The following is a 57,671-nucleotide window of genomic DNA, read 5'->3' on the forward strand; positions in this document are numbered from 1 at the left end:
TGATTTTAAACCATCCTAATCTTTCTTCAGTCTTGTCTTATGGTACTTTGGCTGCTTAAAAACTGTCCGGAGTATTGTTTCTGGCTGTTAGATAATACAGATGATTTGGTGCTTTGGGTTTCTCTAGGACGTTTAGCGACGAATCTAATTGATTACATATTTAATGATTGGCTGCGAGATGCAGAGGGAACCGTCCCTGAAAACTTGCAGACAGCTTGGAGAAGTCAGTTGGAACATCGGCAGGTGTGGTTACTGTTAGATGGGCTAGATGAAATGGCAGCAGAGATGCAGGAAACCTTATCTGCAAGGGGTTTGCTGACTCATGTGCGGATAGTAACAAGTTGTCGGCTGAATGTTTGGCAGGCTAACCCCCGCATTTTGGATGGCTTTGAATTTTATATTACTCAACCGTTCACCTATCCCCAGGTACAGCAGTTTATCGAGAAGTGGTTTAGTAAAGATCAGGCATTGGGCGATCGCTTGTGGCAAGCAATTCATCAACCAGGAAAGGAACGGATTAAGGATTTAGCCAAAAATCCTTTAAGGTTGACCCTGTTGTGTGCAATTTGGCAAGGGCGAGACGGCGATTTGCCTGATACCAAAGCGAAATTATATCAAAAATTTGTCCATAAAATCTTTGAGTGGAAAGCAGAGTATTTCCGCCTGGACTCTAATAATCAAGAGAGGCTGAAGGCTAAGCTGGGAGAGTTGGCCAGAGAAGCGATCGATAAAGAACCTACTCGGTTTCGCTTGCGACATAAATTTGTCTGTCAGCTTTTGGGCAAGCCAAAGGATAAAGATTCTCTGCTGCAATTGGCCCTGGATTTGGGTTGGCTGAATCAAGTGGGAATGGATGCAGATGAACCTGAAGAACCCGTCTATGCTTTCTTGCATCCCACGTTTCAGGAATATTTTGCGGCGCGTACAATTGATGATTGGAAGTTTTTCCTGAATCACATTCCTGACAACCCCAAAGACTCAAAAGCAAGTTACCGGATTTTTGAGCGCCAGTGGAAAGAGGTTATTTTATTGTGGCTGGGCCGCGAGGATGTACTAACAGAGAATAAGGAAGCGTTTATTAAGGCTTTGGTTGAATTTCAAGATGGATGTCGGGAGTGTATTTTAGAGGGCAAAGGTTTTTATGAATACCGAGCGTATTGTTTAGCAGCGATAGGTATTGCTGAGTTTAAGGAATGTAGCTGTGCTGATGCAATCCTTTCGCAATTGATGAGATGGGCATTTGGTTATTTCAATTTAGAGATGCAGATGTGGGTTACGGAAAGTTGTCCAAGTTCAAAAGCAGCTATAGCTGCATTCCAAGAGAGCGATCGCAGCCGAACCATCCCTGCTTTAATTAACCTGATGCTTAACAGTAGCAATAATGCTACTAATGCTACGTTGGCAGATATGGCTCTCAGTTTGGGAAAAATTGGAACGGGCAACCAACAAGCAATCGATGCACTTATTAACTTAATTCGTACAACTTTCGATATCTTTCCTCTTGATCAAGGGAGCTATATCATTGATAAAGCATTTAATAGCTTAGAATTCATTGGTCAGAACAATCAGCAATTGATATATGAGCTGAATAATATGATGCAAAACAGTCAGCATGAGTACACTTGTGTAAAAGCTGCTGAGTGTTTGGGGAAAATCGTTCCCGGTAATGAGCAGGCGATCGCGAGGTTAGTCGCTCTGATAGAAAAAAGTGCTGATGAATTTATTCCTAGTGAAGCGCATTTTAGCTTAGCAAAAATTGCACCCGCCCCTCCTAAAGCTGGCAGAACTATTGAACGTAGCATTTTTGATGGTGTTTGGCAATTACCCCACTGGCTGCTTGACGAACAAGAATCGAGTAAAGACGAATTAAAACGTAGATGGGCAGAAGAAACATTCGAGCATATTTGCTCTAAATCTACTAAAGCAATTCAGCCACTTATTGATATAATTCACAATAGTCCTAATGAGGGTATTTTTCGGGATGCGGTCAGGCTTTTAGGCGAATTTGGTACTAATGATAAGCAAGCAGTTGCGCTACTGATTGAGTTGAGTCGCCACAGCAATTTTGTAATTAGTAATTTTGCCATTCAATACCTGGGTAATACTAACGTAAGGCACGAAGAAGTAATCAAGGTATTAATAGACATGATTTACAACTCTCCAGATATTCCTATTTACACAGCTTATAGTTTGGGAAAAATACTTAAAAAATATCCGCTGTCATCTGCAGTCTCAAATTTAAAACATCCTCTGCAAAATCAGATATATACCCAGGAAGATTTCGATATTTATCATAAGTGTTACGAGGTTCTGTCGCAATGCAGTCAAACTATGCCTTTCCCAGAGTATTATGAGGCTTGGCACAGTTAAGCAACTAATTAATTATTGTTGACTGCATTGATGTAATGTCTCAATTTAGTGAAATTATATTAACATAGTAAATGTCCGATCGCCCTCCAATCATTTATAACAAATATGAGCATTAACGATAAACTTAAGAACATACTGATGCAATTACGATCGCACTTCGAGCAACTTTACGGCGATCGCCTCACCCAAATGATGCTCTACGGTTCCCAAGCGCGAGGTGATGCACATCCCGACTCAGATATAGATGTTTTAGTAGTTCTGAAAGCGCCAGTTCAAGCTGGCGAAGAAATTGATAGAACTCTTCAGATTGTAGCAGATTTGTCGCTCCATAATGATGAAGTGATTAGCTGTCTGTTTATGGACGAACAGCGATTTATACATTACAACGGGTCTTTACTGAGGAACATTCGCAAAGAGGGAATGTTCCTCAATAAGCCTTTGACGGGCGGGCAGGATGCCCACCCCACAAAAAAACTTACTCTTTGTGGAAGAGGTCGGAAAGCCTGTTCTTGAGAATGCTGCAAAATTTCAATTTCAAATTATTCTATAATAGAAGTCTCTATTTGGCAATTTCTCGACCGATTTTTAATAGCGTATTTACCATATAATTAGTACAAGTCTTATTAAAAAATCAGATTGTAAAAGTGATTATTTTTGATGATAAAAGTGAGGCGAGAGTTTAATGGATACCCGATTAAGATACCAAGAAATTATCAAAACCATACTGCAAGAACACGCCAGCTACCGCGCTGCCATACCTGACGGATATACTTCCCAAGTTCTCTTTGATGATCAACGAGGAAGCTACTTAGTGTTGGATATTGGTTGGAATGAGGCCAAATACCTTCACGCCACACCAATCCACATCAATTTAATCGGCGATAAAATCTGGATTCAATATGAGGACACCGAAGAAGGAGTAGCAAGTGATTTACTGGCAGCAGGCATTTCTAAAGAAGATATTGTACTCGGTTTTCGCCATCCTAATGTGCGGCAATATACTGAATTTGGAACTGGTTTGAGTGGCAAAGATCAAGGAAATGTTGCTGAATCTGCTGCTGTTATGCCGTCAGCCTAAGTAGAGTACGGAGACGGATGTGCTGGGCGGACGCCGGCGGATTTGAAGCATGATAGGGGGATTATTTTGGGGTAGAGAAACGGCACTGCCGCTTTCTCCGTTACTATTTGGGGGTACGGGTTTCAGCCCCTGCCGGACTAAAGGTATGACTTTTATGAACTAAAGTAATGAATTTAATGAATTGACCTTAAAAGAAACCTGTTGAATAATTGTAGCTAACAACTTTTCAGTACATTTTAGCTTAAAAACAGGTAAAAAACTATGACTAAATCACGTTGGCTTCGCAAGCTTTTACCATTGACAGTATCTTTAGCAACCGCGCTCACTCCTGCTGCTGCGATCGCGCCACCAACTTCTGCTCAAACCACTCCGCCGCCACCCCAATCCCAAGAAGTTCAACCAGCCCAAGAAGCAGGAATTAGCATCCCGATGTGGATCTATCCCGTAGGAGGAATTGTACTAATTTTCATTTTCCTACCTAAGATTGGCTGGATTTTGGGACTGATCGCGATCGGCGAACGAGAAGTGGGAATTGTTACCAAGAAATTTTCTCGCAAAAATTTGCCATCCAGTAGATTGATTGCTCTCGATGGCGAAGCAGGTTTGCAAGCAGATACCCTTCCTCCCGGCTGGCATTTTGGTTATTTTCCCTGGCAATATAGCATTCGCAAAGAGCCTGTTGTTGTCGTTCCTCAAGATGAAATCGGTTTAATTGTTGCTAATGACGGAGCCAGCATTCCTGCCGATCGGATTTTAGGTAAAGTCGTCGATTGCGACAATTTTCAAAATGCCCGGAAGTTTCTCACCAGCGGTGGAGAAAAAGGGCGGCAGCTAGCCATCATCACAACAGGTACTTATCGGATCAATACGGCTTTATTTGAGGTCATTACTTCTGCGAATGCCACTAAAAACGGTATGCAGCCGTCGGACTTGAAAGTATACAAACTTGCTCCCGATCGCGTGGGAATTGCGAACGTGCTAGACGGAACTCCGATTGATGAAGGTGAAATTGCTGGCCCAATAATTCCCGGTCACGACAATTTCCAAAAAGCGCAATCTTTCATCAAGGGTGGCGGGCGCAGAGGGCTGCAAGAACAGGTGATTCTATCGGGTTCTTGGAACCTCAATCCCTGGTTTGTGCAAGTTGAACAAGTAAAAATGACGGAAGTGCCGATCGGCTATGTAGGCGTCGTAATTTCCTATGTGGGGCGATCGCACCAAGATGTAAGCGGTGTAGCTTTTACCCACGGCAATCTCGTCAATAAAGGCGATAAAGGTGTGTGGGTCGAACCGCTTTATCCCGGCAAACATCCGATCAATACAAAAGTGATGAAAGTCGAACTTGTCCCCACTACGGATGTAGTTTTAAACTTCACATCACGGTTCAGTGGAGAACACGGCTACGACTCTAAGTTAAGCGCTCTGAAATTGCTTTCTTTTGACGGATTTACGTTTGAGTTAGAAGTTTTTCAGATCATTCATGTCGGTACTTTGGATGCACCGAGAGTGATTTCGCGGCAAGGTTCGATGCAGAATCTCATCGACCAAGTGCTGCGTCCTATTGTGGGCAATTATTTTCGCAATTCCTCTCAAGAATATACAATACTCGATTTCCTGATCGCCCGCAGCCAGCGCCAAGCAGAGGCGGCAGAACACGTGCGTCAAGCCCTGCGGGCCTACGACGTGCAAGCTGTGGACACGCTGATTGGTTTGATTTCGCCACCACCTGAGTTGATGCAAACATTGACCGATCGCAAAATTGCTCAGGAACAGGAGAAAACTTACGATGTGCAGCGCATCTCACAGTCGCAGCGTCAAGAATTGGTGCGCGCAACTGCGATCGCGGACATTCAAAATCAGGTGGTGGCGGCAGAACAAGGGGTGAAAATTGCCCAACTGAGTGCAACTGCTGCGATCGAACACGCAAGCGGTGAAGCAGAAGGGATTCGGCTGATGGGACAAGCAAAAGCGGATGCTTATCAAGTTGGTGTCAACGCTCTCGGCACCCAGAGTTACACGCTGCTGCAACTGATGCAGGCGATCTCAGATGGCAGCGTTCGCGTTGTTCCCGATGTCGCAGTGAATGGTAACGGCGGTAGTGGGGGTTTGCTTGATGGTTTGATGGGCATGATGATGTGGAATCAAACTAGCAAAAATGGAGAAAATGGAGCAGCATCACCTGTAATTAATGTCAAAAAATCGGATGTTGCTGTTGCGGAACCTCTGGCTAAATCACCAGTAGCAAAAGTGAATTCGGTGAAGTCGCCGGAGTTTCCTAATCATTCACCAGTTGCTCAGTCTGTGGCTGTTGCAGAAACTGATATTGACTGGGAATTTGGTGAATTTTCTGACGATATTTAAGTGGATTTGTGGAGTTTGTAGAGAGGACGATTGTCCTCTCTGAAAGCTCTTAGTCAATAAGGACTCTTTGTCCTTTGACTGCGTAAGTCCTATATTTGCTTTTGTCGATATTGCAAAAAATTTTCAAAATATGACTTTTATGAACTCGAAGTTCATGAGTTTTATGAAATAAATTAATGAATTATATGAATTGACTTTTACCGCTTGTTTGATTAGGTTAACACTATTCACTTAAACGTGAGTAAATATCAAATCATGAAACAGACATTAAACAAGCTATTTCTGCGACAAATCCGGTATTTTCGGAGTTAAAAAAGTAGAAAATTTAGGAGTTTCGGAGATGTGGAATCAAATTAAAACAGTTGCTTTGTTAGGTCTGCTGAGCGCTCTGTTAACTACCATTAGCTATGGAGTAATCGGCGGTACAGGTGGTGCGATTATAGGTATTGTCTTGACCGCTGCGATGAATTTCAGTGTTTGGTATTACTCAGATAAAATTGCGCTAGCAACTTACGGTGCTCGACCTGTAACTGCTAGCCGATCGCCGAAAATTTACAGCATGGTGGAAAGACTCTGTCAACGCGCGGGTTTGCCCGTGCCAGCAGTGTACGCGATCGCGACTCCGGCTGCCAATGCTTTTGCGACTGGTCGCGACCCGGAACACGCAGCGATCGCTTTTACTGATGGCATTCTGAATCTGCTGTCAGACGACGAACTCGAAGGGGTGATCGCGCACGAACTCAGCCACATCCAGAACCGCGACACCCTGACGCAAGCAGTAGCAGCTACGGTTGCAGGTGCGATTTCGCTGTTAGCGCAGATGGCTAGCAATGCTATGTGGTTTGGAGTGGGAGGAGGCGATCGCAGCGATCGCAATCCTTTCGGGTTGATTTTAACTGTCATCTTGGCTCCTATTGCTGCTACAGCAATTCAGTTAGCAATTTCGCGCACGCGGGAATTTTCTGCCGATACAAGTGCAGCAAAATTAACTGGAAACCCGCGCGCTTTAGCTAATGCTTTGCAACGCTTAGAAACCAGCGCACGACAAATACCAATTCAAACCAATCCCGCTTTTGCACCGCTGTTAATTGTCAATTTTTCGGGTAGAGATTGGTATAGAAGTCTATTTTCTACTCACCCTTCCACACAGGCGCGAATTAAAAATTTGTTGAAGTTAGAACAATAATTGCCAAATTTTGAAGGGGACGGTCGGGAGAATATCATCGACTGACATCACAAATTAAAGCTTGTCATGCAATCAAATCCCATTTTGAATTTATGAGGGCATTTTATGAACCGAAACAATTCTTTTCAACGCAGTAACACTAGAGCCAATTTTCTGTCTAATTTGTTTTTTCACAACTCATTGTTAATGTGGGTTGTTGTCTGCAACCTTCCTGTGGCAGTGTTAAACTACACCAACGTGCAAGAACAAGAGGTTCAAGTGATTGATTTGGAAAGTCGGCGATCCGGCGAGTCCAGCGAACTCCGGTTAATTCACACCAACTCCGGCGTGTTTAAGAATTCAGACACGTTTTGGTGGTTCCAATTCAACAGTTCCGACGTTCAAAGCAAGCTCATTCAAGCAAAACAATCTGGTAAAAAAGTGCGGATCAAAACTGTTGGTACCCGCATCCCTTTGTTTTCCCACTATCCGAATATATTGGAAATTCATTGAAGTGTTTGGATTGCCGGGTAAAACTCATTTTCAACCCGACATACTAACTACTGACTGTTTCTGAAATTGAGGTTCAGATTGTCCCGCCTCTAAATTTTACAGCTAACGCGCGATGAAACTATTGTGGGGTGGGCATCCTGCCCGCCTAAAAATACAATTATGACTTTTATGAACTTAATTAGTGAATTTAATGAGTTGACTTTAACAGAAATTTCTTGAATACTGATTGTAGTTAACAGCTTGTGTGTAGAATTTGTAGAAATTTTATAAGGATAAAAAATCATGTCCCAAGATAACAACATAAAAAGTCCGCCGCCCATCTTTTTTATTGTTGCTGTAGGCTTAATTGCGTTTGGCGCGTACAAGTTCCTTCCCGGTTTATTCGCCTCCAAAAGTTCAGATATATCTACTTCTACTTCTACATTTACATCGGGTGCGAGTTTATCGGGTGCGAGTCCATCGGGAACGAGCGCATCGGGTACGATCGCCAATCGTATCAGTTTAGGAAATCAGATATTGCTGACCTCCTACGCAACACCTGACAAACAAGCAGGAGTTAAAGCTTTTGCTGAGGGAAATTACCAAGCTGCCGCCCAATATTTTCAGAAATCGCTGCTACAAAATCGCAACGACCCGGAAACCATTATCTATTTGAATAATGCCCGTTCCCGCAATGGTTCTTCCTTGAAAATTGCTGTCAGCGTCCCCATTGGTAGCAACCCCAATGTTGCCCAAGAAATCCTTCGAGGTGTTGCCCAAGCTCAGGATGAAATAAATACTAGCGGTGGCATCAATGGCGCACAACTGCAAGTAGAAATTGTCAACGATGACAACAGTCAAGAGGTTGTCAGAGAAGTTGCAAGGACATTGACAAAAGATCCGAGTATACTAGGAGTAATTGGACACAATGCTAGCAACGCATCTCTCGAAGCTGCTCCCATCTATCAGCAAGAAAAACTGGTAATGGTGACACCGACGAGCTTTGCCAATAATCTATCAGGATTTGGCAGCTACATATTTCGCACAGTCCCCAATATTAGCGTCATGGCGGCTCCCTTAGCAGAATATGTAGTTAAAACAGAAGACCAAACTAATATTGCGGTTTGTTATGACTCCCAAGCACCGGATAACATATCATTTAAAGATGAATTTGTGGCAGCTCTTACTGCTGCTGGCGGCAAATTAGTTCCCACTGTTTGCGACTTTTCGTTACCCTCTTTTAATCCCGACAATGCGATCGCCGATGCTGTCAGCAAAGGAGCACAAGCATTGATGCTAGCACCCCACATTGATCGCATTGACCGTGCCATCTCTCTGGCACGCATCAATCAAGGCAAATTGCCACTCTACGGCAGCACTACGCTCTACACCTTTCAAACTTTAAAAGAAGGGCAAAGCGACGTTAACGGCTTAGTATTGCCCGTTCCCTGGCATCCTGACACTAATCCCGGTAGCCGTTTCCCAGAAAATGCCCGCCGGCAGTGGGGAGGAATTGTGAATTGGCGAACAGCCACGAGTTTTGACGCGACTCAAGCTGTCATCGCTGGCTTGCGGCAAAGCAATACACGGGAAGGATTGCAACAAGCACTCAGAAATGCGAGTTTTTCGACAGCAGGATCGAGTGAGGATGTGAAGTTTTTGCCCACGGGCGATCGGGCTGGTAAGCCGATTTTAGTGCAAGTTAAACAAGGAGGAAGCACTGGCTATAACTTTGTCCCGCTGCGGTAAGTTTGTTAAGTGCGATCGCGCGGGCGGGCTCTTCGGCCCAACCCCTACTCCCCACAAGAAAATTCAATCTTTGTGGAACAGGCATCTTGCCTCTTCTTGATGCCAAACTCACGCCCCACCAGAAAATTCCCTCTTTGTGGAACAGGCATCTTGCCTGTTTCTTAGCATGATTAGGTAGTCCTAAACAAGTAATGACAAATTGTAATGATGGATAAAATACCAAATCGCACCGATGTGATTATTTAAGGACTTGGAAAAAGATAATGTCTTTCGTACCAAACGAGACACCCGTTGTCGGAGAGTGTTATTGAAGCGCTCGATATAACTGGTTTTACCCGTCTCTTTCCCGACCGCCTGATGTCGCTTACTCGGTAACACCTTCGAGTAAGCCCCCCAGAAATCCGTGTAGGCGACAGCACATTGTCGATAGACTGGCGGTAAGGATTTCCATAATTCACTCGCCGCGGCCGAGTCTCTTGCCCCAATGTAAACCCCGACAATTTCACGGGTTTTAACGTCTAAGGCCAACCATACCCACTGTTTATTGCTTTTATGGTCTACAAACGACCATAATTCATCACATTGAATCGCTAGCTTTCCCTTTTTTTTTGATGACACCTGTACGGTTCTGGGCAAAGAGAGCGTATTTCCGGTTAACATAATCTTGGAGCCATTGCTCCGAAACCTTGACTGCACGGGCGATGCCGGCAAGAGAGAGGCGTTCTAGCAATAATCGGTCGATTAGTTCTTTCGTGGCTGGGTCGATCACCTTCTTGTCTGGATTCTCGACAAATTGCCGACCACAGTCGTAACATTTGAATCTTTGTTTTCCTGTGTGAATGTGACCGTTTTTCACGGTTCGGGAAGAAGAGCAAAGGGGACAATTCGGCATAGTTTACAAAAAACTTATCGAGGCTACTATTTTACCATCATTACTTCTTGACCACTACCCATGATTAAAATCTACTTTTCTGTTGAATCAGCCAAATTTTTAAGATAAAATGAAATGAGTAGATTAAAGGAGAGCGTTGTGTATGATCGCGCAAGTTGAAACCAAAACCTACACCGCTGAGGAATATCTAGAATTGGAAATCAATTCTCAGGATCGGCATGAATTTATCAATGGGGAGATTGTTCTGATGGCTGGCGGCACACCGGAGCACAATGAAATTACGAGCATCTTAAATGCTATTTTGAGGGTGAGTCTTAAGGGTAAACCTTACAGTATTTTTGCATCGGATCAGCGGCTTTGGGTTCCGCAGCTTAATAATTATACTTACCCGGATGTGATGGTGGTAGCGCGCCCGATCGAGCTGCAATCTGGACGGACGGATACAATTACCAATCCGCTGCTAATTGCTGAGGTGCTCTCTAAAGGTACTAAAGCTTATGACCGCGATGAAAAGTTTGCTGCCTATCGCAGTATTCCTAGTTTTCAGGAGTATTTATTAATCGACCAATATCGGCTACAGGTCGAGCAATATTCTAAAACTGATGCGAATAAGTGGATTTTTTCGGAATATAGCTGTATGGGCGATCGGCTGAGTTTAACCTCTGTTGCGGTGGAAATTTCGCTGGCCGATTTGTATGAAAATATTGACTTTGGTGAATAGGCGGACGGTTTTTTGTCAAATGTTCCAAATAGTGGTAATATCCCCGTATATCGATCGGCTCTGATGGAGAACAGCCATCAGACGTAAGGGGGAAAGTTCGGTGCGAATCCGGCGCTGTCCCGCAACTGTAATGAGATCATTGCATCTCTGAGTCAGGATGCCCGCCGATTTGTTTACCTGTTGTTTTTCATCTGCGAGGTATGGATGATGGTGAGTTTATTATTTTTTTTATTATTGGATTGGGGTTTTTTAACCGCAGATATAAGCAGATGAACACAGATGAACGCTGATGTAATTGGATCAGTGTTCTGAAGCGTATAATATTTAATGGAAAAGAAATGCGAATTGAAGATAGTGTTTGGCAGGGTAGTTTTGGCTACTGGCAAAACTTGTTTATTCACCAGAATATTTTGCCGATCGGACATACTGCTTGGAATGGTTTTTTGCATCAAGGACGAGGCTTGGTTGCTTGCAAAATCAATACTCCCATTAACGGTTCTGTGAATTGGAGCGTAGATACTATCAAGTACGATCTGCAATTTATTTCCGACTTGGAGGCAACCGTTTATTTGCAGCAACTAGAAATAGAGGAAAATACTGTTTCAAATCTGCTGCAAATCATTGATAGCTACGAACCCAAGGCAGCCATTATATTTTTGTCGATCGCCAACGGTGAGATTGATATCAATTTGTTGCAAAACTTGGCAATTTCTCCTGTTGAGTGCTATGAACAGGTATGCAAGCGCTGGGAAGAATTTCAACTCTGCCCTAAATCCTAAAACTTACTAAATTTTCCGAATGCCGCAGCCAAAATCCATCGAAATTTCCAAGGTAACTCGCTACCAAAATGCAGCGCTTAATTACTATTTGGGCCTGACAGATTCGCCCTACCTTCACTACGGCTATTGGGAAACCCTACCTGTGCCCGCTGACGAACTAACGATCGCACGATTGCGCGTCGCTCAGCAAGCTTATACTGTAAAACTGTTAGATGCAATCCCCAAAGGCACTCATACGATACTCGATGTGGGCTGCGGGATTGGCGGAAATGCGGCTTATTTGCTCGATCGAGGTTTTGCCGTCGAAGGGCTCGCACCCGATCCGTTCCAACAACAGCGCTTTCTTAAGTGTACGGGCGATCGGGCAATCTTCCACCTCACGAGGTTTGAAGACTTCAAAGCAACCCATTGCTACGATCTTATTCTCTTTAGCGAAAGTAGCCAGTATATGTCGGCTGTTGATATTGCTAACGGTGCCGCCAAAATCCTCAATCAGGGCGGTTACGTTTTGCTGGCTGATATGTTGCGATCTGATGCTAATTATAAAGAGGGAATGTTCTCTAATTGTCATGTTGTTACGGAACTTCATGCAGCATTAAAGCAGGCTGGGTTCACTTTAGTAAAAACGGAGGATATTTCCGCCCATATTTTGCCAACAATCGATTTGTATGTCGATACTTTCCGCCGATATGGACTAAATACAATGATCTATGTTGCAGATTTGATTGCGATCACTGTTCCCCCCGTCCACAAATTCCTGCGCTGGATATTTCGTCGCTGGTTCAAAAAGCTCGTGGTTGAAGGATTGGAGGCAAGTCAACTTTTTGAGCAACATCTCTGTTATGAAATGCAACTTTGGCAGTTGTCAAAATCAGATCAAGGCTGACACAAATATAGCAATCCTCGCATCATTTGTGAATTTCTTACTCCCTCCCCTTGATAAGGGGAGGGTTGGGCTGGGGTAAAAAGTTTACGACTCCTGCAAGGATTGCTATACAATGGAAATCGGTAATCGGTAATTGGTAATCATTCATCGGTAATCGGTAATTGGAGGCATAGCCTCCGGGTATTTATTCCCAGGCAGAGCCTGGGAACAAGGCTATAAAAAATAAAAAATAACGAATATGTCTGAATGGATTCTCGAATTCGCTGGCACTTCCTACTCCTATCCCTGCGGTTCGCGAGTGGCAATTCAGGGTTTAAATCTCAAAGTCCCCGCCGGGAAACGCTGTGGGCTGATCGGTCAAAACGGCTGCGGCAAAACTACCTTTTTCCTGTTAGCAAATGGCTTGTATCAACCGCAACAGGGAATCATTCGCTGGGAAGGTGAACCCTTTCGCTACGATCGCAAATCTTTGATGCAACTGCGCCAACAAATCGGACTCGTCTTTCAAAATCCCGAACATCAATTAGTAGCTTCGACGGTAGAAGAAGATATCTCCTACGGATTGTACAATTTAGGCTTGAGAGAATCCGAAATTGCTCAACAGGTGCAGCAGGCGATCGAGCAATTCGATCTAAGCGAACTCGCCCGCGAACCAATTCACAATCTCAGTTTGGGCCAGAAAAAGCGGGTGTCTATCGCCGATATCATGGTTCTGGAGCCCAAACTGCTGCTGTTAGATGAACCTACCGCCTATCTCGATCCGCGTCACACGCGACAACTGATCGGTTTACTTCAACAAATTCACAGCGCCGGAACCACCATTCTTTTAGCAAGTCATGACCTCGATTTCATCTACCGCTGGGCTGATTGGGTGTTTGTAATGGATCGGGGAAAACTGATTTTAGAAGGAACACCCGAAACAGTTTTTGCTCAGCGGGAGGTTTTGGAACAATTGCAGCTTGGTGTACCACTGGCGATCGAGCTTATGGAGCAAATAAGGGCGATGTTTCCAACAGACGATCACTCAAATATCCCCGCTTTCGAGCAATGGCAACAACAAATTTTACAAGCACGTCGGCTGCTTTAACGAGACTTAGACAATTGATAATTGGCGTTGCTGATTCACGGTATGAATTACCTTTTACGCTTGAAGTTACAAAACTCACCCGACTTGGTTTATAGCAATTGCGAAATTTTGAATTCATACCTGTATCCAGCAACGCGGCCCGTGGGGGGAAGTTCAGATTACACATTACCAATTATCAAAAATTGATTTAGGAAAAAGGCGATCGCCCCACTGCCGATGGGCACAGTCAGATTGTCAATTCCCAGCTTGGAAACCGACTCCAAAGTAGCAGCAGCCAAAGCTACAACAGCAGACACAGCCCAAGTTTGCCAAATATTGCCTTGAACCGTCAGCAAAATCAAACTGCTAACAGCAAAACTCACCAAATACATAGTTGCAGAACCTTCCCAACTCTTTTGGATTCCCCAAACTCGATAAATATGTTTGCCGTATTTCTGGCCGATGACAGCAGCCAATCCGTCGCCCCAAGTCATGACTAAAATGCCCAAAGCAGCGTATTCCTGATGTTGCAGCGGCCAAAACCAAGCCACGAGAACGCTGATACTAACAGCATAGAAAAAAGTCCCCAAACTCTTCCGGTTGATACTGTTAAGACTGGGCAAAATCGGAACTTGGTAAGAAATTAGGGCGATCGCACCTGCTAAAACCCCCGCCGAAATCCCCACCCAACCGGGTATTTCCAGCCACCAAGCCAGCAAAATCACATTCCCAGTACCGATGTGAACAACCTTCCGCGATACTTCAGGATCGACAGAAGTAAAGCGATTTAAGCCCTCAGCTACCAGTAAAATCAAGCCCAGCCACACTCCCACGAGGGAAATTTGCAACCACACAGTCGGAATTTCAGAAAATATAGACACGATATTTAGGAAAAACTTATTTACATCAGGCACTATTTACTACTTTACAGTCCTGGACGCATAACCTCTATATGTAGGGTGCGTTGTGCATGGAGTCTTACCGCTATAATTTGCGCGTCAAACCACTTGTTACGTAAGTCCTGATACATAAGTATGTCATTGCGACCGAAGGGAAGCAATCGCTTGCATTTATGACAGCTTTGCATTTTGAACGTGGGGCGATCGCAATTTAGGCAAAAAAATGTGCGATCGCCTGTTATAATTTGCAGCATCACAAACTTAAAGTTCCAATAAACTTTATTGCTATGCAGTATGTCTTAATTATTCATGAAGTAGAAAATTATGAAGCTTGGAAACAGGTATTCGATCGTGCTGAAAGCATCCGAAAAGAAGCTGGAGAGCGCTCCTATCAGGTCTTGAAATATGACAATGAACCAAACAAAATTGTTCATTTCTCCTCGTGGACATCAACCACAGATGCAAGAGCGTTCTTTGAGTCGCCTGCACTGGTTAAAATTAGAGAGGAAGCGGGAGTTAAAGCTCCTGAATTTATTTATCTAGACCAATTAGAGTCAGGAGTCTTGTGAAAGACATATTTGTATAATTTAAGTTGTTAAAACTATGTGGTTAAGTTTTGAGTATGTACGACGGTAGCTACTACCAGCTAATGGCCGAGTACAATTGCTGGATGAACCAAAAGATATATTCGGTCTGCTCGGCAATTCCTGATGAACAGCGCAAACAGGATATGGGTGCCTTTTTCAAGTCGATTCATGGCACTTTGAATCACTTACTGTATGGTGACAAAGCATGGATGGGTCGTTTCACTCTTCACCCATTTTCGGGTACCGTTATCGGTCAAGAACTCTATGCTGAATTTGAGGTTTTGAGAGCAGAACGGGAGACAACGGATCGGCAAATTCTAGAATGGTCTAGACATCTTAATTCTGACTGGTTGAGTCAACCGTTTGAGTACACAAGCAATGTAGATGGTAAATGCCGCGTGCTACCGACTTGGGTTCTGGTGACACATATGTTTAATCATCAAACTCACCATAGAGGGCAAATTACCACACTACTCAGACAACTTGGCTACGACCCAGGCGTTACAGATATTCCGTGGCTACCTGCTATATCAATCGAATAATTTCTGGTTGTATAGCTACACGCCAGAAGACTCGGCGGTTATAACTTCGTCTACATTTGCCTCTCGTCCTAGCAGAGGGGGACTGAAGAAAATCAAGAATTCATATCAATTCTGGTTGCATGAGCGAGATGATTGTTGACTGTTGGCTGTTGGCTGTTGACTAAAATTATGCTTTCGAGCTGACTGTTTCGACATTTGAAGAATACCGATGCAACCGGAAAGGAGATGAAACGATCGATCGAGCCATAAAAATAGCAGGAGAAACTGGCACTCCTGCTAAACCACTACTATTTTGGCGAATTCGCGCCTTGTTACACCGGCACTCCCAAGGGGATGCCTTTGTTGCCAACCACAGCGACGGCTTGTCGCAAGGCTGCGGTACGATCGCTCATGACATGCTCTGGCGCGATCAGATCCAACAATCCCAACTTCTGCAAGCGCTGCTGAATTTTCTCGCTGGCACCGACGATGTAAACCTGCAAACCCTTATCGCAGGCATCGCGGATCGCATTTTCGATCGCCAGCGAAGCCGTCACCCCCAGCATGGGCACAGCACTCAGATCCATCACCAAAGCATCCGCATCCTTCATAGCATTGTGTTCGCGGGAGATCGCCTTCGACAACCCAAAAATCATCGGGCCGCTCAAGCAGAACAGCAACACGCGCCCCTTACCCTGATCCAAGAGTTGCTTCTCCTCCTCACTGATGAGAACCTCATCATCCGTATCCGAAATCAGCTTCACTCCCGCAGACTGCAAACTACTCAACCGTTCGATAGTCAGGATATTGGCAATAAAGACGCCCACACCCACCGCCACAATCAGATCCACAAACACAGTCAAAAACAGCACCCCGTACATGATCAGGGAACCCTTAACAGATACTTTGTGCGATCGTTTCAGGAAACTCCAGTCAAGAATATCAATCCCCACCTTCAGCGCAATCCCCGCCAACACCGCCATCGGAATCGGTTCAGTTAACTTCGCCGCCCCCAAAACCACCACCAGCAACACCAACGCCCGAGTTAAACCCGACAACGCCGAAGTCGCGCCTGTTTGGATATTGACCACAGTTCCCATCGTTGCCCCGGCGCCCGGTAAGCCACCGCAGATACCCGATACTATGTTGCCAATCCCTTGACCGATCAACTCCTTATCGGACTTGTGCTCCGTCCGCGTTAGACTGTCCGCCACCACCGCCGTCAGCAAGGTATCGATACAGCCCAGCATCCCCAGCATCACCGCATCCACAAACATCACCGTGATTTGACCGGGGGAAAAAGTCGGCAATTGCAAGGGGGGCAGTCCCACCGGAATTTCGCCAATTCGGCGAATATCGGTGCCCTGAAACACTGTCAGGGAAATTACCGTCCCGACAATCAGCGCTATCAATTGCGGGGGCACGATTTTCTTCAGCTTTTTGGGCATCAGGAAAATAATTGCCACCGTCAAGGCACCCAGAATTGCTTCCGGCGGATTTACGTTTGCCAGCAACTGCGGAATTGCCATAAAAGTGCCCAAAACACCGCCCTTGGGAGGGGCTTGACCCAGAAACGGTGCAATTTGCAGAATGATCAAAATCACGCCAATTCCCGACATAAAGCCGGAAATCACGCTGTAGGGCATCAGGGTGACGTATTTCCCTAGCTTGAAAATACCAAAAATGATTTGAAACAACCCCGCCAGCATCACAACGGTAAACGCCATTGCTAGCCCTTGTTCGGGATTGCTGGCGGTGAGGGATGCGACGATCGCAGTCATCACCACAGTCATCGGCCCTGTGGGTTCAGAAATCAGTGTTGGGGTGCCACCAAACAGCGCCGCAAAGAAGCCAACGCAAATGGCACCGTACAGTCCCCCGATCGGCCCGATTCCCGAAGCGACCCCGAAGGCGAGGGCAAGGGGCAGCGAGACGATGGCAGCCGTGACACCGCCGAAGATGTCGCCCTGGAGATTATTAAAACTAATCCGATTAGTGATTGACATGAGTGGTGCATTAATAAACTAGACAGAATTTAACAATGCTGACTTTGAGCCCTTCACCAAGTCTCAGGGCCAAAGTTTTCCCGAATGGCATGATCGATAACAAAAGCAGGGCAGACCCAAAGAAAGATCTGTACTTGTCCCCGATCGATGTCAAAGTCGTAAATACTTAATTTTCAGTATTTCTTAATTTCTTAATTTAATGTAAAACGTGTCCGATCAAATTTTTATTTTTTTCCAACTCTCTCAACGAGCCCGGCAAGTTCTCCATCTAGCAAAATCTGAGCAAATCTCAATGCCAGACCACACTCCTTGCTATAAGTAAAATTAATATATATTATTTTTTAATTGTGATAATTAGTAATAACTATTATTGATGGTTATTTCACCAACTCCCGCACAAACTCAAACGCCCTGGGACGCAACTCGACGGGCAGCAACGACAATCCCAAACCCGCCCACATTTTCGCTGCAGAAACAGACTTTCCCGCCCGCACCATCAGGCGCCCTTTTGCAGTTTCACCCACCTCAATCAGCCGCAAGCCTAACGCTAATTGAGTTTCGGCAATCCTTTTGAGCCTGACTGTTTCCAACTTCTCCGACTCAAACTCGTAGCCGGTCAAATAGCGCAATTTATCACTTAAATACGGAATTGCCCGATCGACTCCTTGCTGTCCTGCATGAACTCGATACTCCATCAATAGCTCCGGCAAGTAATAGCATTTTTTGCCCGCAATCGCAAGTCTCACAAACAAATCGTTATCTTCGCAATTTTGCAAATTCGGCCGCAGAAATCCGACTTCTTCCAGCGCGCGGCGCCGAAACAAACTCGCCCCTATTTGCAAACTTTGTCTGAGAAAAACTGCCGAGAGCAAATCTTCAATAATTCCAGCCGACAACTCGGTGCGGCCCCACCGCTGCGAATTGAGTTTCGTCTGGTTTTCGTCAATATAATTGTTAATGTCGATCACCCAGTGATCTGTACTGACAAAATCGATGCTGGGGTCTTTATCTAAAATAGCAGATGTCCGCTCTAGAAATTGCGCGCTCAGGCGATCGTCATCGTCAAACTTGATAAAATATTTTCCCCTTGCTGCCGCAAAGCCCGATCGCATATTATTACTCTTGCCGATATTCTGCCGGTGGCGAATGTAGCGAATCCCGCGATCGACAAATTCCGACATCAACAGAGGAGTGCTGTCAGTAGAACCGTCATCACAGATAATTAATTCAAAATCTGTATAACTTTGAGCTAGCACGCTGGCTATCGCACAAGCCAGCAGATGCACTCGATTGTAAGTAGGAATGCAAATGCTAATTTTCGGCACAAATTTATACTATTTTAGATTTGAAATCGTCGTAAAATTTTGCAATTCAATCCAGAGAAAAGAACCACCAATGCCCAATGCCCTATGCCCTATGCCCTATGTATTTTAACTCAAACGAGCCGTACATTCGAGAATTAACTTTTGATTCACCAAAGCAAACGGTTGAATTTCCAAAGCGCGACGAAAAGCTTGAATAGCATTTATGTATTCTCCCAAGGCAGCGTAGCACAAACCCAGACCGTGCAACGCCCCAAAATGCACCGGGTTCAGTTTGAGGACAATTTCGCAGTCGTGGATCGACTTTTTATAATTTCCTTGGCTATAGTGAAGTACGGCGCGGCGGTTCCAAGCTTCAGCAAAATCCGGCGCTTCCGCAATCAGTTTCGTCAGCAAATCCAAAGCGTGGTGAACATCGCCTGCATCTAACGAAACTTGCGATCGCCTGAGAATTTGCATCCCATAGTCACCCTTCTGGTTAAACCAAGTGCGCCAGAGTTCAGTAGTTGCCCGATCCCGCACGATTTCGTCGGACTTTTTCAAGTCTTCCAGCAGCGCCTTAACAGATAATTCGTCCATAGGTGCGAAGATTGTTAAAAAGATTTTATCAATCAATTTTATCGCTTGGCGGTAACTTTATTTATTCCAAATCCCATGAAGATTTTGATGCTTTCCTCGACTTTTCCCTATCCGCCCAGCCGCGGAGGAACTCAGGTAAGGACATTTAATTTATTACAATACTTGAGCCGGCGGCATGATGTAATTCTCGGCACTGTACGATCGCCCGATGTCACCGATGCACAAATCGACACATTGCGCCAACAAGTCACAGAATTAGCAGTTTTTCCCAACCCGCAATTACCCCCCCAACCCCCCCTTGGCAAGGGGGGGCTAACTCTGCACCAGGGGCTTGAGGAGGGCTTCTTGCCTCCCCCCCTTAATAAGGGGGGGACTGAGGGGGGGTTCTCTGAAATAATAGGAAAATTCCACAGATTTGGTCGATTTGTGTTGTCCGGGACACCTCCGAACGTACTCTCAAGCTACTCCCAAGCAATGCAGAATTGGGCAGACGAATTGGTAACAGCAGGCAAATGCGATGCTGTCACCTGCGAGCACAGCGTTAACGAGATTTACGTGCGTCCAGAATGGCGGCAAAAACTGCTGACAGTGGCAAACATTCACAGTTCCGTTTGGGGAACTTGCAGGGAAATGTTAGCCACCGGCACCTCGGAAAAACCCCTGCGCGATCGACTAAATTTACCGCTACTCGCCCGCTACGAAAAACGCTACTGTTCCAAATTCTCCCGCATTGTTGCGACAACATCCACAGACAGAGAGCAACTCCTAGAATTACTGTTGCCTCCGGTTCGAGTGCGAGGAAAACAAGATTTTTTTGTACCTCCCATAGATGTAATTCCTAACGGCGTGGATTTAACTCAATTTCCGTATCGATCGATCGATCCGGGAGGACACACCTTAATTTTTGCAGGCGCAATGAACAATTTGCCCAATATTGACGCGGCGCGGTTTCTCAGTTTGCAAATACTGCCACCTTTGCAGCAGCGCTATCCCGATGCTACCCTCACCTTAGTAGGGGCTTCGCCAGTCCCGGAAGTGCTCGCCTTGGGGAAACTTCCCGGAATTCAAGTAGTAGGTCGGGTGCAAAGGGTGGCAGAATATTTGCATCAAGCTGCTGTTTGTGTGGTGCCGATGCGGATTGGTTTTGGGATTAAAAATAAAACTTTGGAGGCGATGGCTGCGGGAACTCCCGTGGTTGCTAGCGATCGAGGTTTGGAGGGTTTAGCCGTCGATGGCGACCCACAACTGATCAGGGCCTTGCGGGCGAACAAAGTTCAGGAGTATGTTGAGGCGATCGTCAGTTTGTTTGAAAATCAGCAGCTAAGACAGGAGCTCTCTGTCAGCGCTCGATCGCTCGTTGAAAGCCAATACACTTGGGATATCATAGGTCGGCAGTACGATCGGCTATTGCAATTTTAAACTCTAAATTCTAAAATCTAAATTCTAAAATGGCATGATGGAACACAAAATTAACCCCTCAAAAAATCGAGCCAAACCCCCAGAAAATCGCCAAGTTGCTCCTCCTCCGACAAGACGCCGGCGCCAAACCCGACGCCCCAAAAATCTTCAAGAGTCCCAGCTTCCAATACCTACTCCCCGAACTCGCGCCAGATACCCCTGGAAAAGACTGATAGCTAATTTGACAGCCCTCAGCGTCTTGTGTGGCTGTGCAGCTTTGATGGGAGGCGGCGCTTGGCTGAGTTATCAGCTAATTGTCGATCCCAATGGCAACAAGTTGATCTCTCAGTTTGTGCCGGAATGGTCGCGCCTGCCTACAGGTAGCAGAGATTCGATCCAAACTCTCGATCAAATCAAAGCCAGCATCCGCAAATTGGGATTCGTAACCGGAGAACCCCTGCCGCTTCCCGTCGATCAATCCCGCGATAATTCTATTTCCGATTTGCTATTGCCGGTGATGGTAGAAAGAACTGTTAAGGCTTCTACTGTTTGCAAAAATCCTTGTCGTCAAATTGTCGAACTTCGGGTGTACAAGCGGGTGCAGCTTCCCGATCGCAGTTCCGATAAAGAGCAGTATTTTCAGCTAGCAAGTTCTGTGAATCTAGAAGGCCCTGCGGAATCTTTTGTCATTGCTTCTTTAGCTGACTCTACATCTAACAATCAAGCCTCCAATCAGTCCCTACCCCTAACAGAACTGCGGCGATTTGACGGAAAGCCCCCCGCATCGGGCATTTGGTTTAATGTCAGCGGTCAACTAAAGCAGGGCGAAAAGAAAATTCCCTACGGACAAGTCGTTCGCTACAATCCCAGCCAAAATCATTTAATGCCGCTGTTGGAGTGGGCGAGTGCGGCCGGACAACCGCCGAATTGGCAGCAAATTGTTAAGGGCGAAAACCCCCAGTTGGCGATCGACCAAACAGTTGGTTTAGAGCCGCAATTTACCCTTTATCAAATTGGCCCGCGCAAATTTTTGCCGAACCCCGTTCAGTTAACGGCGATTTCTTTAGAAGAAATTGCTTTCAATGACGAGACTTACAAAAATGGGTTGCGACTGGCGAAAAGCGGGCTGTGGTCTCCAGCATTAAATGTCATGCGTTTGGCGAAGGGGAAAGCTGGCAAAAATTGGCCCGCAGTCGCGCAAGCTCAGCTAGAAACGATCGAATTTCACGCTAAAATTACTCGGGCGCAGGCGATCGCATCTTGGGCCAGTCCCGGTCAACAAGTTCTCGCAGAATTGATCGACGGCCGCTGGAGCGAAGCTTTGCAAGTATTTGAAGCCGATCCGAGCAACAGTCACGAAATAGCCACTACCCTCAAAAATGACGGCGGGCGGATCTGGAACCGCATAGACGCCGCCTTGAGAGTGAATGCCGCGGACGCGGATGTCAAGGCTTGGGGCGCTCTGATTGTAGCTTCTCAAGACGGAACTCGCGAGGCGATGAATTGGCTCGACCAGCAATCAGATACTGACAGCGAAACAAGAAGTCGAATTCGGAATTTGGTCAACAAACTTGAGGAAGCAGTTTCTCAGGCTGAAAGTTTAGAAGCCCACAAAAGTCAAATTATGGGTTCTGCTACTTTAATTAACAGTGTCAATCCCGCTGAGTGGCTGGAACCAGAACCGACTAATGAGTTAAAATTGGCAGGAGAACAAGTTTGGTATCAGGTGCAAGTAGCGAGTTTTTACGATGGTAGCCGCTGGGTTAATTCGCCCTTTTCAGATGTAGAAGTGCGCTCTTTTCCTGCTACTCAAGTTAAGTGGCTCTGGGGGCGGCTGGGATTACAGGCTGACCCCAAGATTAAGATTGAGGTAGCGATGGCTAACGGTCAACAAAGAGTTGCTGTGGGAACGGTGAAAGCAGTGCAGATTCAAGACGGAAGTCTGCGCTTGCTGGCGGCTGTTGACAAGCGATCGTAATCTGGCAGAAAGCATTCGGCAGATAGAACAGTCCCGGAGGCACTCTTGACACAAAGAAACCGGGTTTTTTTACCATTTCTGCCGATTGCAACAAAAGTATTTTCGTAAAAAAACCCGGTTTCCTTCCACCCGTGCGTCCAAAACTAGGAATAAGGAAAATGCTTTCTTCTCCCCCTCCCGCAACTCCGAAAGAGGCGCAATCTCAAAACTCTTTCCCTCCCCACTTATCGCTCTTGGACAACAATGCAGACAAAAATTTGGTTAATTTAATTAACGCCACTTGCACACAACAAACTCAGAGATGTCAAAGCGCGCCCTTTTTAGAGAGTGCTGCAATCATCTGCCGTTTCACCGCTTTAGCCCAAAGCTCAAACTCCAAACTGTTGATATTGTTAATTTTCAATTCCTCAACAGGCTGAGTTGGGGCTTCTTTCTGTGCTGTAGTCTCCATTCTTTTTTCCTCGTCCAAAAAATGTTAGTAGTCGATCGCAAACGGTTAGCATCATACATCTATCTTATGAACTAATTCCTGCGATTAATTACACTAAAGGCAGAGATTTGATCCATAAGATGCAATAAATACATCTAGATAATGCAATTTACGAATTTAATGTAAGAAAACCCTACAATCCTTGTTATATATAGGCTTTTCCTGACATTAAAATTTTACAATTTAGATTGTATGGCACTATCAAACCAATAGTTATGTTAGTAAACTTATTTTTAAATGAATGTATTGGCATATACAGCAGAAAATAATTGGATTGAATTCACATAGTGCCGTAAAGTCGATCGCCCGCATCTCCCAGTCCAGGTACAATATAGCCGTGCTCGTCTAAACACTCGTCAACTGCCGCCGTATAAATCTGCACGTCAGGGTGTTGTTCGTGAAAGTGCCCCACTCCCTCCGGTGCCGCCAGCAAGCACAAAAATTTAATAGACTTCGGATTAACTTCTTTCAGCCTATCCACTGCCGCCACTGCTGAATTACCAGTAGCCAGCATCGGATCGACAATTAAAACATCTCGCTGTTCGATATCCTGGGGAACTTTGAAATAATATTCGATCACCATCCGAGTTGTCGGATCGCGGTACAAACCAATATGTCCTACCCTCGCAGACGGAATCAGCTCTAAAATACTATCTAACAGTCCCTGACCTGCGCGCATAATCGAAATAATCACAATTTTCTTTTCTGCAGCCAGCACCGGTGCATTCATTTTGGCGATCGGGGTTTCTATTTGTTCGTATTTTAGTGGCAAATCTCGCGTCACTTCATAGGCGAGCAGCATCCCAATCTCTTTCAGCAGTTGGCGAAATTTCGCCGTACTCGTTTGAGTTTGCCGCATTAGAGTTAACTTGTGCTGTATCAAAGGATGGTCGATGACAGTAACTTTAGCAGTCATTTTTTTGAATAATTAATTTGCTTTATTCTAACTTATCAGTTATTGAGGCATTCTTGACGCGAAAAAAACCCGGTCTCTGCCGCCCTTCCCTCCAGGAATACTTATATCAAACCCCTATTGAAAACACGAATATCGCGCGCATAAAATTCGCTCCGACAATTGCCTTTCACCCGCCCAGTGCGACACTAAGTATGCAAGGTTTGAAAATACACAAATATGTCATTATCTCGTTTCCTCTCCTTCCCGCACTCTTCCTAAGAACGCAGATCCGGGCCTAAAAGCCTCCCCACTGGTTTCGCTGTCTCGCGCTCCATCCAAGCCCAATAACACAGATCCGGAGTTTCGCACCGAAATCTTCCGGAACTTTTACCAACCGATATGAATCTTAAGAAGTATCAACATAAAACCTATTCTTTCGATTAATTCACTAATCGAAAAAACCTGAATAGGAACTGCACATGAGGTCATAAGCTTGGCTTGACTGGCTTTTCATCTTGCAACATGAAGGCGGCAATATCCAAGTTTAAAACACATTACCTAAATTCAGTTCCATTTTTTTAGGGTGCTCCTAACACACAACTTTACTTATGAAGTAAGGAGAACATCCATGAAGTTTGTAAAACTATTGCTAGCTACGGCATTAATGACTGCTTCTATCAGCCCCGCCTTGGCTAATCCTACCGTTCAAATTTTAGGTGCAAGCTACGGCGGTAGCGGTTGCCCAGATCGATCCGCCAGCGTCAGCGTCAGCCCCGACGGTCAAGAACTCACAATCCTATTTGACAAGTTTGCAGCCTTGGGAAATGTCTCAACAGAAAGCCGGAAAAGCTGCAATCTGAGCATTCCCATCAAAGTACCCCAAGGCTACCAAATTTCTATCTACGATGCTGATTATCGCGGCTACGTTGCTCCCAAAACCACAGGCAACCTGCGAGCAGAATACTTTTTCGCTGGAGCTCGCGGCCCAGTTTATAATCGGAATCTCAGCGGCGAAACTAACTACAATGTTCGAGATAGCTTAGCCACTATAGCAAATGTTTGGTCTCGCTGCGGCGACAGTGTAAATATGCGAGTAAATGCTGCGATGACAGCCCGCGGTGCCGGCATGGCCACCGTTGACTCCTTCGATTTGGCTCATCGCGGTTTAGTTTATCACGTCAAATATCGCACTTGCCGCTAAGCAGCTTGTTGGGAGTGTAGTGTGAGGTATAGTTTTTAGGTTTGAATTTTGAATTTTAAGTTGGAAGAGGGGATAATTTTCCCTCTTCCTTCTTTTTGCGTACTCTCGAAGCCGAAGGGCTTTCTTCCCTCTAAAACACAGTGCCGTCACTTTCAATCTGAATTGGCGGCACTCCACCAGCCCTCAATTCGACGGCAATTTTCCGCCCCGCCGCCCAAGTTCCTCCTTGCAAAATCTTCACCAGCGGCAATTGATCCGCACTCAAATGCAGCTTTTCTCGAATAGCTGCGGCAATTTTATCTAAAAGATTGACAGTGAGCGATCGCCATTCTACTATAACTTCCGAACCAGGCAAGTAACTCTGTTCAAAAATAGCCGAATCTTTTGCCTGCAGCAGCCCGATATCCAAACATAAACCGCCGTTGCGGTACTCCGGCAATCCCGTTAACTCATCCAATCCGGCGACTTCTAAACCAAGTTTTTGCAGCGGTTCCAACAGCGAATAAGTCAACCACTGCGAGAGTTTGTGAAACGGCACAAATTCATCTCCCAGATTTTCTCCTGTTAAAGCCGGATGCAGCCAAACATCGCCTAAATTAACGCCACCAATTGCATATCTTCCCGGCCAAATTTCCCCAAAACCTGTCAAAACAGCTTTCAATACTTCAGTAGCATTCACAGTGTTGACTCCACAAACCCGATTGTCTAGCAAGTATTTTGCTAAATTGCCGGGACGCGGGTTTTCGCTGCCAAATAATAATGGATGCTGGCAAATCGCATTTCCCAAACGCTGCAATAATTCTAATCTGCCTCTTAAACCAACTAGCGGATTGTCTTGACTTACCTGAAATCCTGCCGCTAAGGTTTCTAGTTTTAATTGAGAAAGTCCGCGAGAATCAGCTTGCCAAGGAAAATCGGGATTGCTGGAAAAAACACCTTGACAAAACATCCGCAAGCTGGCTATTGCTAACCCTTCAGAACGGCGGTAAACCTGTCTAGTTTCAGGTTCGCAATACTGCCAATCTGCACCAGCACCGGCATCAAGCAAAACGCTGATAATTGCTAAATCAAATTTGATCTTAGCTTGCTCTATGAGTGCAAATTCTGCTAAAGCTGTATCCAATTCGGCGATTCGCGACAAGTTGCCAGCTTCAAAATGTCGCCAGCGACTGTGAAAGGGAATGTTAAAATCGGGATATTGTTGGCGCGTTGTGTCAATTACATAATTTGCTGCTTTGTCGAGTTGGGACAAATCGACGCGGAAGTAGCGAAGTTTGTCCTGGCGGGCTAAATCAAAAAGCCGATCGCACTTTTGGCGAATAGCAGCCGGCGTTCTCAGATATTCTACAGTCTCAAATTCAATATTGGGCCACTTCATGCAACCAAACACCGGTAAACATCGTTTTCTTGAAAAAAGTCAAACTGACTGTAATCTAAAAGATTATCTAAAATCGCATTTTTATCGATTTTTATCAGCTTATATTCCCACTTCGACCCGCTGACTTCGCGTTTTATTTGATCGGAAACTATGACCGAATTTCTTTCTCTACCCGGAGATATTATTTTACTTAAATCTTCCAGCCTGTCTGCTATGTGAATATCTTTTCCGTAAGTGCAAGACCGAAATATATATAAATTTCCCTTAGCAACTCCCACCGACAAGCCACAAGGTATTTGATTAGCGTCAATAAAAAGTTTCCAATTCTCGCACAGACTTTCCATTGCAGCTAAGGCTGAGTGAGATTCCGGGAAAGTCAACAAATGCGAATCGCCAACAATACTCCGAATTGTGCCGCCATATTCTTCGCAAATTGTTTTTTCAAAAGTATCAAAGTTGGTGAGCAAATATTCAACATCTTTGATAGAATTAGATTCTTGATAAGGAATAAAACCTCTCAAATCTGCTTTAATTATTGCTTGATTTTTTATGATTCGCGTTTTGTAACTTTGGTCAACTTTGTAGACTTTTTCAGGTTCGCTCATCCCTTTCAAAGAAAACTCGTTGACAAAAGACGTTTGCACTTCTGCTTTGTTGAGCGCCAGCCATGCTGCTTGGGACAAATATATTTCATCCGGCGGAGTTACTGATTCTATGCGCGCTGTTAAATTCACCGTATCGCCAAAGATATCTTTATCTTGATGCAAGACATCTCCTAAAGTAATCGAGACGCGAATAGCCAATCGTTCGTCGTTCGCCTTGCTAGATTGTTGCGATCTCAATTCTTGCTGCATTTCTATGGCTGCTACAGCCGCTGCTGTGACGCTGGGAAAAATTATCCAAAATGAATCACCTTCCCCTTTAATCACGCTGCCTTCATTTCTGGTGCTAATATCTGAAATAAAATTTTTATGCTCATTTAACAAACTACTTAAGTCCGACTGAGATAATTTTTTAACTCTGACGGTATATCCGCAAATATCTGTTTTTACGATCACAGTAGAACGCAAATTAGCCATAACCAACCCTGACTGATCAAAAACCAGCAATAAATTTTATTTAGTAAAGACGCGATTGTTCGCGTCCGATCGCTCGCGTCTTTGCCCTCTCAATCTCCTAAATCGCGTCCGATCGCTTCTGCAAGAATTGTAGCATCTGGCACCGGGTCTGGCGTGTAGTAGCCCGCGGCTTTTTTGGCGACAATTTCGACTTGTGCATCTGCGGGAATCCAATCTTCAGGAATGGGGATGCGATCGACCACCTGAATGCCAGAATTGATAATCGCATTGTATTTCATATCGCTCATAGAAACTAAACTGTCAATTCGAGAGATACCCAACCAGTGCAGCACGTCTGGCATTAGTTCTTGAAACCGCATATCTTGAACTCCCGCCACACATTCAGTGCGCGTAAAATAGGCATCAGCGCGATCGCCGCCTTCCTGCCGTTTTCTGGCATTGTACACCAAAAACTTAGTCACTTCCCCCAAAGCTCTCCCCTCCTTGCGGAAGTAAACTATTACCCCAGAACCGCCTGATTGTGCCGTTTGGATGCAAATTTCCATCCCGTGTACCAAATAAGGGCGACAAGTGCAGATATCGGAACTGAAGACATCAGAACCGTTGCATTCATCGTGTACCCGTACCGCCAACTGCTTATCCGGGTCAGAAATATTCGCGACATCGCCAATAATATAAACCGTTGTTCCGCCAATTGGTGGCAAGAAAACGTGCAAATCCGGCCGCGTCACTAAGTCCGAGAACATTCCGCCTGTTTGCTCGAATAAGACACGGCGGAGAACGCTTTCTTGGACGCCGATTCGCCGAGCAATTCCAGGCAAATACCACACCGGATCGATCGCAATTTTAGTTACTGCTAAATTGCCACCTTCTTTGACTATTTTGCCATCAATTTGCACTCGCCCCTTAGCGATGGCATCTTGCAATTCCGGCATATTAATGTGAGCTTTAGTGACAGCAATTGTCGGTCGAATATCATATCCTTGCTGGAGAAATGAAGTATAAACTTCGCTAACCAAACCCCCAAAGGGATCGAGAGAAACAATCAAATTGCGATCGCCCCAACTCGGGTGAGGCCCGATGTGTGCGGCCGGAGAGGTGTTGGTAAAATCGGGGCGGTGATCTGCTTGGAGTGCGCCGGAAGCAACTGCTAGCGCGCGATAAACAGAGTAGGAACCCGAATGAGTGCCGATCGCATTCCGGTGAGACGATTTAATGAGGCTGCCAATCACAGGCCCCCGTTTCAGCGGATCGATTTCTCCCCAGTAAATGGGATGAGGTTTTGTGCCAGATCTGTCGGGATGGGATGTTAAAACTATATGCTTGGGTTTTGACACAGTTGTTTTTGGCTCTTGCTATGGATGCTGCTGTTGGTTGTAAGCCGAATCGCCATCTGAAACAGTGATTTATCATACCAACAGTACAAACCTCCCTGGTTGAAACAATCGCGCTACCCACATACAACCCTTTCTAGGCTTGGGTTTCAGGATAACAGGAGGTTTGACTCGGATTTGATATAAGTCCAAAGTTCAATCTTTTCCAGTATAGCCAACACCAAAGACAGCACAACAGTCAAAGGCCAATGTTGAAGTTTTAACAGATGAGAAAAAAAAAGATTTGAGATTCTCAGCAGCCGAGGTGCAGTCAATCTCAAATCTCAAATCTCAAATCTCAAATCGAATATTTTTGCTCAAAACGCCTTAATCCAGGCGTTGAGGGTGACAGAATTCCATTAAAATTGCCTCGCCTTCGTCGCGCGAGTCCAATTCCTGCGCTGCCCGCTTGAGATAGTTTTCTGACAGCAAGCGCCTGGAAATTTTGTGCGGTATGAACCAGCGATGGCGCCACCGCATACAAAGCGAAACACCCACAGCTGCGGGGGAAGAATAAGTGGACTGTCGCCGAATTTCCAAACCAGCAACTTCTCCAGCTTTACTCAGAGTTTTGGGACTGAATTGTATGATGTTGCGAGGAAAATAAGTGCTGTGCCAGCGCCAGCCGAGCTCCCGCGCCGATTCGCAATCAGCATTCGGTACAGCCACCCAAATATAACCGTTTGGTGCCAACAACTGCCTCATGCAGTTGAGTGTTTGCGTGGGCGAAGGTGTTGCCATCAAAACATGAGAACAGGTGATGACATCAAACTTTTCGTCCGTACCATGTTGTGCGATATATTCTTCCAAAGTGCCTGTAAAAACATCGAGTCCGCTATCACGGGCGGCCGCCGTAGCCGATACCCCAGGATCGACGCCTTTAACTTCAACTCCCAGCTTTTTTAAGACTTGAAGAAAAGAACCGCCACCGCATCCCACGTCCAACAACCGCTTGCCTACAGGGATAGGAATGTGCCGGTACTCGCCCCGTCGCTTTGCTTCTTCAACTACTTGTTCCTCATCCTCAACGCGAGTGTTGTAGCACAGATAATCTGGGGGATAATATGGAATCAATTCCTCCCATGTAGGTTGGGGATTGAGAAATCCTAGGCCGCAATCGTCACAGCCGAAAAGCGACCATTTCAGTGGTTCTTTAGGGGCATCGGAAGTGCCTGCTTTGTTGCGGAAATGGATATTTTGTGAATTGCAAACAGAGCAATTTGTCAGTTCTTGCATGGTAACTCTTTCTAATTGTTGGGTACTCTCATGAAGTATATGCAGACAGACACATACAAGCAGGACTTACGCTCAGAAACCCGGTTTCTCCGAAAAATTGCGTGAAAAGTCACCAAATTTTCTGCTCAAAAACCTGGTGGCCAAGGTTTCCCTCCTGATAAAAATTACGCACTGATATCAAGAAAACCGGAGTTTTGAAGTTTGATCTCATCTCAAATCGAATATTCTGAAATGGAATATTGTTGCTCAAAACCCCTTAATCCAGGCTTTGAGGGTGACAGAATTCCATTAAAATTCCCTCACCTTCGCCGCGCGAGTCCAATTCCTTCGCCATGCGCTCAACACGTTCGTCAGAAAGGAACAAGCGGCTAACTTTGTGCGGTACAAACCACCGATAGCGCTGCCACAAACAGATAGAGTAACGAAGGGCATCCGGCAAAGAGTAGGTGTAATTGCGCTGAATTGCCAAACCTGCCTTTTTGCCGGCTAGAGCCAAGGTTTTTGGAGTGTAACCGATCAGATTGTAAGGATAATCGGTGCTGTGCCAGCGCCAGCCCAGTTGCCGCGCGTATGGGCTGTCCGCGTTCGGTACAGCCACCCAAATGTAACCGTTTGGAGCCAGCAATTGCCTCATGCAATCGAGTGTTTCTGCAGGCAAAGGCGTTGCTCCCAAAACGTGGGAACAGAGTATGACATCAAACTTTTCGTCAGTACCTTTTTCTGCAACGTATTCTTCTACAGTGCCGGTGAAAACATCGACACCGCATTCGCGGGCCGCTGCTGCTGCTGAGGAGCTAGGTTCAACTCCTGCTACCTCAACTCCGAGTTTTTTGAAGACTTGGATAATGGAACCTCCGCCGCATCCCACGTCTAACAGCCGCTTGCCTACAGGGATAGGAATGTGTCGGAATTCATTAAGTTTTTTGGCTTGTTTTACTACATCTTCTTCGTCTGGTACGTAAGTGTTGTAGCACTGCCAGCCCTCTGGGTAATAATCGCTCAGTTCATCCCATGTCGGGCGGGGATTTACGAATACTAAGCCACAATCTTCGCATCCGTAAACTGACCATTTAGGAGCCTCTTTTGGTTGGCGGGCTGTCCCCGCTGTGTACAAAAAGCTGATTTTTTGGGAGCTGCAAACTGGGCAATTTGTAAATTTTTGCATGGTTCAGTTTCACGATTTGTACAGTTGCTAATGGCAGTGGAACGACCACAATTTATTACCATTAGCTGGGCTGGTAGAGTGCACCACTGCAAACAGATCGAAAACTAGGTTTATTTGCAAATCAGTATTTGTAGATGCTCGGTTTGTTGGCGCTCGACCCCCGATCAATCGGCGCTGTACAATTTTATGTCTAAATGGTTAGACTGAGAAGGTAGCATTTGTTACCGATAAGAGAATCGACGCTCAACCGACAATGATTTTCGGTAGCGTTTTTGCGGTAGCGCTAAATTCTTAGGAAAATACTAACTCACAAAATTAATGTTGCCAAGTACATTTAATTATTTGCTCAAAGATGGTCGCGTACCCGCATCTCTTCTAGAGATGCAATCCATCGCCTCGTCAGCTTCTACTGTCGCAACAACGGGGAGTGAGAACAATTTATGTGCGGTGGATATGGAAATTGCAGCGGGTACGATCGCCCAAATTATCCCAGCAGGTACAAAACCTGTATCCTCCTCTGGAGATATCTCAGTTGTAGATTTGCAGGGCGGCTTAATCTGGCCTTGTTTTGTGGATATGCACACCCATTTAGACAAAGGACACATTTGGGAACGATCGCCCAATCCCGATGGAACTTTTGCCAGCGCGATCGAAGCGGTAGGCGCTGATGCTCAAAAAAACTGGAATGCAGAGGATGTTTACCGGCGAATGGAGTTCGGACTAAAGTGCAGCTACGCCCACGGAACCAAGGCCATCCGCACTCACATAGACAGCGCAGGCGAACAGGGAACCGTTAGTTTGGCAGTATTTGAAGCGCTGCAAGCCGAATGGAGCGATCGGCTGATCTTGCAAGCTGTTTCCCTGGTTTCCCTCGACTATTTCCTGACACCCGCCGGCGAAAAATTAGCCGATCGCATTGCCCAAATTGGCGGCATTCTCGGTGGCGTCGCCTACATGAATCCCGATTTAGACAAACAACTCGATCGAGTTTTTGCTTTAGCCAAAGAAAGAAATTTAAACCTCGACTTCCACACCGACGAAAACGACGATCCAGATTCAGTAACACTGCGGGAAGTCGCAAAAACCGCCATCGGCCATGAATTTAGAGGTCAAATTATCTGCGGGCACTGCTGTAGTTTAGCCGTACAACCGCCAGATTTAGTAACAGAAACTCTTGCTTTAGTCAAGACCGCAAATATTGGCATTGTCAGCTTGCCGATGTGCAACCTTTACTTGCAAGACCGACAATCTCAGCGTACACCGCGCTGGCGGGGAGTGACACTGCTGCACGAACTCAAAGCAGCAGGAATTCCCGTTGCAGTTGCTAGCGACAATTGTCGCGATCCGTTTTACGGATTTGGCGATCACGATGTTTTGGAAGTCTTTAATATGGCAGTCCGCATCGCTCATTTAGATATGCCTTGGGAGGATTGGCCGCGCACAGTGACACAGACTCCAGCAGATTTAATGGGATTGCCGAAGTTTGGACGAATAGGAGTTGGTTTACCAGCAGATTTGATTTTGTTTAAAGCGCGGAATTTCAGCGAATTGTTATCGAGAGCGCAGGGCGATCGCACAGTTTTGCGACAGGGCATTAAAATTGATACAACTTTGCCCGATTACCGCGAACTCGATGATTTATTAGCCATTTAAATCTGACATCCTGCACCGATCTCAAGAACAGGCTCTCCGGCCTGTTTCACAAAAGATGAATTTTCTTTCTACTCGTTACTAGGCTCTTCCTGGTAACGTAGCTTCGGACGCTCTGCCTCCAATTTTCTAGATCGCAATGCGAGGCAGAGCCTCTAGATATCGGTTCCCAGGCAGAGCCTAGAAACCAGTTAAACACGCACTATAGATTATCAACCAACGTCCCTTCTCTTTTCTTCCTTCGCGTACTTCGCCTCTTCGCGGTTCGTTCAAAAAAATATCTTTCAACAAGCATTTAGCCTTGCTATCTTGTCAATTTCCCACTAATTTGATATAAATATAAAAGCTAATTCGAGTGAGGATGTTTTAAGTGAAAGCAGTTATTTTATTGTCGGGAGGGCTGGATTCCTCAACGGTTTTGTATCAAGCCAAGGCCGACGGCTGCGAGTGTTACGCTATTTCCTTTGACTACAAGCAAAGACACAGGCGGGAGTTGGAATCCGCAAGGGCGATCGCACTTTCGGCCGGTGTTAAGGCGCATCAGGTGGTAAACTTTGACCTAACGCTTTGGGGCGGTTCCGCTTTGACGGATAATGAGATGGAATTGCCGATCGATCGCAATCTTGCAGAAATGTCTCAAAACATCCCAATTACCTACGTTCCAGCTAGAAATACAATCTTTCTCAGTTTTGCCCTCGCCTACGCAGAAACTCTAGAAGCCGATCGTATTTATATCGGTGTCAACGCTTTAGATTATTCGGGATATCCCGACTGTCGCCTCGATTACATCCAAGCAATGCAGGAAGTATTTCGGTTGGGAACCAAGCAGGGAAGGGAAGGAAATTCTCTTAAGATTGTAACACCTTTGATCGAACTTAAAAAAACAGAAATTATTCAATTAGGCAACAAATTAGGAGTACCTTGGGAGCAAACTTGGTCTTGCTACGCAGGCGGCGAAAATGCCTGCGGCGTTTGCGATTCTTGTCGGCTGCGGTTGGCTGCTTTTGAGGAATTGGGATTAAAAGATCCGGTGTCTTATGCTTAAATATGACTGACGCACCACTGCCCAGAAACCGGGTTTTTTCGAGTCTCTTCGCTTCGCCAGCCGCAACCGTAAAAAATCCGGTTTCTAAGCATCGCAGCGCATCCAGCTAGAATTAATTGAGACTTGGTATATGAATTGTTTGATTTAAAAAGGAGAATTTATATATGAATTATTCGGATTTTGATAGCTTTACTGGATTGGGTAATACCAGATTGATGCAAGCTCGCTTTGCTCAATGTGTTGGCGAGCAAACTGAATTTGGGATGATCTGGATAGATGTAGATGGACTTATATATTTCAACGATCGGTACGGTCATGCTGAAGGTGATGAAAAACTGAAACAGATTGCTAAGTTGATTTGTCAAAATTTACCGGATGGTATTGATGTCTTTAGAGCTGGGGTAGAGGAATTTATTATTATTCTAACTAACTTGAAGATGGCAGAAGTTGTCTTACTAGCAATGCGAATTTGTAAAGCAGTTAATCAGGAGTTTTCTCATCTTCCTCCATTGCGACGATTTTTTAGTATGAGCGATAACAGTTATGTAGAAGTTTATTTTCCCTTGACAGTATCTTGTGGGGTAGCTTTCTATCCGGAACATGGTGTAGATTATTCCACTCTGTATCGGTCAGCAGAGGTAGCAGCAATAAGAGGCGGCAAACGCTTATATGGTGGTGTTGTGGGTGTAGCGATGAATTTATACAGTTCTTGTTTTTTGCCTTCGACGGAGAACAAAACTAACGATTCCCAAATCTAACAAAATCGAGAATAATCGACTTAAACAGTTCGCAGATATTTCCTTGACTTCTTGCTTGAGGAAATACAGCCGTTTGGGGATACTAATTTCGCTATTACCAACGCACATTACGAAAATGTGAAGGTTGGCGATAGCGTTAATTTGCGCCCCAAAGGCCCGACGTTAGATGATTTAGTACGCAGCGACTTCGAGCGAGTAGATTATGTAGGCATTAGCTAAAATATTCTCAACTCGAAAATTTCGCCACACTTCTCAACCCGCTATTCTTTCGCCCTTTTCCCACAACTTCCTCATCCGCTGCTGCAACTGCACTCAAAGCTCGATCGCCCGCAGCCCCTTCCAACAAATGAATTTGAAGTTGATCCAACCGCGGCCCGGACACAGAAACAACAGTAAGTTCCACATTTTCGCCGCACCAAACTTCCCCCACAGCCGGCATTCTTTGCAACTGATAACTCAGAAAACCTCCAATTGTCTGATATTCGTCAGTTACTGGCAAATCCAAATTCAATATTTGATTCACATCATCTAAATTTAACTGCGCTTGAACTAAATAAGTGCGATCGTCCAATACTTGCAAAGCAATTTCTTTACTGTCGGGCGACTCGTAGCTGCGGCCGATAATTTCGGCTATCAAATCCCGCAGTGTAACTAACCCGGAAATGCCACCAAATTCATCTACAACAATCGCAATTTCTTCCGACGAACTCTGCATCAAAGGCAGCAGTTCCCCCAGCAGCATCATCTCCGGCACAAACCTCACGGAACCCATCCAAGTTACAATTGGCGTGTCGGGAGATAGCAAACCTTCAGCTAGGGGTTTCGCAAGTTGTTTGAAGCCAATAATGCCGAGAATGTCGTCTAAAGAATCTCCCGTCACGGGATAGAGGGAATGGTTAGAAATCGCCATTTCGTCGAGCAAAGTTTGAAAGGTTGCCGTCTTGGGAAGTGCGACAATGCTAGGCCTCGGCACCATTACTTCTTCTACCCAAACTTCGCCAAATTCAAACACGTTGTTGAGCAATTCTCGCTTTTCTGCTTCCAAGCCGCTGGATTCGCTGGAAGTAGCTATAATTAATTGCAGTTCTTCCGGAGTAACCGGCCGGTGCCTTAGATCGTATTCGATGCCCGCAAACCGCAAAAGCGATCGAGTAGATTGATTAAGAAACAACACAAAGGGCTTGAACAAACGGGCAATCAATAAACTCGGAGGCCCTAAACTTCTGGCTAGCTGTTCGGAATACAGCAACGCTACAGATTTGGGAAAGAGTTCGCCCAGTACGATTTGCAGGTAAGCTAGCAACAAAAAAGTTACTATTGATATGCTAAAAGAATGGGCGATCGCCGACTTGATGTAAATTGGCAGTGGCAAATAGCCGATCGACATTCTCACTAGCACGGCGATCGTACTTTCCCCAATCCAGCCGAGAGCTAAACTAGAAAGAGTGATTCCCAACTGCATTGTCGATAGCAATCGCTCAATACTTTGCTGCAAAGATTGCACAGTTAAAGCTGCAACGTCGCCAGCATCCACTAACTGATTGATGCGCGATCGGCGTACCGTCACCATCGAAAACTCAGCCGCCACAAAAAAAGCATTAATCGCAATCAGCAACAGCACTGACAGCAACCGCGACAGCACCTCTGTCAAACTCATCGCGGGTAAATCAGATATCTCCTGCACTCTCGCCCCTAAAAGTGACACAATGCTCCCTAAAAAAACTTTCTCGATCAAACCTGAGAAGCCGTCTGCAGGTTTGGTCTTCTTTTATTTTACTTCGCCACTGGAATGCCAGATATTTGCAACTGAAGTTTTTGACCTGGATAATCTGTCAGCGTCAACGAAACTTCCTTAGCATTTTCCAGCAAAGCTGTGGGAATACTTACCGTACCGTAATACACCTGCCCGTTGGGGGGCAATTCCGCCGGCAAATCCTCGGCAGTCGCGCTCAGGGCCCGGCCACGATCGTCAGTGACGTTCAAGAAACTGTAGAGAAACCTCACAGCTTGGGAGCCTTCATTTTTCATGCTCACGTCTAGCAGCATGGAATTGTTGCGCTGACTGGCCGCGCTTACCTCCAGGGTTATTCCCCCGTCGCGACTGTTCAGGGGAAACTTGGCGCTGGCATTTTGGGCAGCCGGTTTTTTTGCTGCGGCTGGTTTAGAGCTTGCCTTGTCTGTTTTAGTATTTGCCCCGGCCGTTTTTTCTGGATCGCGACCTTCTACCCGTGCTTTGACGGTTGTGAGAATGTCTTTTTCTTTCAAAATGCTCACTTGGTCTTTGCTAGCCGTCGTTCCCGGCTTGCCGCTGCCCGCATTGTTGCTGGGACGAACATCGGGTTGAGTCGTTCCTTGCAAGGCTTCGCGGCCTATAGTAAATCCCCAAACAGAACTCGTCACGCCTGCTCCAAACATTAGAGCGAGCAGAATTAGAGTCAGCACTACCGTCGAATTCACTGCCATTGCCTATAAGTTTATGCCGAGTCGTAGAAACTGCTTTGTCCGGTCGATCGGCTCCAGCACATTGGCTAACAGGCGATCGGGACTCAGCAGATCTAAAGATTTTGATTTTTGTTCTCTAGTTCTAGCACGGACTGAGAAATTATGTTATAATTCATTTTGAGTTAGGTCGAAGAAATCGATTTAACGGCAGTTGGCCGAGCGGTTTAGGCAGCGAACTCATAATTCGCCCCAGGCAGGTTCAACTCCTGCACTGCCGATTTAAAATTAATCATGACGCTCCGCGCTCTGGCTAAAAACCAGGTTTCTTCCCAGATACCAGTCCTGGACGGATGGGGGCTAGAAACCCGGTTTCTACGAAAAATTTGCGCCAAGTAATGAAAAATATCCGAATAAACCTGGTTTGTGAGGTCGCAAGTGCGATCGTAAACTAGAAATTTGGTCGATCGCGATCTGTTAAGCTCGCACTGCAGTCGGAAAATTATTATTCTGATGCCAAGGTCAACGATATCAAGGCTTAATCAATTCCACATTATATCCGCTCGCTCCTGAGATGGGGGGCGCTACGCGGGGACGATCGTACTGCACTCCAAAAATTATTATTCCGATGCCAAGGTCAAGGATATCAACCCTTAATTAACTCCACTCCGTCGCGCCCGTCGAGTTCTTGAACGTAAACCTTAACTTGTTCTTCCTTTGCAGTCGGCAACTTTTTACCCGTAAAATCTGGCTGAATCGGTACTTCTCGGTGGCCACGATCGACTAATACCGCCAACCAAATTTTCTCCGGCCGCCCGTAATCATTTACCGCATTCAAAGCCGCTCGACTCGTTCTGCCTTTATATATAACGTCATCTACCAAAACCACAGTTTTGCCCGTCAAATCGAAAGGAATTTCTGTTTTAGCCGGTGTCCGCATTGCAACTCGATCCAAGTCATCTCGGTAAAAGGTAATATCCAAAGCGCCCACGGGTACTTTGACTTGTTCGAGGACTTCAATTTGATCGGCCAAAATTTGAGCTAAAGGCACTCCTCTACTATGAATGCCCAACAGCACTAACTCCGAGGGGTTCCCTGATTTTTCGACAATCTGGGAAGCGACGCGGGTGAGAGTGCGCCTCACTTCATTAGGGGATAAAATTTGGATAATTTTAGTCATTGTTTGCTGCGAGCTAATTGTTGGCTGTGGGCGGATAGAACAATTTTAGATTTTAGATTTTAGATTTTAGATTTACTTTACAGATGAATTTGGGGGTTTGAACAAAGGTCAAAACTTTTTTTTGCTTTTGTCGGTGGCCGATCTCTGTCTGCTGCAGGACTTACCTCGAACCGATGAAAAGCAGATGCTGCGATTGCTTGGCTGAGGGCGAACAATGACAGAAATACGTTATTTATGCCTCCTGGACTGTTCGGCTGAGGTCATCAGTTAGTGGCTCAAACCTAATAAGGTATAAAAAAGCAATGATAGTCCCAACCAAATCAGAAAGCAATACCGAGTTAATTGCAATGCTTGGCAAATTAGCTGCGCTGTGATAGGGTAAACCTGCTCGCCTAACAGGGGTTTGTGTTTGAGAACTCCGCGATAGGAATTGGTACCTCCTAGTTGCACTCCCAAGATGGCGGCGTAAACGCACTCGCTCCAACCGGAATTGGGACTGGCATCTTTAACAGCATCTCTCTGACAAATCTGCCAAATGTAAATCGGTTTGCCAGATATAACGGCTAAAGTAATCACTGTTAGCCGGCAAGGAATCCACGTCAGCACGTCTTCTAGTTTGGCGCTAAACCATCCTAAATCTGTGTATGGCGGTTCTTTGTAGCCGATCGTAGAGTCTAATGTGCTGGCTGCTTTGTAAGCGATCGCCAAGGGGACTATAGCACTCGCCCACATCGAGTTAGGATCGATCGGCGAATCGGTAACACTTAATAATAGATGCGGCAGACCGAACCCAAGTAAGGCATAAAATAGCGGTGCTGTCACACCATCGACTGCATTCTCTGTTACAGTTTCTAACAATGCTCGCAGAATTTCTGGCTCGGATAAGTTTTCGGTATCCCGGCCGACGTAAAGGCTCAACCGTTCTCGCGCCTTGACTAAATCTCCAACATTTAAAGGTGCTAGCACATCCTCCGCAGCCGCCCTCAAACTGCGACCTGCAAAACAGCTTGCCAGCAAAATGGTCTGTAGGGCAATACCTAAAAGAGGATGCACCCAACTAGCAGCTTGGACGATCGACCAACTGACAGTATAACTGCCTAGAATCAGCCCGATCGCTAGTATTGTACCAGCACATCGTAGCAGCAGTTTGTGCTGCTCGCCAGCGGGACGATCCGCTGCTTCAGGCATTTTGCCTGCGGAATTATTCCATATATTAAAGACAAGTCGAGTATAGCGGTCGATCGCCCAACCCATCGCCTGCACGGGATGTGGCCAACCCCAAGGATCGCCGATCGAATAATCCAACACCGCAGCTAAAATCAAAACAGGAAATTCATCCGGCATCATTATATATTGTGTCAAACTTGATAGTCCGTCAATCGATTTTAGATTTTAGATTTTAGATTTTAGATTAAAGAATTGAAGAAAGCGACCCCACCGATCAATCCGGGGACTTGCGATGGGGAGCGAGGAGCTTTTTTCTCGCTCCACGGATGAATAGGGGGGCCCGAACCATCTTCCTTGATTGTCACAGCAGGATCTCTCGCCGCAGAGAGCAGATTTTAACTCCTGCTACCCTTGCGGACTTGGATTTTTTGAGGGGCGATTTTATAGTAGAAGGAAGAAGGAAGAAGCAATAAAGGCAAGGGTTTGAGCAATTCAAAACCTCATCATCAGGCGTGGTTGCTATAACTGCTGAGATTACTTTAGTCGCGAAGCAAGTGTACATTCTGCTCCCAATTAACACCGTCAAAGGGTAGGATCTGAAAGTGTTCGATGGCATCTGAGTCAAGACAGCGGACGTTGACATCGAATTGATCGGGATGCGATCGGGGGCGATAGAACGAGTGAATGCCGCAAATTCGGCAGAAAGTATGTTGAGCAGTTCCTGTATTAAATGTATAGGTTGTCAAAACATCTTCGCCACTGAGCAAGGTAAAACGTTCCGGTGGCACAATGAGATGCAAAAATCCCTTCTTTTTACAGATAGAGCAGTTGCAATCAGATGCTTCGTGTTTGTCAACGGCGACACGGAAGCGGACAGCTCCGCAGTGACAGCCGCCAAAGTAGGTAACAAGTGTTGCGTCCATGTGTGATTGCTGCCGATCGAATGAATGAACTTACCATTTAAATGATAAAGCTAGTTTCTTCCCCAAGAGCCGCTTGCCAACTGCGGACATCATAGTATAAGTCTTCGAGGGAAATAGTGTACAGCGCTTCGGCAAGTTTTTTGTGCAATCGGTTCCACAAACTGAATGTTACCCAGTCCTCTGCTTGCGTCGAGTCGGGAAAATGTCGAGGTAAAGGTTCAATAGTTTCACCTACAGCCTCTAAGATTTGTCCTAAAGAGATTTGAGCTGGCTGGCGGGCTAATTGATATCCTCCTTGAGAACCCCGAACAGATTGGACTAAACCGGCTCGTCGCATTTCAATCAGCAATTTTTCTAGATACGGAGCCGGTAACTCCTGTCGCTTCGCTATCGATTTCACCGATGTCGGGCCAAAGCGAGGTTGCAAACTTAGATCCAGTAATGCTTTGACACTGTAGTGTCCGCGTGTGGTTAACTTCATGGGATTTTAAGAGCGGGGCAAATATTCAGCTAGCTGATAGCTGATAGCTTATGCTACCGAGTTTAGAGATTGCTCGCACCGGTTGCAGCTACTCCTCAAGAAAGACTGCAGGTTGTTAAAAATATTTAGATAATAGTGGTTAACAATTGAGCCGATCGGTGTAATATGGTTTTACGACCAGCTATAAAGCTAAAGTTTCTTGGTCAAACCAAAAACCAACCGAGAAAAAATCCGTACACCAGTTGAATATTTCAGGACTCAGTAAATGGCTAAAAAGAAAAATATCGAACCCCTTGAAGGCGAAGATCTGATCAAAAAGGTCAAAGACCTAGAGAACCTTACCAAGGAAGAAAAAGCTAGAGCCTGTGGCTACTACACCGTTACCAAGAACGGCGTAGAACGGGTCAACATGATGAAATTCCTGAATGCGCTGATTGATGCAGAAGGCATTCAGCTAGACGGGAAGCAAAACGGCAATGGACGCGGCGGACGCTCTGCCAGCTATCGGATTAGCGTTCAATCTAACGGCAACTTACTGATTGGCGCTGCCTACACCAAACAAATGGAACTCCAGCCGGGAGATGAATTTGAAATCTCTCTGGGACGCAAGCACATTCACCTGCGCCAAATTGATCGAGAAGAAGAAGAAGTATCTTAGGCCTTTACGACTTGCTTTGACTTCTTGCTTGAACTGGTTGGTTTGACTTCAAGCATTGACTGCAAGCAGAGAGTTGGCTCTGAAATCTTTCTGTGAGCCTAAAACAGTATGGCTTCTATAGATGGCAATGGCTCGACAAAAGCCACTGCCACCACTTTATATTTTGCGAGGATACCTATTCTCGCCCCTCGCTATATCCGTTTGGACAAGCGGGGGATTTTCCGCGTAGCTGTTAAATAGAAGTTCGGCAAGGGAGCATCTCAATGAAAGCAGCTAAGCCCAAAATTGGAGTTAGGAGCCAGGAGCCAGGAGGAAAGAGTCAGAAGGAAGAAAGAAGGAGCCAGAAGAAGTGTTTTTACAAATATGAGATGCTCCCTTCGGCAATGGATGGTGTAGCAGATTTAACAGATGTAACGGATGGATGTTTGGCAGCCGATTATGTACGTGATTGAACCGATGTAACGGATGAACCGAAGAGGTTTCCAGGAAGCATTAGGTTTGGTTGAGGTAGGAAACCCACCACAGCAAGAAAATGGCGGAGGTATTCTCAGCTAACAGTGCGTCATACCCGTTGAAAAAAAGAATGCAACTGTAGCGAAGCTCGAAAGCACGAGCTTGATCATTCATTCCAACTTATTTAACCTAAAATCTAAAATCTAAAATATAAAATTGTATGTGTCTGTGTGGGAGGTGTTTTGAGGACAAGCAAACAGCCTCGATCGCCCGTAAGTGAAATTACAGGCTGGAACAGTTAAAGCGTTAGGGAGCAATTAGTCACCAGCCTATGCCGTTGCCGGGATTCGCGAACAAAACTTCTCAACACCAAACAAAAATCCTCCTGCGTCGCCTTCTAGTGGCCTCTTTTGTCCTGCAAATCGTAGCAGCAGTGGGGATTGTCGGGTATCTGTCATTTCGCAACGGAGAAAGAGTAGTGGAAGAGTTCGCGCAGAAATTGATCGCAAAGACGGGTAAGAGAGTTGAAGAAAAGCTAACTGCTGTTGTTGAAAATACCCACTGAGTAAATCAACTTAACGCCGAAGCGATCGACCGTGCTGAATTAAACTTACAGTTAGAAATGCCCCAGCCTCGGGGAGAAAAGTTCCTTTGGTAGCAAATGCGATCTTTTCAAAGCATTCAGTGGATATCCTTCGGTACAGGAAAATCAGGAGAATATCTCGGCAGTTGACGCAACCACATCGACAACAGCTTGCCAATTGTCGCAGCTAACAAGTCTACCAACTCTCCCAACATATACTAAGCTACAGACAGCCTAGGCACTCGCACCGCTAAATTAAAGGCAGAACCGGCAACCTACGATGCCGCCCTCCGCCCCTGGTACAAAGAAGCTGTCGCAGCGAACCAACAAAGCGATTTGGACGAGTATTTATCGAGGTTTTACTCCTGGGACTGTTTTTATTGCTGCCAGCCAACCGATTCGCGATCGAAATGGTAAAGTGCTCGGAGTTAGTGCAGTAGACTTTTCGCTCTTGGGTCTTCAGCAATATCTCGATCGCATCAAGCTTAGCAAAACGAAACAAATTTTCGAGATCGAACGATCGGGCTTGCTGGTGGCCAGTTCGAGTCAAGAATCACCCTTTAGAAAGATGTCGGGAAAGCAGCAACGGCACTGGCTGAATGTTTGAGACAGCCAAACTCCTGTCATTCGCACCGCACCTAAATATTTATACGGACACTTCGGGGGCTTTGGCGACATTAAGCAGCGACAACAACTGAAATTTAGCCGAGACTGGGAGGAATATTTTGTGGAAGTGCTGGCGTTTTCTGATGTTTACGGTTTGAAGTGGCTGAGGGCGATCGCAGTTCCCAAATCCGATTTCCTGGGGGAAATTAACAGAAATACCAGACTACAATTTTACTTGGTTTGGTGGCGCTGCTGCGACCATAGTCGTGAGATGGCGTAACGTCCTCGCTCAGATGCTCAATACATTATGATAATTATAATTATCATGCTTGATTTGCAGCTAATAATTTAGTGTTTCACTTGGCTTTTCTCCAGCTACAGTTAACCCCCCCGATCGCCCTTTTGGTAAGGGGAAATCGAGGGGGTTAACTATTATACGATTTTCGACTGAAGAATGGGGAATGACTGAGAACTACCAGAGTTTGAAGCACGGCGCTACAGTTGCGTTTTTTGGGGGAAACTGGTGTTATTTGTCAAGTATCTGAGGATATTAAGCAGGGTTCGCTTCGGCTCGTCTTTGCAACAAGCGGGCAATTTCAGCTTTTTCTACAAGTCCGACAAGGACACCATTTTCGCGAATGACGGGTAGTTCTTGTACTTTGAGTTGTTCTAGGAGGGTGACGACTTCGAGGAGGGATAATTCTGGTTTGACGGTGGTGGAAAACTCGATCGGCTTCAGGAGTTCTTTCACTAAAACTTCGGGCCAGTGTCCAGTAGGAATGGTTTTGAGGTCGTCAAGGTCGATCGCCCCTACCAATTGTCCGGCATCATCTGTTGCCAGGAACCTGCGCCAGGTTTGAGTGCTACCGATCACGTAGTTGTTGGCAAATTCTCTGAGGGACAAGTCTTGGGAGACGATCGGACTTTCGGCGGTCACAGCATCTGCGGCTGTCAATCCTGCCAGTTTATTTTGGACTGTGGCATATTGGGCAGATTGACCGGCATTTTGCAGTAAGAACCAACCGATTACTAGATTCCAAATATTGCCGAATATGCCTGTAGCAATGGCAATCCAACCAATTATTTGACCGACGCGGCTAGCAAAAATTACGCCTTTGTAAGGGTTGCCGGTAATTTTCCAGACGATCGCTTTGAGGATGTTGCCGCCGTCCAGGGGCAAACCGGGAATTAAGTTAAATAAGGCTAGAACTAAGTTGATGGAAGCTAAAAGTCCGACGATGGCCGCTGCGGGGCCTGTGAGACCAGCACCGATGCCGATCGCTGTTAACAAACCGGATAACAATAAGCTGACCAACGGGCCTGCAATGGCTACCCAAAATGCTTCGGCTGGGGTTTTGGATTCTCTTTCTAAATTAGCCAGTCCGCCAAACAGAAATAGCGAAATCGATTTCACGCCAATTCCCTGTTTGATGGCTACCCAACTGTGTCCTAATTCGTGGGCTAAGACGGAAGCAAATAACAGTAACGCTGTGAATAATCCCAGCATCCAGGGCGCTACAGGGCCCAATGTGGGAAACAGGGCAGCTAATGCGCCGCCGTACTGCCAGGTTACTAAACCCAGAACTAAAAACCAAGATGCGTTGACAAAGAAGGGAATCCCAAACAGGTTGCCGACGCGAAATGTACCGTTCATAATGGCTACCTCTAATTTTACGAATGAGAGGTTTTTCTCTCTGTCTCCTTATCGTAACGAAACGTAACGGCGATGTTAATGCTTCAATTAGGGTGTTATCCGTCTGTGGAGGTTCGGTTTGCGGAATAATCAACGCCGACTGCGGTTTGGCCCGCTAGGGGTTAAAAATCCTTATCTCAAACCGGAAGTCCTCGCTATCAGGCTTGAGGAGGATATCTGTTTTAGTTTTCTGTTTTAATTTTCAGCCGGTTTTAACCGAATGCAAGCTTTGAGACGGAGAATTAATTGCCGGCGGACTATTACACCTGTAGCAAGAGCTCAGTTTCAACCCACTTTAGCTATAATGACTTACCTTAAGAATAGTTTTAGTGCTAAGAATTATGCCAGAATCCTTTTTGCTCGGTCGGCTGCTGCTGCAATTCAACAGCGAAGCCGCTGATATTATTACAGACTTATCCGCTGTTGCTTTAACTCCCGATGGCAATTTGTGGGTGGGTTCCGATGAAACGACTTCGCTCGAGCGTTTGTCGCCTGTCGCGCCTCATATTTTTGGAGAACATCAAAGATTTGCGATCGCAGATTTTATCGATCTACCTGGAAAATCCGAAATCGATATCGAAGGAATGGATTTCAACAGCGATTATCTTTGGTTGGTCGGTTCTCACAGCACAAAACGCAAGAAAACTAAAGGTAAAGACGCAGACAAAGACATTGAAAGATTAGCACAAATCGAGACTGAGGTCAACCGCTATTTGCTGGCGCGTATTCCTATGAAAGACGGGATTTTGTGCGAGTCAATTTCCCCTTCAAACAATCCCGAAAGCGAACAGAAAGCGGGATGTCTTCAGCGGACAGAAACAGGCAATTTGCTGACAGACGCGCTCAAAGATGACAGCCACCTCGGCTTGTATTTATCTGTGCCGATTCCGAGTAAAGAAAATGGCTTTGATATTGAAGGGTTGGCGGTGCGGGGTGATCGCATTTTGCTCGGTTTGCGGGGGCCGGTGCTGCGGGGTTGGGCGATAATTTTAGAAATAGAAGTTGAAGAGGCAGAACCGGGAGTTTTAAGGCTTAAGGAAATTGGGGAAGGAGGGAAATTGTACAACAAACATTTTGTTGATTTGAACGGTTTGGGGGTGCGAGAATTGTGCTGGAACGGGGAAGATTTGATTGTTTTAGCCGGGCCGACGATGACTTTATCGGGGGCGACGAGGGTTTTTCGGTTGAAGGAAATTTTAGGGCGATCGGGCGACAGTATTACTGAACAAGATGGGGGAGATTTGGAGGTATTGTTTGACTTGCCTTTTAAGGTTGGTACGGACAATGCTGAGGGATTGAGCCTGTTTCCATATTTGGGGGAGGAGAATTCGCTGTTAGTGGTTTACGATTCGCCGGATGCGGGGAGAATGGTGGAAGAAAATGCTATTCTTGCTGATGTTTTTAAATTAGGTTCGTAGTAGTATGGTGCGTCATAACGGGAGATATTTGGGATAATTAATCACCCATGAACTGACGCACCCGGCGATTAGGAAGGTGCGTCAGATGTAATTTTTCCGAGAATTAATTAGACATGAACTGACGCACCCTACAAGTGGGGTTAATTGTCGATCGCATCCCTTCGCCGCTGGCTGTAGCGTTTCAATTCATCAATTAAGTGAGTATCGTTAGAAGCTGTTCTCGCACCCGCTTCCGCCGCCCAACGCTTCAAATCTTCAATTTGCGATCGCGCGATCGCAGCTAAAGGTACTGTATCCTCGATCGACCTCAAAATATCCTCCGTCATCAAATCCCGCCGCTGTCCGTTGACAAAAGTGCCAAAAGCCCGATATAACCCATCTATTACGACTTGCTCGATTTCTGCACCGCTAAAATTCTCAGCGCGTTTGGCCAAAACCGCCAAATCAAACTCGCGCAATCTAGTTGGCCGCAAACGCTGCAAATGCACTTTAAAAATATCTTGCCGTTCCGATTCTGAGGGCAAATTTAAAAAGAAAATTTCATCAAACCTGCCTTTTCTGAGCAACTCTGCAGGCAAAATCCTGACGTTATTTGCAGTTGCGACAATAAACACCGGACTGGTTTTTTCCTGCATCCAAGTAATCAAACTGCCGAATACCCGGCGCGAAGTTCCCGAATCGCCGTCGCTGCCGCTGATAATGTTGCCGAAGGCTTTATCTATTTCATCGATCCACAAAACGCAAGGTGCGATCGCCTCTGCTAATTGTATCATTTGCCTGACCCGACTTTCGCTCTCCCCGACCACGCCGCCAAACAATCTCCCAGTATCCAATCGCAACAGTGGCAAACGCCATTCTGAGGCTATTGTTTTCGCAGATAAAGATTTGCCCGTTCCTTGAATTCCTACTAACAAAACTCCTTTCGGATTCGGTATGCCGTAGCGACGCGCTTCGTCAGTAAAAGCATCTTGCCGCATTTTTACCCACTGTTTCAAATTCTCCAATCCGCCCACACTTTTTAGGGATTCTCTGGAGTTAAAAAACTCCAAAATTCCAGTTTGGCGAATTGCTTGCTGTTTTTCCTCCAAAACTCCGTCAATATCGGACTCGTTAATTTGCTGTTTGGCGGCCAAAGCTTTAGCCAAAACCCGCCCGATTCGAGCCCGGCTCAAACCTTGACAAGCTTTAACCAACTGTTCCCTTGCTAAACCGCTAACTTGCAACTGTTGCGGCTTTTCCACAACGTGGGAAATTAAACTGTCGATTTCTTGCACGTTGGGCAAAGGAAAATCAATTACTGTGACTTCTTCTTTCAATTCCTCCGGCAATTCCAGCGTGTGAGAAGTAAGAACTATAGTTTTTTTGCTGCGCTTCAATTCCCGCGTTAAGTTCCGCAATTCTCGCACTACCGCCGCGCTTTTTTCGCTGTATGGATATTTCAAAATAGGGTGCAAATCCCGCAGTACAAATATGGTATATTCTTCAACAGCAGTTTTGCTGACGCGATCGAGCGCCGCCATTACCGAACCTTTCCCAGAACCGTTATCCTCCCAGCCCCGCACGAGATCCCAGAACAACACCCGGCGCGCGGGAGTTACTTGCAGCGCTACTTGGGCAATTACGGCTTCGACCGGTTCCTCCTCCGCGCCGACAATGTACAGCAGCGAATAGCGGGCGCGAATCATCAAATCTAGTCGCTTTACCAGTGCCTCGAAATGGTTGTTTTTACTGCCATTGACGACATCTAATGCTTGGGAGTTGGGGTAATTTTCTGTCATTTTAGGGGATATTTTAGAGGTAAATTCAACTTTATTAAATATTTTGTTCGCAGTCAGGATTTTAGTCTTTAAAATGATTTCACCCAACTAAAGGTTTGTAGTAAGGATGTTAGTCCTTAACAACTATTTAAGCGGACTAAATTCCGTACTGCAAACGTTAAAATTATAACAGCCTAGTAGGCAGTTGACTACTTAGCAACTTTTCGAGCTTGTTTCACCATTTCAATGAGAGTGTGGTGAGCATCTTCGGCGTCTTTTAAAGTGCGATCGAAATTTACTCTGACGGGCACTGTTTCGTCGTTGACTTTAGCGGTTAAATCCATGCCGTTGGCATCAATAGCGAGCATTTGAGCTTCTGTTGCCTGCGGTTGGTCGCCAAATGCTTGAGCATATAGCACGACAGCACTAGCGTGGTCTTCGTTCATGTGAGTGCAGATGCGATCGCTAATCTCAGTAGAAAACGGTTCTGACATGGGGAGATTCCTCAGATGCAATATCGATCGATTGTACTGCAAATCGGAGTAGACAAAATACTTCGCAATTTGCTAATATGAAATTCAAATGATTTTAGCGAAAGTCCAATCGATGCGTAAATTTGTTTGTTATCGAGGAACTGTACGCACGTTATCTCTCAATCAGCACTCAGGAAATTCTGGGAAAAGTATCCTGATGCCGAAACAAGTCTGCGCTCTTGGTACAAACTAGCAACTACAGCAGAGTGGTCAAATTTAGCTGAAGTGAAAGCAGTTTTTTCCTCAGCCGATAGAGTTGGCAACTTTACTGTCTTTAACATCAGAGGTAATAACTACAGACTGATTACCTTCATAGATTATGAATATCGACCTAAAAAGGTTTTTATTCGAGCTGTACTTACCCATGAAGAATATGATGAAGAGCGATGGAAAAAAGACCCGTGGTATCAATAATAGATAATGTTCTACTTTCTTAATATTGCATAGTCACATGAAAAACTCTAGCGCTTATATCGAACTACTCAAAACATTTCCGCCGCGACCCATAACTGCTGAGGAGGAGTTAATGGCAACTCAAGAAGCGATCGACTCTTTGTTGGATAAAGGCGAACTAACTCCCGACGAACGCGACTACCTCAACGTACTGGGAACCCTTGTTTATGAGTACGAGCAAACTTTAGAACCCATACCTGACATTTACGGAGTAGAACTGTTAAAGGCTTTAATAGAAGAATTTGAACTCAGACAAAAAGACCTAGTTCCTATTTTTAAAACCGAGTCTATTGTCTCTGATATCCTCCGTGAAAAGCGCCAACTTACAACCGAACACATACAAAAACTTGCAGAGTTTTTCTGCGTCTCACCAGCTGTTTTCTTTCCGCTGCATCCAGTTCAAAAAACTGCTTGAAATTCAAGCGAGCGTTTGGGGCGGCCTGGTTTTAATAAAAATTTGGGTAATGCTATGAAAAATTTCTGTTGCATAGCTTTTCATAATTAATATTATTACCTCCACCCATCCCACGGACTAACCTCAATCACCCCAGAGGGTTTGAACACTACCTTATATTGAGAAAAATGCTGATTTTTACCAGCCTTACAAAAGGAAGAAAGAGGAACTTCTTGAAGAAAATTACCCGCTGCTTGGTTCAGAGGCTGACAATCTATAATTCCCCCTTCTTCATCCACGGCAACCCGATAAACTAATGAAGTGCTGAAGGTAGGAGTCGAGCGCCAACTCTTGTCAATTTGGTCGTAAACTTTCCGGTTCAACTGTGCAATTTCACCGGGGGAGATAATTTCAGAAGGTGCTGCCTCTACCTCTGGTGCTGGAGAGTTAACCTGAGTCGCAATCGGGACAGATACAGGCCAAAGCTTAATAGTTTCATCTCCGCTACCGCTGGCTAAAACACTATCTTGAGAGCTAAAAGCAACTGACCAAACTGGCTTAGAATGCTCCGCAAAATTTGTCATCAGTTCGCCTGTTTTCAAGTTCCACAGCTTGATACTTTTGTCGTAGCTGCCACTAGCTAAACCCTGTCCATCCTGGCTAAAAGCAACTGACTGCACCGGGCCGGAATGCCCTGTTAATGTATGCAGAACTTTGCCATTTGTAAACTGCCACAGCTTAACAGTTTTATCCGCACTGCCACTCGCTAAAGTTTTGCCGTCAGGACTGAATGCAACTGAGTTCGCCGGCCCGGAATGCCCAGTCAGGGTGTAATTGCCGCCATCATCAAGCCACCAAATCTTGATAGTTCCATCCTCGCTGCCGGTTGCTAAAATTTTACTGTTTGGGCTAAAAGCGACAGATTGAATCCAGTCTGTATCTGGAAGTGTGCGGAGTAGTTTGCCATCGGAAAAATTCCACAATTTTACAGTTTTGTCGGTACTGCCAGAAGCGAGTAACCTTCCATCAGGACTGATACTTATTGCCTTGACATCATCCGCATGACCTTTCAAGGTATTGATGAGTATGCCAGTTTTGAGATTCCACAATTTAATCCGGTTATCCCAACTCCCGCTAGCCAGAAGATTGCCGTCAGGACTAATGGCGAGGGATTCAATTGCATCGGTATGTGCTTTTAAGGTGTAAAGTAATTTGCCGGTTTGCAAGTTCCAGATGTTGATAATGCCGCCATAACAGCCGCTGGCTAAAGTTTTGCCGTCTGGAGTGAGTGCGATCGCATAAATCCACCCAGAATTATCTTTAAAACTGCTAGAATATTGAGTAAACAGCCCTGATTTAAACTGCGATACAGTTGTTTCCAATTCCGCAAAATACCGATACAAGCCGATGCCCGCCGCAGTTACAACTGCTGTTAAGGTCAAGGCTAAGGTTTTCCATTTAACTGCTTTTGATATCATAAACATGACCTCCAAAACTCAGTTTAGGTAAAATAAATTTCCAGATTTCAATTCCACAAAATTATCGCGGAGGTGTCGGCTGGATTCTCACTTTGAGAAATGCTATCCAACACTTTTATTTAGCACTGTTACTTTGTCGGCGGTTGGCTTATGTTTTTGTGGTCTAGATTGGCGCTGAATCCAGGTGCGGCAGAGGAATAAAACTATTATGGCGGTTATAGCTGCAATTCCAACAGGGGTTAAATATGTCCAGTGATCGGCCATTTTATCCCAGATATGCCAGGTTACTAAAAACATAGCAAGGTAAGTGAGACGCTGCAATTTTTTCCAATTTTTCTTAAGTCTTTTCACGCTCCAATCGTTAGAGGTGATAGCCAAAAGAGTAAAAATAATGAATGTTGCTACTCCCTGGAAGTAAACAAAATAAGTTTGGATATCAAAGATATCAAAATTTCTTTGTTTGAAAAAGATGAATCCGTGAAATACCGCTAAAAAGAAAGAGAGGAGACCTATGAGGCGGCGATATTTCAGCAGCCACTGGGGAAAGCCAGTTTTTCTTGTGAGAGGGAAAACAATTATCAAATTTGTGGGAAGCAGTGTGAGAATATAGGCTGTTAAGGCAGCGAATCCCAGGAGACTCGCTTGAGAAAATGTATCTAAATTCACCGTTGAAAATTGCATAACTTACTCTCACTGCTAAGTAGCTAAACTCCAATTGAAGCTAGGCTAGCCTTTTGAAATTGCAATGTCAATTAAGTTTTAAGCTTATAACACTTATTCGCAAAAATAGCTGGTTAAAAGTTGAGTTTTTACCTATAAAAAAAGGTCAGCTAATGCTGACCTTGGGTTGAGGAGGTTACCTGAACTTTTGGCTAGGTATTGCGCCCAACTACAAACGGGTAATACCCCCTTTCAATAACAGAGGACGGAAGTTCTCGCTCCAAACTGCACAGCCTAACTAAAAGAGCCAGGGTCAAATGGCAATTTATCAAATCGCGAATCACTATCCGTCTCAGAATTAGCAACAGGGCAATTAGCGCCAGATGCCGGCGGCTTTGCTGAATGCACCTTGGCTACCAGTAACTTGGCGGCCGGTTCCGATTTCTGTAGGTTAACTACAGGTAACTCCCCGCCATTTTCTCCATTTTTGCTCGTTTGATTCCACATCATCATTCCCAGCAAACCATCAACTAAACCGCCGCCGCTACCGTTGCCTGTTACCGCAACATCCGGCACAACTCGCACGTTGCGATCGCCTATAATTTGCATTAACTGCAAAGCCGTATAACCTGAACCACCCAAAGCCACAACACCCGCGCGATAAGCTTCAGCTTGAGCATTTCCTTTCACCCGAATCGACTCAGCTTCGCCTTGAGCTTGTTTGACCTGAGAATTGGCTTTCAACTCAGAAATCTTAACACCTTGCTCAGATTTCACCATCTCTTGCTGAATCTCAGCCAAAGCAGTTTCCCGCACCAATTGTTGCCGCTGAGTTTGTGCTAATTGCTGCACCTCATAAGTCTTGCACTGTTCCTCAGCAATTTTGCGATCGGTTTGAGTTTGCATCAACTCTCCCGGCGGCAAAATATCCCCGATTAAAGTATCAATTGCCGGCACGTCGTAGGTACGCAAAGCTGCTTTGATATACTCGGCGGCTTCCGCTTGCCTGCCACTTCTTGCCGATAGAAAATCTAATACAGAATAAGCTTGAGCAGAATTGCGGAAATAATTCCCAATAGTCGGCTGCAAAACGTGGTCTACTAAATTCTGCATCGAACCGACGCGGGAAATCACTTTTGGAGCATCCAAAGCGCCGACGTGAATAATCTGAGCTACTTCTAAATCAAAGGCAAAACCGTCTTGAGAACGCACGGTTAAAGACGAAAGTTTAGAATCGTAACTGTGCCTTTCTGTTTTACCCGACCAATTCAATACTATATTAGTAGTCGGCACTAACTCTACTTTCAAAATGGGAGTATTCAGAGGATGTTTGCCCGGATAAAGAGGAGTCACCCACACCCCTTTATTGCCCACATTTACTAAATTTCCGTGAGTGAAAGCAGCACCGCTCACATCTTCCGAGGTTTTTCCGACATAGGAAATAACCGCGCCGACATAGCCGATCGGGATTTCGGTCATCGCCACTTGGTCAACCCCGACAAACCAAGGATTTAAGTTCCACGAACCGGAAAGCAAAACCTGTTCCTGTAAACCGCGCCGCCCGCCGGCGGCGATAAATTTTTGCGCGTTTTGGAAGTTGTCGTGATTCGGGATAATCGGGCCGGCAATTTCGCCATCTTGAATTGGAACGCCGTCAAAAGTTGTGACAATTCCCACTTTATCTGGGGCAATTCTGTACAGCTTTAATTGTTCGGCTGTCATCCCGTGTTTGGCAGCATTAGCCGCTGTAATTACTGTAAATAATGCTGTATTAATTCGATAGCTACCGCCAGTCAAGATGCCGCGTTGTCTACCTTTTTCGCCGCCGCCTTTGAGGAATTGGCGAGCATCTTGAAAGTTGTCACAGTCTGTGATTTGGCCGAGGATGCGCTGTGGGGGAATTGACTGACCACCTGCTGCAATAATTAAACCAATTTCACCTTGGGGAACTACAGTCAGAGACTCTTTGCGAACGTTGTACTGCAAAGGCCAATAACCCCAGTGCCAACCGGGGGGAAAGTATCAGCTTGATATCCAGCTTCTCCGTTTAAGGCAATTAAATCTCCGGGCGGTAAAGACTTGCCGCCGAAGCTAAACTTTTTACTGACAATGCCAACTTCGCGATCGCCAATTACCACCAATCCGCCCAAAAATAGTGGCAGCACCAGAATAATGATCATACCGCCGATCGCGATCGGGATAAATCCGCCCGGATCGAGCTGCATTGTCTGCACGGGAACAGTGCTCCGCAACTGCCCTAGCTGCCAGCTAGAATCATGTTTTGCGGCTAGCTGAGTCGAGGTTTGATTTGGGAGGGGGATATTGCTAGTGGCTAATACCGGCGAGGGTTTCAAACTGCTAATTGCACTAAGAGCTAAGGCCGCCGAAACAGCGGCTGCTAAATGTTTTAAAACCCGGACTTTGACTTGAGACTTGGACAAAAATGAATAAAGCATTTTTTTGATCTGGGCTAATTTGTCCTATGAGATCCAGCTTAGCCTTACTAAAAAGTTTTTAGATAAAACTTAAGGTCTTATTTATCATTATTTGCCCTCATAATAGTCATATTTCTCAGTAAAAATACTTATAATTAAACTACAGGCTGACAATCCCCCGTTTTAATGCGGAAATCGCGGCCTGCGTGCGATCGCTAACTCCTAATTTGCTCAAAATATTGTTGATGTGAAACTTGACGGTGCTTTCGCTGATGTGCAAAATTTCACTAATCTCGTTGTTGCTTTTACCCGCGACTATGAGGCGGATGACTTCTAATTCGCGATCGCTCAATTCAGGGCCACTCAGGCGATCGGCTAACTTAACACCCACTGCCAGCGGAATGTACTTTTTACCCTCAAAAACCGCCCGAATTGCTGCTAAAAGCTCCTCTGGTTCCGCATCCTTAAGCAGATAGCCCTTTGCACCAGCTTGCAATCCGCGATAGATGTTTTCATCGCCGTCATAAGTCGTCAGCACGACAATCCGCGCGCTGGGAAACTCTGCACAAATCGCAGCAATGGCGGCGACTCCATCCATTTGGGGCATCCGCATATCCATAAGGGTGACATCGGGCTGATATTCGCGGAACATTGTTAATGCTTCCTGCCCGTTGCTTGCTTGCGCCACAACTTTAACATCTGATTCCTGATTCAGCAGCGCCACTAAACCTTGCCGCACAATATAATGATCGTCGGCAATTAAAACGCGAATAATATTGGATTGGTTAATCATGTTTCCCCTGTTAATTTTATCAAAAAAAACTGAAAATCTCAATACAAACTTACTATGTATGCTGCGAAATGTGCACTTTACTGGCGATTAACTGAAACTATAACTTCTGTTCCGTTTCCGGGGCTGCTGTTTACAATTAGTTGCGCGTTAATGCGATCGGCGCGTTCTCTCATTCCCAATAAACCAAAGCCATTCCTAAAACAGATACTCTCCGTATCAAATCCCTGTCCGTTGTCTTGCACCCGCAAAAAAAACTTGGATGTTTCATAAACCAACTCAATTTTGATCGCTGTAGCTTTGGCATATTTGAAAGCATTTGTTAATGCTTCCTGCCCCATCCGCAACAGATTATTTTCTATTTCTAAGGGTAGGGAATAGGCGGGGCCAATCACTTCTAAAATAGTGCGCGTATCAGTATCTGATGACATTTGTTTAGCAATTTGGTTGAGAGCGCTATACAAGTCGCCATCTTCTAACAGTTGCGGGCGCAAAGATTCTACGGATCGCCGCGCTTCGGCAAGTCCAGAGCGAGCCAATTCGCAGACTGTTTTCATGTGTCCTTGTGCTTGTTCTGGATTGGCTGCTATTACCCGTTCTGCGGCTCCCAAATGTATGATAATGCCTGCCAAAGTTTGCGCTAAGGTGTCGTGAATTTCCCGCGCCATGCGGTTGCGCTCTTCGAGAATATTTTGGTCTATGAGTTGTTTAGACATCCTTTTTAGACGTAATTGGTTTTCGACGCGCACTAAAACTTCTTGTTGTTGAAAAGGTTTTGTAATGTAGTCTATTCCCCCCACAGAAAATGCTTTTACTTTATCAAATACTTCCTGCAAAGCGCTGATAAAAATTATTGGGATATTTTGAGTTTTCGGAGTAGATTTGAGCTGCTCGCAGACTTCATAGCCATCCATGTGAGGCATCATAATATCCAGTAAAATTAAGTCTGGTAAGTTGGAAGCGATAAAGTTGAGAGCTAATTTGCCACTGGGAGCTAGGTTAACTTTATAGCCAGCGGCCGATAGTATCCCGCTTAAAAGTTTTAAATTCTCAGGACAATCATCAATAACTAAAATACTTTCCTCGCGGGGAAAACTGAGGTTTTTGTTCATGTCTCATCCCTCAATGTGTGTATTAAATTTAGCAACTGTTCGTACTGAAAATTTTTAATGCAAGCTGCGCTTGCCCTCGCTAAGGGCTGATTGATTTCGCGAATTTGACTGATGACTGTTTGCATCTGTTCTAAATCGAGGTTGCTAATGGCTTGCTGAAGATTGGCTACTAACTCAGGAGGTAATTCAGAAAAAGCGGTTTTTGTCAATACATTTACTTCATTTTCTGTGAAACAGGGGGCAGCATTTAGTTCTTCAAAAACGAATTGTACCCCGATATGTTTGTGGAGAACATCAAATATGTTTGCTTCTCTAAATGGTTTGCGAATAAAATCATCGCAGCCGGTAGAAAGAACCATAGCTTTGTCTTCCTCAAAACTACTTGCTGTTACCGCAACAATTGCTGTCTGGGGTAGGCACGGGGGCACTACCCCTACAAAATCCTCGTTTTCCGTAGGGGCAATCCCCCTGTGGTTGCCTTCTTTAATTTGTTTGGTTGCTTCATACCCATCCATCACCGGCATCCGCATATCCATAAAGATTAAGTGCGGTGAATATTGCTCCCACTTTTCGATTGCTTCCATCCCATTTTTGGCTTCGTAGACTTCAAAACCGATCGCGGAAAGCCGTTTAACTAGCAGTTGGCGGTTGTCAAAAGCGTCGTCTGCAACGAGAATTCGATAGCGGGGTTGATTGGGTGCGATCGCAATAACTCGTCTGGTGGGCTGCTTCTGTTGGCGATCGGCACTTTCAACTGAATTAACTTTAATGTCAAATTTGAATATAGTACCGCATCCCGCGCGAGAACTGACTGTCATTTCACCTCCCATTAACTGCACAAAAGAACGTGCGATCGTTAAACCTAATCCTGTTCCTTGTTGCGATTCCTCCCCTGTTTTAGTTTGAACAAAAGCTTCAAAGAGCTTGTCTAATTCACTAACATCAATTCCCGCTCCGGTGTCTTCAACCTCAAAGTATATTTGATGAACCCGCTCGTGTTTTTTTATTTGCACATAAATGCCGCCTTGGGAGGTAAATTTAATCGCGTTAGAAAGCAGATTAATCAAGATTTGGCGCAATTTTATTTCATCAGTTTGCACATATTGGGGAACGTCTGGCATCCGCTCTACTAATAACTGCAATCCCTTATTTTCGGCCGGAAGTCGGAACATATTTTCGATGTCGTCCAGCAGGCGGTGGAGGTCAAAATTGGTCTTGTTGAGAGTCGTGCGTCCCGCTTCTATTTTGGACAAATCTAATACTTGGTTAATCAATTCGAGCAAATGTTCTCCGCTGCGGGTGATAATACTCAGATGTTCTTGCTGTTCCTGCAATAAGT

Annotated in this window: 58 protein-coding genes, 1 tRNA gene and 1 riboswitch (1 of these 60 running past the window's edge); of the genes, 30 read left to right on the plus strand and 29 right to left on the minus strand. The window is 45.4% G+C overall.

Annotated features, from left to right (window positions below; all coding sequences use genetic code 11):
* Positions 1-39 precede the first annotated feature (39 nt).
* The 7 genes from QUA70_RS11735 to QUA70_RS11765 all read left to right on the plus strand — a co-directional run bounded on the left by QUA70_RS11735 (position 40) and on the right by QUA70_RS11765 (position 9,215).
* Positions 40-2,370 carry a HEAT repeat domain-containing protein gene (locus QUA70_RS11735; RefSeq protein ID WP_333347818.1) on the plus strand — a complete coding sequence of 777 codons (2,331 nt, stop codon included), beginning with the start codon at positions 40-42 and terminating at the stop codon, positions 2,368-2,370.
* 105 nt (positions 2,371-2,475) lie between these two features.
* Complete coding sequence (locus QUA70_RS11740; RefSeq protein WP_333347821.1) at positions 2,476-2,883, plus strand: nucleotidyltransferase domain-containing protein; 408 nt, start codon at positions 2,476-2,478, stop codon at positions 2,881-2,883.
* Positions 2,884-3,052: 169 nt separating this feature from the next.
* A complete protein-coding gene (locus QUA70_RS11745) occupies positions 3,053-3,448 on the plus strand; it encodes a XisI protein (RefSeq protein ID WP_333326463.1) in 396 nt (131 codons plus the stop codon).
* 261 nt (positions 3,449-3,709) lie between these two features.
* Complete coding sequence (locus QUA70_RS11750; protein WP_333347824.1) at positions 3,710-5,809, plus strand: SPFH domain-containing protein; 2,100 nt, start codon at positions 3,710-3,712, stop codon at positions 5,807-5,809.
* A 340-nt stretch (positions 5,810-6,149) separates the two neighbouring features.
* On the plus strand, positions 6,150-6,995 hold the full coding sequence (locus QUA70_RS11755; RefSeq protein WP_333326459.1) for a M48 family metalloprotease: 846 nt from the start codon (positions 6,150-6,152) through the stop codon (positions 6,993-6,995).
* A 105-nt stretch (positions 6,996-7,100) separates the two neighbouring features.
* Positions 7,101-7,487: a DUF1523 family protein gene (locus QUA70_RS11760; protein ID WP_333347827.1), complete on the plus strand. Its 387-nt coding sequence runs from the start codon at positions 7,101-7,103 to the stop codon at positions 7,485-7,487.
* A gap of 282 nt (positions 7,488-7,769) precedes the next feature.
* Positions 7,770-9,215 carry an ABC transporter substrate-binding protein gene (locus QUA70_RS11765; RefSeq protein WP_333347830.1) on the plus strand — a complete coding sequence of 482 codons (1,446 nt, stop codon included), beginning with the start codon at positions 7,770-7,772 and terminating at the stop codon, positions 9,213-9,215.
* 180 nt (positions 9,216-9,395) lie between these two features.
* Here QUA70_RS11765 and QUA70_RS11770 read toward each other — a convergent pair.
* A protein-coding gene (locus tag QUA70_RS11770; RefSeq protein WP_333347832.1) for an IS1 family transposase occupies positions 9,396-10,107 on the minus strand; the annotation gives its coding sequence in 2 pieces (ribosomal slippage) (positions 9,396-9,854 and positions 9,856-10,107; 711 coding nt in all).
* A gap of 142 nt (positions 10,108-10,249) precedes the next feature.
* On the opposite strand from QUA70_RS11770, the gene QUA70_RS11775 reads away from it, so the two are divergent.
* The 4 genes from QUA70_RS11775 to QUA70_RS11790 all read left to right on the plus strand — a co-directional run bounded on the left by QUA70_RS11775 (position 10,250) and on the right by QUA70_RS11790 (position 13,580).
* The gene (locus QUA70_RS11775) at positions 10,250-10,828 is read left to right on the plus strand and encodes a Uma2 family endonuclease (RefSeq protein WP_333347835.1); all 579 of its coding nucleotides are present in this window, start codon (positions 10,250-10,252) and stop codon (positions 10,826-10,828) included.
* Positions 10,829-10,866: 38 nt separating this feature from the next.
* Positions 10,867-11,011: riboswitch (cobalamin riboswitch) on the plus strand.
* A gap of 155 nt (positions 11,012-11,166) precedes the next feature.
* Positions 11,167-11,607, plus strand: coding sequence for a hypothetical protein (locus QUA70_RS11780; protein WP_333347838.1), 441 nt, complete (start codon positions 11,167-11,169; stop codon positions 11,605-11,607).
* A 19-nt stretch (positions 11,608-11,626) separates the two neighbouring features.
* A complete protein-coding gene (locus tag QUA70_RS11785) occupies positions 11,627-12,493 on the plus strand; it encodes a methyltransferase domain-containing protein (protein WP_333347841.1) in 867 nt (288 codons plus the stop codon).
* Positions 12,494-12,731: 238 nt separating this feature from the next.
* Positions 12,732-13,580 carry an ABC transporter ATP-binding protein gene (locus QUA70_RS11790; protein WP_333347844.1) on the plus strand — a complete coding sequence of 283 codons (849 nt, stop codon included), beginning with the start codon at positions 12,732-12,734 and terminating at the stop codon, positions 13,578-13,580.
* A gap of 158 nt (positions 13,581-13,738) precedes the next feature.
* Here QUA70_RS11790 and QUA70_RS11795 read toward each other — a convergent pair whose 3' ends face one another.
* Positions 13,739-14,440, minus strand: a complete 702-nt coding sequence (locus QUA70_RS11795; RefSeq protein WP_445251637.1) for a diacylglycerol/polyprenol kinase family protein — start codon at positions 14,438-14,440, stop codon at positions 13,739-13,741.
* A gap of 305 nt (positions 14,441-14,745) precedes the next feature.
* Between QUA70_RS11795 and QUA70_RS11800 the strand changes: the two genes are divergently transcribed.
* Positions 14,746-15,027, plus strand: a complete 282-nt coding sequence (locus tag QUA70_RS11800; RefSeq protein WP_333347847.1) for an antibiotic biosynthesis monooxygenase — start codon at positions 14,746-14,748, stop codon at positions 15,025-15,027.
* Positions 15,028-15,080: 53 nt separating this feature from the next.
* A complete protein-coding gene (locus QUA70_RS11805) occupies positions 15,081-15,587 on the plus strand; it encodes a DinB family protein (protein WP_333347850.1) in 507 nt (168 codons plus the stop codon).
* 311 nt (positions 15,588-15,898) lie between these two features.
* Here QUA70_RS11805 and bicA read toward each other — a convergent pair whose 3' ends face one another.
* The 3 genes from bicA to QUA70_RS11820 form a co-directional block, all read right to left on the minus strand.
* On the minus strand, positions 15,899-17,572 hold the full coding sequence (bicA, locus tag QUA70_RS11810; protein WP_333347853.1) for a bicarbonate transporter BicA: 1,674 nt from the start codon (positions 17,570-17,572) through the stop codon (positions 15,899-15,901).
* A 377-nt stretch (positions 17,573-17,949) separates the two neighbouring features.
* Positions 17,950-18,897: a glycosyltransferase gene (locus QUA70_RS11815; protein WP_333347855.1), complete on the minus strand. Its 948-nt coding sequence runs from the start codon at positions 18,895-18,897 to the stop codon at positions 17,950-17,952.
* A gap of 105 nt (positions 18,898-19,002) precedes the next feature.
* Positions 19,003-19,473 carry a tetratricopeptide repeat protein gene (locus tag QUA70_RS11820; RefSeq protein WP_333347858.1) on the minus strand — a complete coding sequence of 157 codons (471 nt, stop codon included), beginning with the start codon at positions 19,471-19,473 and terminating at the stop codon, positions 19,003-19,005.
* 75 nt (positions 19,474-19,548) lie between these two features.
* Between QUA70_RS11820 and QUA70_RS11825 the strand changes: the two genes are divergently transcribed.
* Together QUA70_RS11825 and QUA70_RS11830 are read left to right on the plus strand one after the other, a co-directional pair.
* Complete coding sequence (locus tag QUA70_RS11825; protein ID WP_333347861.1) at positions 19,549-20,892, plus strand: glycosyltransferase family 4 protein; 1,344 nt, start codon at positions 19,549-19,551, stop codon at positions 20,890-20,892.
* A 34-nt stretch (positions 20,893-20,926) separates the two neighbouring features.
* Positions 20,927-22,849: a hypothetical protein gene (locus tag QUA70_RS11830; RefSeq protein ID WP_333347864.1), complete on the plus strand. Its 1,923-nt coding sequence runs from the start codon at positions 20,927-20,929 to the stop codon at positions 22,847-22,849.
* 304 nt (positions 22,850-23,153) lie between these two features.
* On the opposite strand, the gene QUA70_RS11835 is transcribed toward QUA70_RS11830, so the two are convergent.
* On the minus strand, positions 23,154-23,300 hold the full coding sequence (locus QUA70_RS11835; RefSeq protein ID WP_333326430.1) for a hypothetical protein: 147 nt from the start codon (positions 23,298-23,300) through the stop codon (positions 23,154-23,156).
* Between the two features lie 319 nt (positions 23,301-23,619).
* The gene (gene upp, locus QUA70_RS11840) at positions 23,620-24,255 is read right to left on the minus strand and encodes a uracil phosphoribosyltransferase (RefSeq protein WP_333347866.1); all 636 of its coding nucleotides are present in this window, start codon (positions 24,253-24,255) and stop codon (positions 23,620-23,622) included.
* A 607-nt stretch (positions 24,256-24,862) separates the two neighbouring features.
* On the opposite strand from upp, the gene QUA70_RS11845 reads away from it, so the two are divergent.
* Positions 24,863-25,435 carry a DUF4360 domain-containing protein gene (locus tag QUA70_RS11845; RefSeq protein WP_333347869.1) on the plus strand — a complete coding sequence of 191 codons (573 nt, stop codon included), beginning with the start codon at positions 24,863-24,865 and terminating at the stop codon, positions 25,433-25,435.
* A 130-nt stretch (positions 25,436-25,565) separates the two neighbouring features.
* On the opposite strand, the gene QUA70_RS11850 is transcribed toward QUA70_RS11845, so the two are convergent.
* The 5 genes from QUA70_RS11850 to QUA70_RS11870 form a co-directional block, all read right to left on the minus strand.
* Positions 25,566-26,813, minus strand: a complete 1,248-nt coding sequence (locus tag QUA70_RS11850) for a URC4/urg3 family protein (protein ID WP_333347872.1) — start codon at positions 26,811-26,813, stop codon at positions 25,566-25,568.
* Positions 26,810-27,892, minus strand: coding sequence for an adenylate/guanylate cyclase domain-containing protein (locus QUA70_RS11855; protein ID WP_333326413.1), 1,083 nt, complete (start codon positions 27,890-27,892; stop codon positions 26,810-26,812). The genes QUA70_RS11850 and QUA70_RS11855 overlap by 4 nt, the downstream gene beginning before the upstream one ends.
* An 89-nt stretch (positions 27,893-27,981) precedes the next feature.
* A complete protein-coding gene (locus QUA70_RS11860) occupies positions 27,982-29,229 on the minus strand; it encodes a GTP cyclohydrolase II (protein ID WP_333347875.1) in 1,248 nt (415 codons plus the stop codon).
* A gap of 363 nt (positions 29,230-29,592) precedes the next feature.
* Entirely contained in the window at positions 29,593-30,501 is a 909-nt protein-coding gene (locus QUA70_RS11865; RefSeq protein WP_333347877.1) for a class I SAM-dependent methyltransferase, read from the minus strand.
* Between the two features lie 256 nt (positions 30,502-30,757).
* Positions 30,758-31,666 (minus strand): class I SAM-dependent methyltransferase, encoded by a 909-nt coding sequence (locus QUA70_RS11870; RefSeq protein WP_333326406.1) that lies wholly within the window; start codon positions 31,664-31,666, stop codon positions 30,758-30,760.
* Between the two features lie 318 nt (positions 31,667-31,984).
* Between QUA70_RS11870 and QUA70_RS11875 the strand changes: the two genes are divergently transcribed.
* The 4 genes from QUA70_RS11875 to QUA70_RS11890 all read left to right on the plus strand — a co-directional run bounded on the left by QUA70_RS11875 (position 31,985) and on the right by QUA70_RS11890 (position 35,338).
* Positions 31,985-33,319, plus strand: coding sequence for a cytosine deaminase (locus tag QUA70_RS11875; protein ID WP_333347879.1), 1,335 nt, complete (start codon positions 31,985-31,987; stop codon positions 33,317-33,319).
* Between the two features lie 367 nt (positions 33,320-33,686).
* Entirely contained in the window at positions 33,687-34,361 is a 675-nt protein-coding gene (queC, locus tag QUA70_RS11880) for a 7-cyano-7-deazaguanine synthase QueC (protein WP_333347882.1), read from the plus strand.
* A 164-nt stretch (positions 34,362-34,525) separates the two neighbouring features.
* On the plus strand, positions 34,526-35,119 hold the full coding sequence (locus tag QUA70_RS11885) for a GGDEF domain-containing protein (protein WP_333347885.1): 594 nt from the start codon (positions 34,526-34,528) through the stop codon (positions 35,117-35,119).
* Positions 35,120-35,170: 51 nt separating this feature from the next.
* Positions 35,171-35,338 carry a hypothetical protein gene (locus tag QUA70_RS11890; RefSeq protein ID WP_333326398.1) on the plus strand — a complete coding sequence of 56 codons (168 nt, stop codon included), beginning with the start codon at positions 35,171-35,173 and terminating at the stop codon, positions 35,336-35,338.
* Positions 35,339-35,345: 7 nt separating this feature from the next.
* Here the strand turns inward: QUA70_RS11890 and QUA70_RS11895 are convergent, their stop codons facing one another.
* Both QUA70_RS11895 and QUA70_RS11900 read right to left on the minus strand, forming a co-directional pair.
* Positions 35,346-36,824, minus strand: a complete 1,479-nt coding sequence (locus QUA70_RS11895) for a hemolysin family protein (protein ID WP_333347888.1) — start codon at positions 36,822-36,824, stop codon at positions 35,346-35,348.
* A 68-nt stretch (positions 36,825-36,892) separates the two neighbouring features.
* Positions 36,893-37,582, minus strand: coding sequence for a hypothetical protein (locus QUA70_RS11900; protein ID WP_333326394.1), 690 nt, complete (start codon positions 37,580-37,582; stop codon positions 36,893-36,895).
* A 184-nt stretch (positions 37,583-37,766) separates the two neighbouring features.
* Between QUA70_RS11900 and QUA70_RS11905 the strand changes: the two genes are divergently transcribed.
* Positions 37,767-37,839, plus strand: a tRNA-Ile gene (locus QUA70_RS11905).
* A 365-nt stretch (positions 37,840-38,204) separates the two neighbouring features.
* On the opposite strand, the gene pyrR is transcribed toward QUA70_RS11905, so the two are convergent.
* From pyrR to QUA70_RS11925, 4 genes are all read right to left on the minus strand, one after another.
* Positions 38,205-38,738, minus strand: coding sequence for a bifunctional pyr operon transcriptional regulator/uracil phosphoribosyltransferase PyrR (gene pyrR, locus QUA70_RS11910; RefSeq protein ID WP_242722682.1), 534 nt, complete (start codon positions 38,736-38,738; stop codon positions 38,205-38,207).
* Between the two features lie 267 nt (positions 38,739-39,005).
* Complete coding sequence (cbiB, locus tag QUA70_RS11915) at positions 39,006-40,085, minus strand: adenosylcobinamide-phosphate synthase CbiB (RefSeq protein WP_333347920.1); 1,080 nt, start codon at positions 40,083-40,085, stop codon at positions 39,006-39,008.
* A 359-nt stretch (positions 40,086-40,444) separates the two neighbouring features.
* Positions 40,445-40,828 (minus strand): GFA family protein, encoded by a 384-nt coding sequence (locus QUA70_RS11920; RefSeq protein WP_333326392.1) that lies wholly within the window; start codon positions 40,826-40,828, stop codon positions 40,445-40,447.
* 37 nt (positions 40,829-40,865) lie between these two features.
* Positions 40,866-41,309, minus strand: a complete 444-nt coding sequence (locus QUA70_RS11925) for an Rrf2 family transcriptional regulator (protein WP_333326390.1) — start codon at positions 41,307-41,309, stop codon at positions 40,866-40,868.
* A 265-nt stretch (positions 41,310-41,574) separates the two neighbouring features.
* Here QUA70_RS11925 and QUA70_RS11930 point away from each other — a divergent pair, with 265 nt between their 5' ends.
* The 3 genes from QUA70_RS11930 to QUA70_RS11940 all read left to right on the plus strand — a co-directional run bounded on the left by QUA70_RS11930 (position 41,575) and on the right by QUA70_RS11940 (position 42,419).
* Complete coding sequence (locus QUA70_RS11930) at positions 41,575-41,967, plus strand: AbrB family transcriptional regulator (protein WP_242722673.1); 393 nt, start codon at positions 41,575-41,577, stop codon at positions 41,965-41,967.
* Between the two features lie 108 nt (positions 41,968-42,075).
* The gene (locus QUA70_RS11935; protein ID WP_333326387.1) at positions 42,076-42,207 is read left to right on the plus strand and encodes a hypothetical protein; all 132 of its coding nucleotides are present in this window, start codon (positions 42,076-42,078) and stop codon (positions 42,205-42,207) included.
* Positions 42,208-42,230: 23 nt separating this feature from the next.
* Complete coding sequence (locus QUA70_RS11940) at positions 42,231-42,419, plus strand: hypothetical protein (protein WP_333326385.1); 189 nt, start codon at positions 42,231-42,233, stop codon at positions 42,417-42,419.
* A 40-nt stretch (positions 42,420-42,459) separates the two neighbouring features.
* On the opposite strand, the gene QUA70_RS11945 is transcribed toward QUA70_RS11940, so the two are convergent.
* Entirely contained in the window at positions 42,460-42,594 is a 135-nt protein-coding gene (locus tag QUA70_RS11945) for a hypothetical protein (protein ID WP_333326383.1), read from the minus strand.
* A gap of 226 nt (positions 42,595-42,820) precedes the next feature.
* Between QUA70_RS11945 and QUA70_RS11950 the strand changes: the two genes are divergently transcribed.
* From QUA70_RS11950 to QUA70_RS11960, 3 genes are all read left to right on the plus strand, one after another.
* Complete coding sequence (locus QUA70_RS11950) at positions 42,821-42,985, plus strand: hypothetical protein (protein WP_333410424.1); 165 nt, start codon at positions 42,821-42,823, stop codon at positions 42,983-42,985.
* Positions 42,986-43,283: 298 nt separating this feature from the next.
* Entirely contained in the window at positions 43,284-43,610 is a 327-nt protein-coding gene (locus QUA70_RS11955) for a cache domain-containing protein (protein ID WP_333347892.1), read from the plus strand.
* A 120-nt stretch (positions 43,611-43,730) separates the two neighbouring features.
* Complete coding sequence (locus tag QUA70_RS11960; RefSeq protein ID WP_333347895.1) at positions 43,731-43,889, plus strand: hypothetical protein; 159 nt, start codon at positions 43,731-43,733, stop codon at positions 43,887-43,889.
* Between the two features lie 270 nt (positions 43,890-44,159).
* Here QUA70_RS11960 and QUA70_RS11965 read toward each other — a convergent pair whose 3' ends face one another.
* Positions 44,160-45,263 carry a site-2 protease family protein gene (locus QUA70_RS11965; RefSeq protein WP_333347898.1) on the minus strand — a complete coding sequence of 368 codons (1,104 nt, stop codon included), beginning with the start codon at positions 45,261-45,263 and terminating at the stop codon, positions 44,160-44,162.
* Between the two features lie 380 nt (positions 45,264-45,643).
* Between QUA70_RS11965 and QUA70_RS11970 the strand changes: the two genes are divergently transcribed.
* Complete coding sequence (locus tag QUA70_RS11970) at positions 45,644-46,720, plus strand: DUF3616 domain-containing protein (protein ID WP_333326373.1); 1,077 nt, start codon at positions 45,644-45,646, stop codon at positions 46,718-46,720.
* Between the two features lie 140 nt (positions 46,721-46,860).
* Here the strand turns inward: QUA70_RS11970 and QUA70_RS11975 are convergent, their stop codons facing one another.
* Both QUA70_RS11975 and QUA70_RS11980 read right to left on the minus strand, forming a co-directional pair.
* Positions 46,861-48,498, minus strand: a complete 1,638-nt coding sequence (locus tag QUA70_RS11975; protein ID WP_333326371.1) for an AAA family ATPase — start codon at positions 48,496-48,498, stop codon at positions 46,861-46,863.
* A gap of 188 nt (positions 48,499-48,686) precedes the next feature.
* Positions 48,687-48,971 (minus strand): DUF2470 domain-containing protein, encoded by a 285-nt coding sequence (locus tag QUA70_RS11980; protein ID WP_333136317.1) that lies wholly within the window; start codon positions 48,969-48,971, stop codon positions 48,687-48,689.
* Between the two features lie 126 nt (positions 48,972-49,097).
* On the opposite strand from QUA70_RS11980, the gene QUA70_RS11985 reads away from it, so the two are divergent.
* Positions 49,098-49,424, plus strand: coding sequence for a type II toxin-antitoxin system HigB family toxin (locus QUA70_RS11985; RefSeq protein WP_333326368.1), 327 nt, complete (start codon positions 49,098-49,100; stop codon positions 49,422-49,424).
* Positions 49,425-49,461: 37 nt separating this feature from the next.
* Positions 49,462-49,878: a transcriptional regulator gene (locus QUA70_RS11990; RefSeq protein WP_333326367.1), complete on the plus strand. Its 417-nt coding sequence runs from the start codon at positions 49,462-49,464 to the stop codon at positions 49,876-49,878.
* Between the two features lie 95 nt (positions 49,879-49,973).
* Here the strand turns inward: QUA70_RS11990 and QUA70_RS11995 are convergent, their stop codons facing one another.
* The 7 genes from QUA70_RS11995 to QUA70_RS12025 all read right to left on the minus strand — a co-directional run.
* Positions 49,974-51,335 carry a WD40 repeat domain-containing protein gene (locus tag QUA70_RS11995; RefSeq protein ID WP_333326365.1) on the minus strand — a complete coding sequence of 454 codons (1,362 nt, stop codon included), beginning with the start codon at positions 51,333-51,335 and terminating at the stop codon, positions 49,974-49,976.
* Positions 51,336-51,437: 102 nt separating this feature from the next.
* On the minus strand, positions 51,438-52,016 hold the full coding sequence (locus QUA70_RS12000) for a ferric reductase-like transmembrane domain-containing protein (protein ID WP_333326363.1): 579 nt from the start codon (positions 52,014-52,016) through the stop codon (positions 51,438-51,440).
* A gap of 273 nt (positions 52,017-52,289) precedes the next feature.
* Positions 52,290-53,981 (minus strand): SPFH domain-containing protein, encoded by a 1,692-nt coding sequence (locus QUA70_RS12005; RefSeq protein WP_333326361.1) that lies wholly within the window; start codon positions 53,979-53,981, stop codon positions 52,290-52,292.
* Positions 53,951-54,451 (minus strand): hypothetical protein, encoded by a 501-nt coding sequence (locus QUA70_RS12010; RefSeq protein WP_333347901.1) that lies wholly within the window; start codon positions 54,449-54,451, stop codon positions 53,951-53,953. Before QUA70_RS12010 ends, QUA70_RS12005 begins: the two co-directional genes overlap by 31 nt.
* Positions 54,452-54,590: 139 nt before the next feature.
* Positions 54,591-55,223, minus strand: a complete 633-nt coding sequence (locus QUA70_RS12015; protein WP_445251638.1) for a response regulator — start codon at positions 55,221-55,223, stop codon at positions 54,591-54,593.
* Positions 55,224-55,300: 77 nt separating this feature from the next.
* Positions 55,301-56,332 carry a response regulator gene (locus QUA70_RS12020; RefSeq protein WP_333347905.1) on the minus strand — a complete coding sequence of 344 codons (1,032 nt, stop codon included), beginning with the start codon at positions 56,330-56,332 and terminating at the stop codon, positions 55,301-55,303.
* A protein-coding gene (locus tag QUA70_RS12025) for an AAA family ATPase (protein WP_333347907.1) crosses the window boundary here: on the minus strand, positions 56,329-57,671 show its final stretch. The gene runs 5,176 nt beyond the window's last position; only the last 1,343 of its 6,519 coding nucleotides appear in the window; the start codon falls outside the window, past its right edge — the gene reads right to left on this strand; the stop codon is at positions 56,329-56,331. The genes QUA70_RS12020 and QUA70_RS12025 overlap by 4 nt, the downstream gene beginning before the upstream one ends.

It is taken from the genome of Microcoleus sp. LAD1_D5 (assembly GCF_036702115.1).
In the GTDB taxonomy this organism is placed as follows: Bacteria; Cyanobacteriota; Cyanobacteriia; order Cyanobacteriales; family Microcoleaceae; genus Microcoleus.

Coding starts and splice junctions, on each gene's coding strand:
- cbiB (WP_333347920.1), bottom strand. CDS start 40,085: ATGATGCCGGATGAATTTCCTGTTTTGATTTTAGCTGCGGTGTTGGAT.
- QUA70_RS12000 (WP_333326363.1), bottom strand. CDS start 52,016: ATGCAATTTTCAACGGTGAATTTAGATACATTTTCTCAAGCGAGTCTC.
- QUA70_RS11845 (WP_333347869.1), top strand. CDS start 24,863: ATGAAGTTTGTAAAACTATTGCTAGCTACGGCATTAATGACTGCTTCT.
- QUA70_RS12010 (WP_333347901.1), bottom strand. CDS start 54,451: ATGCTTTATTCATTTTTGTCCAAGTCTCAAGTCAAAGTCCGGGTTTTA.
- QUA70_RS11750 (WP_333347824.1), top strand. CDS start 3,710: ATGACTAAATCACGTTGGCTTCGCAAGCTTTTACCATTGACAGTATCT.
- QUA70_RS12020 (WP_333347905.1), bottom strand. CDS start 56,332: ATGAACAAAAACCTCAGTTTTCCCCGCGAGGAAAGTATTTTAGTTATT.
- QUA70_RS11735 (WP_333347818.1), top strand. CDS start 40: ATGGTACTTTGGCTGCTTAAAAACTGTCCGGAGTATTGTTTCTGGCTG.
- QUA70_RS11965 (WP_333347898.1), bottom strand. CDS start 45,263: ATGAACGGTACATTTCGCGTCGGCAACCTGTTTGGGATTCCCTTCTTT.
- QUA70_RS11870 (WP_333326406.1), bottom strand. CDS start 31,666: ATGCAAAAATTTACAAATTGCCCAGTTTGCAGCTCCCAAAAAATCAGC.
- QUA70_RS11995 (WP_333326365.1), bottom strand. CDS start 51,335: ATGATATCAAAAGCAGTTAAATGGAAAACCTTAGCCTTGACCTTAACA.
- QUA70_RS11975 (WP_333326371.1), bottom strand. CDS start 48,498: ATGACAGAAAATTACCCCAACTCCCAAGCATTAGATGTCGTCAATGGC.
- QUA70_RS11940 (WP_333326385.1), top strand. CDS start 42,231: ATGAAAGCAGCTAAGCCCAAAATTGGAGTTAGGAGCCAGGAGCCAGGA.
- QUA70_RS11990 (WP_333326367.1), top strand. CDS start 49,462: ATGAAAAACTCTAGCGCTTATATCGAACTACTCAAAACATTTCCGCCG.
- QUA70_RS11920 (WP_333326392.1), bottom strand. CDS start 40,828: ATGGACGCAACACTTGTTACCTACTTTGGCGGCTGTCACTGCGGAGCT.
- QUA70_RS11925 (WP_333326390.1), bottom strand. CDS start 41,309: ATGAAGTTAACCACACGCGGACACTACAGTGTCAAAGCATTACTGGAT.
- upp (WP_333347866.1), bottom strand. CDS start 24,255: ATGACTGCTAAAGTTACTGTCATCGACCATCCTTTGATACAGCACAAG.
- QUA70_RS11760 (WP_333347827.1), top strand. CDS start 7,101: ATGAACCGAAACAATTCTTTTCAACGCAGTAACACTAGAGCCAATTTT.
- QUA70_RS11825 (WP_333347861.1), top strand. CDS start 19,549: ATGAAGATTTTGATGCTTTCCTCGACTTTTCCCTATCCGCCCAGCCGC.
- QUA70_RS11865 (WP_333347877.1), bottom strand. CDS start 30,501: ATGCAAGAACTGACAAATTGCTCTGTTTGCAATTCACAAAATATCCAT.
- QUA70_RS11820 (WP_333347858.1), bottom strand. CDS start 19,473: ATGGACGAATTATCTGTTAAGGCGCTGCTGGAAGACTTGAAAAAGTCC.
- QUA70_RS11855 (WP_333326413.1), bottom strand. CDS start 27,892: ATGGCTAATTTGCGTTCTACTGTGATCGTAAAAACAGATATTTGCGGA.
- QUA70_RS11785 (WP_333347841.1), top strand. CDS start 11,627: ATGCCGCAGCCAAAATCCATCGAAATTTCCAAGGTAACTCGCTACCAA.
- bicA (WP_333347853.1), bottom strand. CDS start 17,572: ATGTCAATCACTAATCGGATTAGTTTTAATAATCTCCAGGGCGACATC.
- QUA70_RS11755 (WP_333326459.1), top strand. CDS start 6,150: ATGTGGAATCAAATTAAAACAGTTGCTTTGTTAGGTCTGCTGAGCGCT.
- QUA70_RS11900 (WP_333326394.1), bottom strand. CDS start 37,582: ATGGCAGTGAATTCGACGGTAGTGCTGACTCTAATTCTGCTCGCTCTA.
- QUA70_RS11740 (WP_333347821.1), top strand. CDS start 2,476: ATGAGCATTAACGATAAACTTAAGAACATACTGATGCAATTACGATCG.
- QUA70_RS11765 (WP_333347830.1), top strand. CDS start 7,770: ATGTCCCAAGATAACAACATAAAAAGTCCGCCGCCCATCTTTTTTATT.
- QUA70_RS11745 (WP_333326463.1), top strand. CDS start 3,053: ATGGATACCCGATTAAGATACCAAGAAATTATCAAAACCATACTGCAA.
- QUA70_RS11850 (WP_333347872.1), bottom strand. CDS start 26,813: ATGAAGTGGCCCAATATTGAATTTGAGACTGTAGAATATCTGAGAACG.
- QUA70_RS11930 (WP_242722673.1), top strand. CDS start 41,575: ATGGCTAAAAAGAAAAATATCGAACCCCTTGAAGGCGAAGATCTGATC.
- QUA70_RS11790 (WP_333347844.1), top strand. CDS start 12,732: ATGTCTGAATGGATTCTCGAATTCGCTGGCACTTCCTACTCCTATCCC.
- QUA70_RS11780 (WP_333347838.1), top strand. CDS start 11,167: ATGCGAATTGAAGATAGTGTTTGGCAGGGTAGTTTTGGCTACTGGCAA.
- QUA70_RS11775 (WP_333347835.1), top strand. CDS start 10,250: ATGATCGCGCAAGTTGAAACCAAAACCTACACCGCTGAGGAATATCTA.
- QUA70_RS11955 (WP_333347892.1), top strand. CDS start 43,284: ATGCCGCCCTCCGCCCCTGGTACAAAGAAGCTGTCGCAGCGAACCAAC.
- QUA70_RS11935 (WP_333326387.1), top strand. CDS start 42,076: ATGGCTTCTATAGATGGCAATGGCTCGACAAAAGCCACTGCCACCACT.
- QUA70_RS11885 (WP_333347885.1), top strand. CDS start 34,526: ATGAATTATTCGGATTTTGATAGCTTTACTGGATTGGGTAATACCAGA.
- QUA70_RS11970 (WP_333326373.1), top strand. CDS start 45,644: ATGCCAGAATCCTTTTTGCTCGGTCGGCTGCTGCTGCAATTCAACAGC.
- QUA70_RS11800 (WP_333347847.1), top strand. CDS start 14,746: ATGCAGTATGTCTTAATTATTCATGAAGTAGAAAATTATGAAGCTTGG.
- QUA70_RS11805 (WP_333347850.1), top strand. CDS start 15,081: ATGTACGACGGTAGCTACTACCAGCTAATGGCCGAGTACAATTGCTGG.
- QUA70_RS11830 (WP_333347864.1), top strand. CDS start 20,927: ATGATGGAACACAAAATTAACCCCTCAAAAAATCGAGCCAAACCCCCA.
- pyrR (WP_242722682.1), bottom strand. CDS start 38,738: ATGACTAAAATTATCCAAATTTTATCCCCTAATGAAGTGAGGCGCACT.
- QUA70_RS11875 (WP_333347879.1), top strand. CDS start 31,985: ATGTTGCCAAGTACATTTAATTATTTGCTCAAAGATGGTCGCGTACCC.
- QUA70_RS12015 (WP_445251638.1), bottom strand. CDS start 55,223: ATGATTAACCAATCCAATATTATTCGCGTTTTAATTGCCGACGATCAT.
- QUA70_RS11835 (WP_333326430.1), bottom strand. CDS start 23,300: ATGGAGACTACAGCACAGAAAGAAGCCCCAACTCAGCCTGTTGAGGAA.
- QUA70_RS11980 (WP_333136317.1), bottom strand. CDS start 48,971: ATGTCAGAACCGTTTTCTACTGAGATTAGCGATCGCATCTGCACTCAC.
- QUA70_RS11945 (WP_333326383.1), bottom strand. CDS start 42,594: ATGAATGATCAAGCTCGTGCTTTCGAGCTTCGCTACAGTTGCATTCTT.